Raw genomic sequence first — 52,595 nt, forward strand, 5'->3', positions numbered from 1 at the left:
CACCGGGCAATCCGCCTTACCGCGAGTTCATCCGGCCGCCACAATCCCGACTTTATCCGCTACAAATGTAGCGCTACGCATGTAGCGCCACTCTTTGCCGGAGCCCGGAATGATCGAGTCCCTGCCGCGTCGCGAGAGAGAGGTCTTCGAAACCCTCTGTCGCCTGGAGAAGGGCACGACCAGCGCCGTTCGCGTGGCCATGACCGGCGATCTGAGCGACTCGGCCGTCCGGACCCTGCTGGCCCGGCTTGAGGCCAAGGGCCTGGTCGGACGGACCGCCGACGAGGATGGCTTCGTCTACCGTCCGCTGCCGCGGCCCGAGACCATCGCGGCGAGCGCCCTGCGCCGGACCGTGGACACCTTCTTCGCCGGTTCGGCCGCCATGGCCGCCACCGCGCTGCTGGGGTTGACCCAACGGCTCAGGCCGGAGGAGCTCGAGGCGCTGGAGCGGGCCATCGACGAGGCCCGGGAGCGCGGTTCATGATCGCCGCACTGCTGCTCGAACTCCTTGGCAAATCCAGCGCAATCGCCGGCGCGGGCCTGCTGTTGTCGGCATTGCTTGGGGCTCGCCTCCCGACGGATCGCGTCGACATCCTGCGCGCCGCAGTCTGCATGCTGCTCGGCCTGCCGCTGGTCATGGCGCTGGCGCCCGGCCTGGAAGTCGCCCTGCTGCCGGCGAACCCTGTCGAGCCGACCGGCCTGCCGCCTGTCGTCTGGGAGGGCTCCGTCACGCCGGTTGAGGGGCTGTCGCTCCATGGGTCGATCCCCTGGCCGTCGCCGATGCAGATCGCGGGCGGCGTCTGGTTTCTCGGCGCGCTGGTCGTGTTCGGACGCTTCGCCGTGGGGATCCTGACCCTGCGGCGCTGGACCCGGTCGGCCGCGCCGGTCACCGATCCGGCCTGGACCGCTCCTCTCGGCCGGTTCGGGGGCGGTCGCCCGCCGCGACTGCTGACGTCTCCAGAGGTCGGGGCGCCGCTCAGCTGGGGCCTGCCGCCGGGGGTCGTGCTCATCGGCGAGTCATGCCTGGCCCGCCCAGAGAACGCCGGCGCCGTCCTCGCGCACGAACTCGCGCACATCTGCCGTCGCGACTGGCTGTTCCTTGCCCTGTCCCGCTTCGCTCTCGCCCTCTTCTGGTTCAATCCGCTGGTCTGGCTGCTGCACGCCACACTGGTGAATCGGACCGAAGACGCCGCCGACGCCGCTGCGCTCACCGCCGTGGATCGCCGGACCTATGCCCGCGCCCTCGTCGGCCTCGCCGCCGATTTCCGACAGCCCGCCGCCACTGGCATGGCGGGAGAGGCCAAATCCCTGACCAGAAGGATCACCCGCATCATGAACAGTTCCCGCACCGCCCGCCCCCGTCCCATGGCCATGGCCCTGGCCATCGGAGCCCTGGTGGCCATCGCCACGCCGATCGCCGCGCTGGAGATCACCCAGCGTCCGCCGGCTCCGCCAGCGCCCCCGCAAGCCCCGGCCGCGGTCCCCGCTCCGCCCGCGCCGCCGGCCCTGCCTTCGCTGCTGGCCATGCCGGCGCCCCCGGCGCCCCCTGCGCCGCCTGCACCGCCTGCACCGCCGCGGCATCAGGACGGATCGCGCATCACCATCACCGATGGAGGCCAGACCCGCGTCTACCGCTCGGTGGAGGAGATGGATCCGGAGACCCGCCGAGCCTATGAGCAGACGATGAGGGAGGCGGCGGATGCGCGCGGTCAGGCAGCCGAGGCGCGGGAACAGGCGCGGGCTGCCCGGGCCGAAGCCGCCCGCGTGCGCGCCGAGGCTCGCGTCCACCACGCAGCGGCCATGGAACAGGCGCGGGCCGCGACCACCGAGGCGCGCGCCGCCGCAGCCGAGGCCCGGGCGCACGCCGGCGCCGCCCGGGAGGAGGCCCGGCACGCCATGGCCCGGGCCCGCGTCGAGATGCGCAATGGCGCAGATGAGATGGATCGGGGGGCCCAGGAGATGCGCGAGGAGGCTGCCCGCCTGCGCGATCCTGTCTACCGGGCCCGGCAGATCGAGGAGAACCGGGCGCGTGGCTCCACCGTCACCGACGCCGAACTGGTCGCCCTGTCCCGCCGCCTGCCGGAGCAGGCGGCCGAGCTGGAGCGGCAGGCGCAGGAACTGCGAGAGCAGGCCGCAGACCGCATCTGAAGCCGATCAGGCCCCGCTTCGGCGGGGCCTTTTCCTATGCCCTGGCCGCGTCCCAGGCCCGGACGGCGTCGGCGTCGCGGGCGCTGAGGTCGGGATAATCCGGGTCCGAGCCAACGTCCGGCACACGTCGCCATGAGCGGGCGCATTTCGGATGTTCCGCGAGCCTGACGTCGACCACCACGGCGTCGCCCCCCGTCACCAGTTCGGCGCCCGAGGTGCGGAACACCTCGGCGGCGTCGAGGCCGTCGAACGGGGCGAAGGCGCCGGCCGGGCCGGTGACCACGGGCCAGGCGTCGAGGGCGCCGCCGATGATCTTGTCGCGGCGGGCGCCTTCGAGGGCTTCGTTGACGATCTCCAGCACGGTCTGGACGCCGGCCCAGCGATCGGCCTCCGCCGGATCGCGCCAGGCGTCCGGCGTCTCCGGGATCACCCGGGCGCAGTTGGAGCCTCCCTCGGGGAACCGCGTCGTCCAGGCCTCTTCCATGGTGAAGGGGGTGAGGGGCGCCAGCCAGGCGGTCAGGCGCATGAAGACCTCATGCATGACCGTGCGAGCGGCGCGGCGGCGAATTGCGTCAGGCCGGTCGCAGTAGAGGCTGTCTTTGCGGATGTCGAAATAGAGGGCCGACAGGTCGTTGGAGCAGAACTCCAGCACCGGGCGGACGACGTCCTGGAAGCGATAGTCGCGGTAGGCGGCGCGAACAGCGCCGTCCAGTTCCCACAGACGGTGCAGGACGAACCGCTCCAGCGGCGGCATCTGGTCCAGCGGCAGGCGCTCGGCCTCGTCGAAGCCGGCCAGGGCGCCGAGCAGGTAGCGGACGGTGTTGCGCAGCTTGCGATAGGCGTCGACCGTCGTCTGCAGGATCTGCTTTCCGATCCGCTGGTCCTCGGCGTAGTCGACCAGGGCCACCCAGAGGCGGAGGATGTCAGCGCCCGATTCCTTGATCACGACGGCGGGGTCGGTCGTGTTGCCCTTCGACTTGGACATCTTTTCCCCGTTCTCGTCCTGGGTGAACCCATGGGTGAGGACGGCGTCGTAGGGGGCGCGGCCGCGGGTGCCGGAGCCTTCGAGCAGGTTTGACTGGAACCAGCCGCGGTGCTGGTCCGAGCCCTCGAGATAGAGGTCGGCGGGCCAGTGCGACGGCCGGTCGCCGGTGTAGCCGTGCGCCGGGTCGCGGGGCTCGAGGGTGAAGGCGTGGGTGCAGCCGGAGTCGAACCAGACATCGAGGATGTCCTGGATCTTCTCGTAGCGCTGCGGGTCGTGGGCGCCGAGGAAGTCGGCGTCGGGCCGGTCGAACCAGGCATCGGCGCCGCCCTCGCGGATGGCGGCGAGGATGCGGGCGTCGACCTCTGGGTCGTGCAGCGGCTGGCCGGTTTCCTTGTCGACGAACATGGCGAGCGGCGTGCCCCAGGCGCGCTGGCGGCTGATCAGCCAGTCGGGCCGGCTCTCGACCATGGTGCGGATGCGGTTCTTGCCGGCGGCCGGGTGGAAGGCGGTGGCGTCGATGGCCTGCAGCGCCCGCTCGCGCAGGGTGCCGTCGTCATCCAGCGGCGCGTCCATCTTGATGAACCACTGCGGCGTGTTGCGGAAGATGACGGGGGCCTTGGAGCGCCAGCTGTGGGGGTAGGAATGTTCCAGCCGGCCGCGGGCCAGCAGATTGCCCGCCTCGATCAGCTTCTCCATCACCGCGCCGTTGGCAGGGCCGAATTTGCCGGTCTTCTTGCCCTCCGTTTCCAGCACCTTGAGGCCGCCGAACAGGGGCACATGCTCGTAGTAAGCGCCATCGGGATCGACGGTGTCGGGCACCTCGTGATGGCCGTGGGCCTTCCAGACCTCGAAGTCGTCGGCGCCGTGGCCGGGGGCGGTGTGGACGAAGCCGGTGCCGGCGTCGTCGGTGACGTGGTCGCCGGCGAGCAGGGGCACGGAGAAGCCGTAGCCGGACGACAGGGCCGCCAGCGGATGGGCGCATTCGAGGCCTGACGGGTTCAGGTCGTCGATGCGGGTCCAGGCTGCGATCTTCGCGGCCTTGAAGACATCTTCGGCCAGCTTGTCGGCGAGGATCAGCCGGTCGCCCGGCCTGGCCCACGGTTCGAACTCCAGCCCGCTCTCCATGGCGGTGACCTCGTAGAGGCCGTAGGCGATCTCGGGGCCATAGCTGATGGCGCGGTTGGCCGGGATCGTCCAGGGCGTGGTGGTCCAGATCACCACGGACGGGTTGGCGTGGCGGAAGGCCAGCAGGTCGTCGGGATGGTCGTCGGTCGCGGCGACGACGGGGAATTTGACCCAGACGGTCGGGCTGACGTGGTCGTGGTATTCGATCTCGGCGTCGGCGAGGGCGGTGCGTTCGACCGGCGACCACATGACCGGCTTGGAGCCGCGGTAGAGCTGGCCCGAGTTCTTGAACCTGTGGAACTCGGCGACGATGGCGGCCTCAGTGGAGAAGTCCATTGTAGCGTAGCGATTGTCCCAGTCGCCGAGGATGCCGAGGCGTTTGAACTGGTCGCGCTGCACGTCGATCCAGCCGGCGGCGTATTCGCGGCAGGCCTGGCGGAACTCGGCCTTGGAGACCTCGTCCTTGCGCTTGCCCTGGCTGCGGTAGCGCTCCTCGATCTTCCACTCGATCGGCAGGCCGTGGCAGTCCCAGCCGGGGACGTAGTCGACGTCGTGGCCGAGCAGGAAGCGGCTGCGGACGACGAAATCCTTCAGCGTCTTGTTCAGGGCGTGGCCGATGTGGATGTCGCCGTTGGCGTAGGGCGGGCCGTCGTGGAGGACGTAGAGAGGCGCGCCCTCGGCCTGACGCTGTTTGCGCAGGGCGGCGTAGAGGTCGCCCCACTGTTCGAGGATGGCCGGCTCTTTCTGGGGCAGGCCGCCGCGCATGGGGAAGGGCGTCTCCGGCAGGAAGACGGTCTCGCGATAGTCGCGTCCGGAAGGCGTGTCGCTGGCGTCAGCCATGAAGTCTGTCTCGTCGTGTGTGATCGTTCGCGTGAAGGTCGAGAAGAACCCGGCGAGCGCGGGGAGAGCCCCTGCGGCGCTACGCCGGGCGGCTAATCGAAATCGGGCGAAACACGCGGACGGTCATGGTGGATGCGGTCTAGCAGGCGGTTCAGCCCGGCGCCAGCGCGGCGCGGGCGGCCGCGGCGTCGGCGTCGATCTGGCGCTTGAGGGCGTCGAGGTCGGCGAAGGTCTCCTCACCGCGCAGGAAGGCGATCAGGTCGGTCTCGACGGTCTGGCCGTAGAGGTCGCCGTCGAAATCGAACAGCCAGACCTCAAGCAGCGGCTCGTCGAGGGCGTACATCGGGCGGACGCCGAGGCTGGCGACGCCGTCGAGGACGCGGCCGTCGGGCAGGCGGGTGCGCGTCGCATAGATGCCGAAGGCGGGGCGCATGTAGTCGCCGAGGCGGACATTGGCGGTGGGCACGCCGATGGTGCGGCCGCGCTTGTCGCCGTGGACGACCTCGCCCTCGATGGCGAAGGGGCGGCCGAGGATGGCGGCGGCGCGCGTCATGTCTCCCGCCTTGAGCGCCTCGCGGACGGCGGAGGAGGACAGTTTCAGCCCGTCTGGGTCGTCGACGCGGTCGCAGACGGCGACGCCGAAGCCGAGCGTCTCGCCCTGGCGGCGCAGGCCTTCGGGGGAACCGGTGCGGCCCTTGCCGTAGGTGAAGTCGAAACCGACGGCGGCGTGGCGGATCCGCAGGCCCCGGGCCAGAACCTCGCGGGCGAAATCCTCGTCGGACATCGCCGCCATGTCGGCATCGAAGGGCAGGAGGTAGAGGCGGTCGACGCCAAGGGGGCCCAGCGCCCGGACCATCTGGGCCGGGCTCATCAGGCGGAAGGGGGCGGCGTCGGGCTGGAACCAGCGGCGGGGGTGAGGGTCGAAGCTGACGACGCCCAGCGGCGCGCCCAGCGAGCGGGCGGCCTCGCGCGCCGTGGCGATGACCGCCTGGTGCCCGCGGTGGACGCCATCGAACGCGCCGATGGCGACGGCGGCGCCGGTGAGCCGGTCGGGCAGGCCGCGCCAGTCGGTGACGACCTCGACCAAGTCAGTCCTTCGCGGGGCGCCGGCGGCGGGGCACCCGGACCACGGCGACGCCGTCCATGATCAGCTTGCCGTCGACGAAGCCCTCGCAGTTCAGCTCGACCCGGGCGCTCTCCTGGTCGACGGAGATGACGCTGATGCGGACGACCACGTCGTCGCCCGGGCGCACCGGCAGGTGGAAGCCGAGGGTCTGGGAAATGTAGATGGCCCCGGCGCCAGGCAGGATGGTGCCGACCACGGCCGAACCGAAGGAGGCCGAAAGCAGGCCGTGGGCGATACGGCCGCGATAGGCGGTCTTCGAGGCGAAGGCGTCGTCGAGGTGGACCGGGTTGAAGTCGTCCGAGGCCTCGGCGAACAGGCGGATGCGCTCGTCAGAGACCTGGATGACCTTCTCGGCGGCCATGCCGGGGTGGAGCTCCTCGAGGATGTAGCCGCCCGAGGGATGTGTCGTGACCAGTTCCATGCCCGGGGCCTTAGCCTGATTTGCCTCCGGGTGGGCCATTTTTTGGATTCAGGTCGGAGCGATCTGAAGCAAAAATGGCGGTGGTCACCACGCCAGATCGAGCATGGCGTAGCGGGCCCAGGTGGTTTCCGCCTGCAGCAGGGCGCCCGCGCGGGCCGGATCGAGGCGGCCGTCGGCGCCACGGGCGGCGTCGCCGTGGATGCCCTGGGCGATGAACAGGCAGTCCAGCGCCTGGCGGTTGGCCCCGAGCACGTCGGTGACCACGCCGTCGCCGATGCACAGGACGCGGGCGCGGTTGACGGGGCCGCCGAGCAGTTTTTCGCCCTCGTCGATCGCCAGTTCGTAGATCGGGCCCCAGGGCTTGCCGGCCATGACGACCCGGCCGCCGAGGCTTTCGTAGAGGTCGGCGAGCGAGCCGCCGCAATAGATCAGCCGGTCGCCGCGCTGCACCACCCGGTCGGGGTTGGCGCAGATCAGTTCGAGATCGCGGGCGACGCCGGCGGCGAGGCGGTCGCGGTAGTCCTCGGGCGTCTCGGTCTCGTCGTCGACCGGGCCGGTGACCGAAATGAAGGCGGCGTCGGCGGCGCCCCGGGCGGTCGCGAGGCCGAGGCCCTCATACAGCGGCCAGTCGCGGTCGGGGCCGATGATCCAGGCGGGACCGGGCGCGCGCCGGGCCAGTTCGGCGCGGGTGGCGTCGCCGGAGGTGACGAAGGCCTTCCAGCTGTCGCGCGGCACGCCCAGACGGTCGAGCTGGGCCACGACGTCGGACGAGGGCCGCGGCGAGTTGGAGATCAGGACGACATGGCCGCCCTGCCGGTTGAAGCGCGTCAGGGCGGCGCAGGCTTCCGGCCAGCTCTCGCGGCCGTTGTGAATCACGCCCCAGACGTCGCAAAGCAGGATGTCGTAGTCGCCGGCGATATCGCCGAGGCCTGAGAGGGCGTGGGGGAGGGTCATCCAGGGCTGATAGCCGGTTCGGGGTTGGGGGTGAAGGGTGGCGGCCGCCCCTGGATTTTACCCGGATGAAAATCAAAAATGCGCGGTGGCGGAGTCGGCAGAGTCGGCAGCGTCTGACGGGCATGCCCCGGCCCGGGTCTTACCCGGACGAAAACTGGAACAACGGGGGGGCGGAGTCGGCAGAGTCGCCATCTGAAGGGACACGCCTGCAACGGCGGTCGGGGGGATTGAATTGTCAAAGACCGGCGGACGCAAAGGAGCAGTATGGGCCCGTTCACTCCTCAGGCGGGTTCGTGACGCTGGCGGGGAAGCGATGTGTAGGGGAAACAGCGGGTTGGCTGTCAGGATTGTGGAGACAGAGGCGGGATTTGCAGCGCAGCAATCGGCCGCCGCGCCCCCTTTCCCGTCGAAAGGAAAGGGGACCTGCGCCGCCCCCTGCTGATCGCTTCGCGCTCTGTCCTCCCCATCCGCGACGCCGATGGGGAGGTGATGCGAGCCCGGCTGGTCCGACCGGCGGAACGCCGCCGCCTCGCCGGGTGTTCTCTCCGGGTCGGGGTCAGAGGGAGAGACGCGATGCGAAGCCTGTTGACCATGTCGGCGCTCGGCGCCTGCGGCCTTGTGATGGCCGGTTGCGCCACCACCGACAACTACGCCTCGGCCTGCGAGCGGGACTATGCCGAGAACCGGAACCGGGCCATGGCGGCCGGCGCGGTGCTGGGCGGCGCCATAGGCGCGGCCGTGGCCGGGAGCGAGGACCGCGAGACCGGCGCGGCCATCGGCGCCGCGGCCGGCTATCTGATCGGGCGCGAACTGACCGAGGAGGACGACCCCTGCGGCTACGGCTTCGGCGGCTACAACCGCGACTATCGCTATGGCCGCGAGCGCATCTACTGGCGCGACGGCGACCGGCGCTGGTGAGGGAACGGACCGGGCGCCCGGCGGTTGGTCGGGCCGGACCGGAGGAAACCATGAGACGATCGACAACCCTGCTCGCCGCCGCCGCCGTGGCGGCCGGCCTCGCCGCCTGCGGCAATCCCCAGTCGGCGCCCGAGCCGGAGAATGAGGCCACGGCCGAGGCCATGCCGGCGACGCCGGACCTCAGCGAAACCGCCGCCGACGAGGCGGCCGCGGGAGCCACGGCCGCGGCCCCCGGCGAGGCGCCCGCCGCGGCCGACGCCGCCGCCGGCCAGCAGCCCGAGCCCCGGGCCGAGCAATCGGGCGGCTATTCGGGGTAGCGACTCGTTTACCCGGCCGTGGCAGTCAGGGCCTTCCGGCCGACAGACCGCCGGAGGGGGGGACGCGAGTTGCGCTGGATCCGGAAGCTCGTCAAACGGCTGAGATGCAAACGCCACCGCTGGCGGCCCGACCGTCGCCGCGAGGGCGCCGAGTTCTGCGACCTGTGCGGGGCGCACCGGCTGGCCTCGCCGCAGTGAGGGCTCCCCGGCACGGCCGGGGAAGAGGTCAGGGCCCGCCGGCCACGGCGCCGACGGCGGCCATCGCCAGGGCCTCGAGGTCGACGATGCCATTGACGGTCAGGCGATCCCCGGTCGGGGTGACGATCAGGGTCTTCGTGGCCTCGGCCTGACGCTCCAGTTCGGTGCGCAGCGCCTCCGCGACCTGGGCTTCCATGTCGGCCATCGGTTCTCCTCCGGCGCCCGACGGCGGAGCGGCCGGGCGGTTGCGGATGAGTCAACGTATCGGGAGCCAATGGGGTCCGGGCGCAGGTTCAGGCAGGTCGAGATTCAGCCCCGCATCCGGCGTAACCGGCGGACGAGTCGGGAGCCGATCCCTAGCCGAACCGGCGGCGGTGGTCGGCGCTGCGCAGGGTGGAGCGGATGAAGTCGGCCGGGGGGTCAGTCTCGGCGAGGACGGCTTCCTTGATGGCGCGGGGCTCGCCGAACAGGTGGCCCTGGCCGACGGAGATGTCGAGCTCGAGGATGTCGACGATCTGGCGCTCGGTCTCGCATTTCTCGGCGATCAGCTCGATGCCGTAGCGGCGGGTCAGGCCGGCGAAGTCGGCGGCCGAGATGTCGCGCAGGCTGGGCAGGGCGGAAGCCGCGTCGGTGTCGAGCAGGGTCTCGATCAGCAGGTCGGCGGCGACCTTCATGAACTTGACGTCGGAACGCTGGAGGTCGGCGAAGTCGAGGTCGAGGGTCTGGACCTTGTCGATCGAGAAGCGGAAGCCGAGGTCGGCCAGCTTGGCCATGTTGCGGGCCTCGACGGCGCCGCGGGCGTCGAAGACCGCCTGGCCGAGTTCGAAGATCAGGGCCTGGTTGAGGTCGCGGTTCTCGCTGAGGAAGTCGAGGAACTGCGGGAAGAAGGTCTCGTCGCCGAGCGAGGACAGGGCGACGTTGCAGAAGACGCCGACCTTGCGGTCCTGACGGGCGAGGCGGCGGACGATCTGGGCGCAGCGGAACAGCAGCAGGTTGTCGATGGCCGGGACCAGGCCCTCGCCCTCGGCGACCGAAAGGTATTCGGCCGGCATCATCACCCGGTCGTCGGCGGCGCGCAGGCGGGTGAAGCTCTCGTAGAAGATGGTCCGGCGCTGGGGCAGGGAGACGATCGGCTGGAGATAGAGGTCGACGCGGTTCTCGGCGAGGGCCTCGTGGATGGTCTGGAGCAGGGCGTTGGACTGCTGCTGGTGGCGGGCCTCGAAGGGGTTGGCCGCGGCCGGCTGGGAGATGCGCTGGTCGATCGACTCGCTCATCTGCTGGATCAGGGATTCCAGCATGCGGACCTCGCCGGACAGCTGTTCGGTCGAGGACAGTGCGCCGCTCTCGATGGCCTGGGCCAGCTCGGTCAGGGCCCCCTGGGTCGACTCCATGGCGTCGGCGAGCAGGCGGTGGGCGTCGCGGACCTGGTCGATCTCCTTTTTCAGCGAGGCGCGCTCGGCCTTGCCGGAGATCAGGGTGTGGATGGCGGCGAGCAGGCCCAGACTGGCGATGCCGGCGGCCGCGCCCGCGCCGGCCCCGAGACCCGCGCGCCACACGAAGGCGCCCACCGTCAGCGACAGGAACAGGTAGCCGAAGAAGAGGAAGCCTTGAGTCAGGGCGCGCATGGAAACGGTTGTTCCGCCTTCCCGGATGGAATCGCCCGAGTATCGGGGTATCACGGCAGTTCGCCTAGGGTTGGTGCACGGATTCTCCCCAAGCTTCGAGGTTAACGATGGAATTGTTCGATCTGACCGGCCAGGTCGCGGTCGTCACAGGCTCTTCGCGCGGAATCGGCAAGGCCATCGCCGAACGGCTGGCCGAGCACGGGGCCAGGGTGGTGATCTCGTCGCGCAAGCCCGGCCCGTGCGACGAGGTGGCCAGCGCCATCAATGCAAGGCACGGGGAGGGCCGCGCCATCGCGGTCCCGGCCAACATCGCCTCGAAGGAGGAGCTGCAGCGGCTGGTCGACGAGACCAACGGCGCCTTCGGGCGGATCGACATCCTGGTCTGCAATGCGGCGACCAATCCCTATGCGGGGCCGATGGCCGGGATTTCGGACGATCAGTTCGGCAAGATCCTGCAGAACAACGTGGTCTCGAACCACTGGCTGATCCAGATGGTCGCGCCGCAGATGCTGGAGCGGAAGGCGGGATCGGTGATCATCGTCTCGTCGATCGGGGGCCTGAGGGGCAACGCCCTGATCGGGGCCTACAACATCTCCAAGGCGGCGGACATGCAGCTGGCGCGCAACCTGGCGGTGGAGTGGGGGCCGTCGAACGTGCGGGTCAACACCATAGCGCCGGGCCTGGTGCAGACCGACTTCGCCAAATACCTGTGGGAGAACCCGGATCTGCTGAAGCAGGTGACGGACCCCGCGCCGCTGAAGCGCATCGGCCAGCCGGACGAGATCGCCGGGGCGGCGGTCTATCTCGCCTCGAAGGCGTCCAGCTACATGACCGGCCAGACGCTGGTGGTGGACGGCGGGATCACCATTGCCTGGTGAGACCCATACCGACCCGCGCTCAAGTAGCCCGAAGGGCGGTAGCGGGCCGAGCGTCAGACAGGATCTGATCTGGCGGCTGGAGGGCGTGGGCTTCGCCGCCTTCGTCGGCTTCATGCGGCTGCTGGGCGTGGAGCGGGCGTCGGGGCTGGGCGGCTGGCTGCTGCGCACCCTGGGGCCGAGGACGGGGACGCAGAGGACGGTTATGCGCAATCTGCGCATCGCCTTTCCGGAGATGACGGAGGCGGAGCGCGAGGCGTTGGCGCTGGCGCAGTGGGAGCAGACCGGCCGCGCCTTCGCCGAGACGGCGGTGATGGACCGGCTGGTGGCCGAGAACCGCATCGAGGTGGTCGGGCGCGAGCGGCTGGAGGCGATCCGGGACTCCGGGCGGCCGGTGGTCTTCGTCGGCGGCCATTTCGCCAATATCGAGACTCTGGCGGCGACCATCGTCGGGGCGGGCGTGCCGTGCCAGATCACCTATCGCGCGGCCAACAACCCCTATGTCGACGCCCAGATCATCGCAGCGCGGGCGCGCTACGGCGTCAGGCTGTTCGCGCCGAAGGGCGGCGAGGGCGCGCGCGAACTGCTGGAGGGCATGGCGCGCGGCGAGTCCGTGGCGCTGATGAACGACCAGAAATTCTCGGAGGGGCCGGAGGTCATGTTCTTCGGCCAGCCGGTCAATGCGGCGCCGGGGCCGAGCCGGCTGGCGCTGCGCTTCGGCACGGTGCTGCAGCCGATGTCGGTGGTGCGGCTGCCGGGGGTGCGGTTCCGCGTGACCCTCTACGAGCCGATCACGCTGGAGAAGACCGGCGACCGGCAGGCCGACATCGCGCGCGGGGTGCAGGCCATCACGAGCTTCGTCGAGGCGCGGGTGCGGGAGAACCCGGTCGACTGGTTCTGGGTCCACAAGCGCTGGCCCGACCGGGTCTATGCGGCGCTGAAGGCGGACGAGCCCTAGAGGGCCGCGGCGTCCGGGACGTCCTCGACATTGGCGGCCTGGTCCACGGCGCGGCGGAACGGGCCGCGATAGCCCGGCTGGGCGACGCGGCGGCGGTCGGGACCGAAATAGCCGTCTGTCCTGACGAAGGGCCGGGGCTTCCAGATCACCGACTGGATGCGGTCGAGCACGGCCTTGGCGGTGATCGGCTTGACGAGGAATTCGGTGACGCCGGCGTCGCGGGCGGCGTAGACCCGCTGTTTGCCCGAGTGGCCGGTCATCATGATGATCGGCAGGTAGGGATTGGCGCTGTCGGGACTGTTGCGGACCAGGCGGGTGAATTCGACGCCGTCCAGCGGGAACATGTTGTAATCGACGATGACCAGGTCGACGGCGTGTTCGCGCAGCATCTGCAGTCCGGTCGCCCCGTCCCGCGCCTCCAGCACCTTCTTGATGCCGGCGGACTTCAGCACCGCCGACGCGATGGTCAGCATGTGCGGATTGTCGTCGATGAGCAGGACCTGGATCGCGGCGAGGGAAGTCATGACGGTCGGCCAACAAGCGCCGGGCGGCGCGCGGATGCGGAACCTAGGACCCGATTGCTTGCCCGTCCATGACTGACCGCTGATCAGGAAAGAGGGTAACCGCTTACTCTTCGTCAGGTTGTGACCAGGAGGGAGGGGTCCATGTTCCGGTTGCGCCATTTCATGCGCCAGCACAGGTGCGGACCGGTGGCGCGGCCGGTCATGCCGACCCGCCCGACCGAATCGCCCCGCCGCACGTCCTGCCCCGCCCGGACGTCGAGACGCGACTGGTGCAGATAGGCGGTGATCAGACCCTGGCCATGATCGATCAGCACCAGGCCGCCCTCGAAATGCAGGTCGGGCTCGGCGAGGGTGACCCGGCCGGCGGCGGGGGCGCGGATCACGGTTCCCGCCGGCGCGGCGAGGTCTATGCCGTAGTGCGGCCGGGCGGGCGTGCCGTTCAGGATCCGCTGGGCGCCCCAGCGGCTGGTGACGCGAAAGGCCTCCAGCGGCCAGACGAAGCCGTCGCGGAAATGATCGGCGTCGAGGCGGCTGGCGAAGCCCTCGGTCTTGATCTCGACCTCGCGGGCGATGCGGGCCAGCAGGGCGGGGTCGGAGGGCTCGACCGTGGCGGGGGGCAGGCCGTCGATGCGGGTGCTCGGGAAGTCGCCCGCGGCGATCTGGAGCATGCGGCGGGCCGAGCGGCCGTCGGCGCGGACCTCGATCTCGACGCTGGCGGGGGCGTCGCGGTCGAAGCCGATGAAGAAGGCGCCGCCGGCGGAGGCCGCCGTCAGGGCCTCGCCGTCGACGAAGACCAGGGCCCGGGGCCAGGTGCGGCCGAGGGCGTGGCCGCCCTGGACGAAGCGGCCGGTCAGGGCGAGGCCCTCGGTCTGCAGAGCCAGGGCGGGGCCGGCCGCCAGCGCCGCGGCTCCGGCGAGGAGGGTGCGGCGGTCGGGGGTCATCGGGCGGTGGTCATCCGCTGCAGCGCCTCCTGGGGGCCGGCGTAGGCTTCCTGACGCCCGGCCGACCAGTAGCGGAGGATTTCCAGCGGGATCGGCTTGCCGCTGACGGCGCAGGTCACGAAACGGCCGCGCTTGAGCACGGCGAACTCGCCATCGGCGAAGTGGACGGTGGCGGGTTCGGCGTCAGGCTCGGTCATGGGGCGAGGCTAGCCCGGCGGCGGCGGCGGCGCCAAGGCTTTCGCCTGTCAGAACAGGTCGCCCTGGCCGGGAGGCGGCGCCTTGGGACGGGGCGGCGCGGCGGGCCTGGAACGCGGCGGCGGAGCGGCCTCGCCGTCGACGACCGCGCCCCGCGCCCCGTCGGGGAAGACGAGGCGAACGAAGGCCCCGGACTGCAGGGCCGCCGCGGAGGTGAGCCAGTTGCGGTCCGCGTCCTCGACCCTGGCGAAGCCCGGCTTGGGCCGGCCCGGATCGAGCGAGTTGAGTGCGCGGGACAGGGCGGACAGCGCCGCCGTCGCTGCTTCCAGCCGCCGGGGCAGGACGGGGGCGAGGCGATCGCCGAGCGCGCCCAGGCGGGCGGCGCGCTGATCGAGCCGGCGGTGCAGCGGCGCCGGCGTCAGCCGCCCCCCGACGCGGAGGAGCATGGCGCGGTGTTCGGCGATGTTCTGGTTCAGCGCCGACGGCAGGCGCCCGCCCAGGGCTGCGAGGCGGTCGCGGCGGCGCTCCAGCGCCCGGTCGAGCACGGCGGGCGACAGGCGGCCGGCGACGGTGATCAGCTGGCGCTCATGCACCGCGACATTGCGGTGCAGGGCCGAGCCGAGCCGGCTGCCGGCGTGGTCGAGACGCTGGCGGGGCAGGGCCAGCAGGTCCTCGGGGCGGACGGGCAGGCCGCGCTCGACGGCGCGCAGCCGGGTGCGGCGCTCCTCGATCAAGCGGCCGCCGGCGCGCACAAGGCGGCGATCGAGGTCGAGCACGGCGGCGCGCAGATCGGACAGCACGGGGGTGGCGATCTCGGCCGCGCCGGTGGGGGTGGGGGCGCGGCGGTCGGAGACGAAGTCGATCAGGGTGGTGTCGGTCTCGTGCCCGACGGCCGAGATGATCGGGATGCGGGCGGCGGCGACGGTGCGGGCCAGCCCCTCGTCATTGAAGCACCACAGGTCCTCGACCGAGCCGCCGCCGCGGGCGACGATCAGCAGGTCGGGGCGTGGGACCGGGCCGCCGGGCTGGAGCGCGTCGAAGCCGCGGATGGCGTTCGAAACCTGGCCGCAGGCGGCCTCGCCCTGGACCACGACGGGCCAGACGACAACGCGGCAGGGCCAGCGCTCGGAGATCCGGTGCAGGATGTCGCGGATCACCGCCCCGGTCGGGCTGGTGATGACGCCGATGACGGCGGGGAAGGTCGGGATCGGCTGTTTGCGGACCGGGTCGAACAGGCCCTCGCCCTGCAGTTTGACCTTGAGCCGCTCCAGCTGGGCCAGCAGGGCCCCGGCCCCGGCGGCCTCCATGGTCTCGATGACGATCTGGTAGGACGAGCGGGCCGGATAGGAGGTGATCTTGCCGGTGACGATGACCTCGAGCCCCGTCTCGGGCTGGACGCCGAGACCGCGGGCCTGGCCCTTCCAGACCACGCCGTCGATACAGGCCTTGTCGTCCTTGAGCGTCAGATAGACGTGGCCGGAGGCGTGGCGGTTGACCTTCGAGATCTCGCCGCGCAGCCGGACATGGCCGAAACGGTCCTCGAGCGTGCGCTTGAGCGCGAACGACAGCTCGGAGATCGACAGGGGCGGATTGTTGTCGCGCGGCGCCGCCGGCTCGTCGGCCGGGCCCTCGAAGACATAGGAGTCGTCGCTCATCGGGGGAGATTAGCGGGGGAGGGGAGCGGGGGCGAGGGGGCCGGGGCGCCGGACTGGCAATACTAGCGTCCCGCGCCAGAGGACCCACGCCTCGTCCTTTTTGCAGGCGGGGCTCTTGGTGCAGGAGTTGAGGCAGTCGCAGCCTCGATCGGCCTAGCCGGAGAATCTTCGGCCGGAGGTGCGGCGGCCGGCGCCTTGGCGGCGGCCTGCGCTTCCCGAAGAGCCTTGGTCACCCCGGCCCGCTCGGCCTTGGACATCTGCCGGATATCCGCTTCCGTGAGTGCGGTGGCCGAAGCGGTGTCGAAGTAGATCGACAGTGCGAGGTTCTTCACGTTCTCGGCTTCGAGCACCATGAAGGGAATTGGTTGGGCGCGCGGAACCCGGCGGCGCGAGACCGCGTCCGACTTGAGCTCGATGACGAAGGCCTGCACGTCCCGCAGTGTGGCCGACAACAGCTTGCCGTCCGCGTCCTGCCGCAGGTCGAGCAGCGTCCCTTCGTAGCCCAGTGACAATTCGTCCTTGGTTACGTCTGTCAGGGCGAACGCGTTGATTACGTGGAATCGCGTTGACGCAAGGTCGATCAGCTCGGTTGTCCACCCATAGAACAGGCTTTGGATCCGCGACGACTTCGCCGCCAGCCACATGCCGAGCCGGCCGATAATCAGACCGACCAGTGCGACAAAAAGAAGGTGCGCCAAGGCGATCGTCAGCGATACGCCCGGCATGGTGATCGCTGCGTCGGGGTCGATCAGGGTCACGTAGGGGTTTGGCTGAAACGCAACCGCCCGACAGGGGAGAGCCGTGCACAGAAGTTCCTGCACGGCGTAGGGAGCGGCGGAAATCACGTGAGCGGTGAGGGCGCCGATCGTTACGAGCGCCAGCGCGAGAAACGAACCAGGCGCGGCGGGCGCCGGTCGAAAGGGACGTCTCAACCCGGTGAAATAGACACCCGCGAAAACGCCGAAGCCGGGCGCCAGCAAGAAGAGCGCCGTAAGAAGGTTCAGGCCGGCGTTCAAGCCGCCTTCATCGCCTGAATACGCCTGAGCGCTTCATCGATAGCTTTCGGATCCGTCTTCACGACGAACACGCCATCCTTCGTAACGTGCGACTTCGCCCGTACAGCGGACCAACTGCCGTGCTCCCGAACCAAGCGTTGGCCGGTTTCAAGCGATTCAGGCGAGTTCACTTTCATGCGCAGGAATATGCTCTCGCCAGGACTGTTCGCCAAGTCCTCGCGCCGAAGATCGCAGAGAGTCCTTGGAAGGCGTGACGGTCCGGTACGCCCGAACTCGCCTACAGCCACAGCGCCATGAACACCGTCCCCTCCGGCGTCGGCGCATAGTAGGGCTCGGCCCGCTCGAAGCCCATTTTTCCGTACAGCGCCTGGGCGGCCGTCATGCTGGCCAGGGTGTCGAGGCGGAGCTCGCGATAGCCGGCGCGGCGGGCCTGATCGACGACGGCTTCCGTCAGGGCGCGGCCCAGACCGAGGCCGCGGGCGGCGGGGAGGAGGAACAGGCGCTTCATCTCGCAGCAGCCGTCGTCGGCGAGCGGGCGCAGGCCGACGCAGCCGAGCGGGGCGCCGGCGGCGTCGCGGGCGAGGAACAGCTCGCCGGCGGGCGGGGCGTATTTGCCGGGCAGGGCGGACAGCTCGCCCTCGAAGTCCTGATAGCCGAGGTCGACGGGCAGGGAGGCCGCGTAGCCGGCGAACAGTCCGGCCGCGGCGGCGAGGTCGTCGGGGGTGCGGACAGGCGCGATCCGGAAGGCGGCGGTCATTGCTCCATGGAGCAAGCTTCGCAGGTCTCTGCAACAGGCGTGTGCTTCACCGCCGCCCGGCCCGGCGCAGGGCCTGGGGCGGATGGCCGAAGGCGCGGAGGAAGGCGCGACGCATGCGGCCGGGGTCGCCGAAGCCGGTCGCCTCGGCGATGCGGTCCAGCGGGGCGCGGCCGGCCTCGACCGCGGTGCGGGCGGTCTCGAGGCGCAGGCGCTCGACGGCCTTGGCGGGGGTGATCCCGGTCTCGGCGGTGAAGGCGCGGGCGAAATTGCGCGGACTCATGGCGGCCTCGCCGGCGAGACGCTCGACCGGCAGCGGTTCGGCGAGGTGGGCGCGCATCCAGTCGATCAGGCCGCTGAACCGGCCGGTGCGGCCGCCGAGCTCGACGAAGGCCGAGAACTGCGACTGGCCGCCCGGCCGGCGCTGGTGGACGACGAGCTGCTGGGCCACGCGGCGGGCGAGGTCGGGGCCGTGGTCGTCCTCGATCAGGGCCAGCGCCAGGTCGATGCCGGCGGTGATGCCGGCCGAGGTCCAGACCTCGCCGTCGCGGATGAAGATGCGGTCGGCGTCGAGGGTCACGCGGGGGTAACGGCGGGCGAAATCGTCGCTGGAATCCCAGTGGGTGGTGGCGCGGCGGCCGTCGAGCAGGCCGGCCTCGGCCAGCAGCCAGGCCCCGGAGCAGACGCTGGCGAGGCGGCGGGCGGGGCGCCGCTTCAGCCAGGCGACGATGCGGCGGGCCTGGGGCATCGATCGGCCGATGTCGCCGCCGGAGACCACCACGGTGTCGAAGGCCCGACCCTCAGCGAGCCGTCCGGCCGTGAGGACGAGGCCTGACGAGCTGGGCACCGGGCCGGGCTCGGGGGCCAGGGTGCAGAGGTCGTAGCTGCCGGGGCGGAAGCGCTCGGCCAGTTCAAAGGCCGTGGTGGGGCCGGCGGCGTCGAGCAGCTGGAAACCCGGGAAGATCACGACGGCGACGGCGCGTGCGGGATCGCGGGGGACGGGCGGGGCGGGCATGGCAGAATTTGCGCGATTTATGTCATTCAGGACAGAAGGGGGCGGGCGTATCCTGAAGTCAAGCAGACCAAGGAGCGGCGTGATGAGGCGGCGGATCATCCTGTGGGGCGGACTGGGCGCAGTGGTGCTGGCGGCGGCGATCGGCGCCGGCCTGATCCTGTCCCTGCCTCCGGCCCCGGCGGCCGCCTCCCCGGCCCCTGTGCCGGCCGGGGAGGCGGCGGCCGCCCTGGCGGCCCTGAAGCCGCCGAAGCGCGACCGGCCGGTGATCGCGATCATCGGCATAAACGACGCCACCGAGACCACCGACTATCTGATGCCCTACGGCATACTGAAGCGCGCCGACGTGGCCGAGGTGGTGCTGCTGGCCACGGAGCCGGGGCCGGTGAAGCTGTATCCGGCGTTGACGGTCGAGGCCGATTCGACGACGGCGGCGTTCGATGCGGCCCATCCGCAGGGGGCCGACTATGTCATCGTGCCGGCGATGAGCCGCGACGACGACCCGGCGGCGCTGGCGTGGATCCGCAAGCAGGCGGCCGGCGGGGCGACCATCATCGGCGTCTGCGCCGGGGCGGTGGTGGTCGGCGAGACCGGGCTGCTGGACGGCCGGCGGGCGACGACGCACTGGTATTTCCTCAAGCGGCTGCGCAAGGGCCGCCCGGAGGTGCGCTACGCGCCGGACCGGCGGCTGGTGGTCGACGGACGTGTGGCCACGACGACCGGGATCAGCGCCTCGATGCCGATGGCCCTGACCCTGATCGAGGCGATCGCCGGGCGCGGCAAGGCGGAGGCCGTGGCCCGGGAGCTGGGGCTGGCGAGCTGGGACGCCCGGCACGACAGCGGCGCCTTCCGCCTCAACCGCCCGTTCGCCCTGACCGTGATGGGCAACAAGCTGGCCTTCTGGAACCGGGAGACGCTCGGTCTCGCGCTGACGCCGGGCATGGACGAGGTGTCGCTGGCGCTGGTGGCGGACGCCTGGTCGCGGACCTACCGGTCGCGGGCGGCGACCTTCGCGGAGGGTCCGGTGACGACGCGGTCGGGCGTCCGCATCCTGCCGGACGAGGCGACCACGGACTGGCCCGAGGCCCGGCGGCTCGAGGATGTCGGAGCGCGGCGGCCGGCCGGGGCGCTGGACACGACGCTGGCGGAGATCGAGAGCCGCTACGGGCGACGCACCGCCGATGTGGTGGCGATGCAGCTGGAGTATTCGCGGCGGGCCGGGCCGGCGGAACCCGCCGCCGCCGCCGGAGTTGGCGAGGCATGGCCGTCGATCCGCCCGACACCGACCCCGCAGACCAGCATCCCCGCGAACAGGGGCTGAGACGGCGAAGCGGAGGCCCGGCGGTCAGTCCCTGGGTGGTGATCGGCCTGATCCTGATCCTGGGTGCGCTGGCCTATGCGATTTCGGCCGTTACAGCCGGTTGATGGCGTCCGGCGCTTGACCGTCCTCGCGGGGGCGGTCATTGCGCGGGGATGAACATCCTGCTGGTGGGATCGGGCGGACGCGAGCACGCCCTGGCGTGGAAGATCGCCCAGTCGCCCCTCGTGCGGCGGCTGGTCATCGCGCCCGGCAATCCGGGCATGGACAGGCTGGGCGAACGGGTCGCGCTGAAGGTCACCGACGCCGACGGCCTGTGCGCCCTCGCGCGGGAGATAAAGGCCGATCTGGTGGTGGTCGGGCCCGAGACGGCGCTGGAGGCGGGGCTGGCCGACCGGCTGGCCACGGCGGGCATCCCCTGTTTCGGGCCGACGAAGAAGGCGGCCCAGCTGGAGACGTCCAAGGCCTTCTCCAAGGCGTTCATGGAGCGGCATGAGATCCCGACGGCGGGCTACGGCGTCTATGAGCGGCTGCACGAGGCGCGGCAGGCGCTGTCGGTGTTCAAGCCGCCCTATGTGATCAAGGCCGACGGGCTGGCGGCGGGCAAGGGCGTGGCCATCTGCCCGAGCAAGCGCGAGGCCGAGGCCGAGATAGAGCGGATGCTGGGCGGGCGCTTCGGCACGGCCGGGGCGCGGGTGGTGATCGAGGAGTTCATGGACGGCGAGGAGGGCTCGCTGTTCGCGGTCTGCGACGGGCAGCGGGCGCTGCTGCTGGGCGGCGCCCAGGACCACAAGCGGGCCTATGACGGCGACCTGGGGCCGAACACCGGCGGCATGGGCAGCTATTCGCCGGCCCCGGTGTTCACGCCGGAGCTGGTCGAGGCGGCGGAACGCGAGATCGTGGCGCCGGTGATCGCCGGCATGGCGCGCGAGGGCATGCCCTACCGCGGCGTGCTTTACGCCGGGCTGATGGCGACCGAGGCCGGTCCGAAGGTGGTCGAGTTCAACGCCCGGTTCGGCGATCCGGAATGCCAGGTGCTGATGATGCGGCTGGACGGGGACATCGTGCCCCTGCTGCTGGCCTGCGCGCGGGGCGACCTGACCCGGGTGGCGCCGCCGGAGTTCAGGCCGGAGACGGTGATCTGCGTGGTGCTGGCGGCCAGCGGCTATCCGGACAGTCCGCTGGAGGGGTCGATCATCCGCGGGGCCGAGCAGAATTTCGGCCCGCATGTGCAGGTGTTCCACGCCGGCACGCGGCGGCGCGACGACGGCCAACTGGTCGCGGCGGGCGGGCGGGTGCTGAACGTCTGCGCCCGCGGCAAGGACATCGCCGAGGCTCGCCAGCGGGCCTATGCGGCGGTGAAGAAGATCGACTGGCCGGGGGGATTCCACCGCACGGACATCGGCTGGCGGGCGATGGAGCGGGAAGCGAACGGCGCTCAGTAGTGGCCCGCGGCCTGTTTCGCACGATGCAGCCGTTCCAACTCCACGCTGCGGGCGATGGCGGCGGCAAGATCGGGCTCGTGCGGGTGGCGGGACATCCCGTCGGGGTAGCAGAGCTCGAAGATGGTTTGTGAGCCCGGAACGAAGTCGGGCAGGGTCTGCCATTCGCCCGCCGCGCCATTTTCCACCGGGCGTTCACGACGATTGAGGCAGTCGACGTCGCGGTAGTCTTCGAAAATCTCCGACGGCTGGGCCGCGGCATTGTACGCGCGGGGCTGGATGACGCGGACGCGGACGACGCCGTTCGCATCCGGCCCGGAGCCGTAATCCCGGGCCGAAATCCAGTAGTCGACGCCTCGTCCGAGCGTCGGACCCGGATAGAAATACTGGAGCAGCATCCATTCGCCCGGCTCGGCCGCCGGTATGGGCGCGGCGGGCCGCTCGCGGTGATCGGGCTCTCCCGTCTGGGCCGCGACAGGGGCGGCGGCGAGGACCAGGGCGGTGACGAGGGGAAGGGCGCGCACGATGGCTCCATGGCTGTCTGTGCGCATTGGGGGCCGACAGGCGGGCGCTGTCAAAGGGGCCGGCCTGACGAAACCCTTCCGGGCGAGGCGGAATTCAGGCCCAGGCGAACAGCAGGCGGCCCTCGCCCATGCGCTCGCGGAGCGTCGGCAGGTCGTGGTGGGCGACCGAGAAGCAGCCGTAGCTGCGGCCCAGCTTGCCCTCGCGGGCGAGGAAGTCCGGATCGGCGTAGTCGGCGCCGTGGACGATGATGGCGCGCTCGCGGGCCAGGTTGTTGGTGTACTCCAGCCCGTCGAGCAGGACGTTGGGGCCCTGCTGCGCACCGTGGCTGGCGCCGGCGGTGGCGTAGGCGCCGACCGACGACATGTAGCTGTCAGGGGTGTTGGAGAACTGCCGCGCGAAGCCGGTGTGGGACGGATCGGAACCGCGGCCGTGGCTGGTGCGCATCAGGGTCACGGCGCCGCCGTGCAGGTCGACCTCGTAGAGGCGCTCGTCGCCGGAGAATTTCGTGAAGTCGACCAGGTACATGCGGTCGCGGTTGGTGATCTTGCCCGCGTGGATGTCGAGGGCCGCCGTCGCCCGCTCCAGCAGCTCCTTGCGCACCGAGCCGCGCGGATCGAGCGGACGGGTGGAGTTCAGCTGGGAGGTGATGGCTTCCGGCGCCCGCGCGACCTGGATCGTCGGCGTCGGCGGGACCTGGACCTGCGCCAGGGGGGCGACCGGCCGGGTCGCCGCGGTGGCGCAGCCCGACATCAGAGCCGCGCCGCCCAAGATGAATCCACGTCTCGCCAACTGCATGCGACGCCCCTCGCACGTTCAAGAAGTCACGGGTTGTTTCAAATGATGACGCGCGGGGCAACCTGAGCCTTGGCGCGGAGCACGGTCAGGCTAAGGTGAAGCGGCTGTCTCGGGAGGGTTTCGTGAAGTCGATCACATTGCTGTTGGCGGCCGCCGCCGCCTTGCTGGGCGCCGGCGCCGCGGCGCAAACGCCCGCAGCCGCGCCGGTTTCTCCCGCTGAGGGAACCACGTTCGTGCAGGTGGGGCGGCTTTTGGCCGATCCGGCGAGCGGCATTGTGCAGCGCGATAAAACTCTCGTGATCAGAGGGAACCAGGTCGTCGAAATGCGCGACGGCTTTGTCGGCGAGGGCCGGATTGTCGATCTGCGCGACTCGTTCGTGCTGCCGGGCCTGATCGACAGCCATGTGCACCTGACCCACCAGCAGAACCCGAACGCGCGGCTCGAGACGGTGACGCTGTCGAGCGCGGACGAGGCCATGGTCGGCGCCCGCCATGCCCGGCGCACCCTCCTGGCCGGCTTCACGACCGTCGCCGATCTGGGTGCGGACAATGAGGCGATCTTCGCCCTGCGCGAGGCAGTCCGGCGTGGCGACGTGCCGGGTCCGCGGATCATCGCCGCGGGCGGCGCGGTGTCGATCCACGGCGGCCACGGCGACATCAACGGCTATCGCGACGACGTCATGCACCTGTTCACGACCGAGAGCATCTGCTCGGGGGCCGAGGACTGCATGCGGGCGGTGCGGCTGCAGGTGCGGTCGGGCGCGGACATCATCAAGATCACCGCCACGGGCGGGGTGCTGTCGAACACGGCGGCGGGGCTGGGGCAGCAGTTCTCGGATGAGGAGCTGGCGGCCATCGTCGCGGCGGCGCACCGGATGGGGCGACAGGTGACGGCGCACGCGCATGGGGCGGACGGGATCAACAGCTTCCTGCGCGCGGGCGGCGACTCGATCGAGCACGGAACCTATCTCGACGCCGAGTCGATCCGGCTGATGCGGCGCGAGGGGGTGTATCTGGTGCCGACGCTGATGGCGGGAGACTTTGTCATGCGCATCGCCTCCGGCCCCGATAATTTCTTCACCCCGGCGCAGACGGCCAAGGCGATGCAGGCCGGGCCGTTGATGCTGGAAATGGCCCGGCGAGCCCATGAGGGCGGGGTGCGGATCGCGTTTGGAACGGACAGCGGGGTCTCGGCGCATGGCGACAACGCCGGCGAGTTCGCCCTGCTGGTGCGGGCCGGGCTGACGCCGCTGGAAGCGATCCAGGCCGCGACGGTCGGTGCGGCGGCGCATCTGAAGATCGACGGCGAGGCCGGCCGGATCGCACCGGGGCTGCCGGCCGACCTGATCGCGGTGTCGGGCGATCCGCTGACGGACGTCACAGAGCTGGAGCGGGTCCGGTTCGTGATGAAGGGCGGGGTGGTCTACCGGGCGGAGTGAACGGCGCGCAGCAGCAGGGCCTGGAAGCCGCCCTCGTCGTCGAACGTCGCCTTGACCGGCCACGAGACGACCCGCGCCCGCCACTCGGGCGGCAGGCGGAACCAGTCCTTTTCGGTGGTGATCAGGCGGGCGTGGGCGCCCGCCGCGCGGTCGGCGAGAAACCGCAGGTCGGCGTCGCGGAAGGCGGCGTGATCGGGGAAGGGTGCGAAGTCGACCAGCTCGGCCCCGGCCGCGTCGAGGGCGCGCTCCACCTTCCATGGCTTGGCGATGCCGGCAAAGCCGACCAGCGGCCCGACAGGCGGCGGCATGGCGGGCATCAGCCGGGCGACGAAGACCGGGAGGGCGCCGAAGGCGGCGAGGAGTTCCGCAGCGACCCCGGGCGCGTCGGCCGGCATCAGCAGGACCACGGCGTCGGCGCGGGCGAGGCCGGCCCTGAGCGGCTCGCGCATCGGGCCCGAGGGGAAGACTCCGCCGTCGCCGAAGGGCCATTCGCCGTCGCGGGTCTCGCCGTCGACCACCACGAGGCTGAGCGCCTTCTTCAGCGCCGGGTTCTGGTGGGCGTCGTCCAGGACCACGGCCCGGGCGCCGGATTCGGCGGCCGCGCGGGCGCCGGCGACGCGATCGCGGGCGATCCAGGCGGGGCCGCCGAGCGCCAGCATCAGGGGCTCGTCGCCGACGTCGGCCGCGGCGTGAACGGCGGGGTCGACCCGGACCGGCCCCTTCAGACGGCCGCCGTAGCCGCGTGACAGGGAGTGGGCCTCGACCCCCGCCTCGTGCAGCAGGCGCAGGGCCTCGCGCGCCACGGGCGTCTTGCCCGAGCCCCCGACAGTCAGGTTGCCGACCGAGATCACCGGTACGCCCGGGTCGACGGGCGTGGCGCGGGCGATGCGGCGCGCGGTGGCGGCGGCCCAGATCCACGACAGGGGCTTGAGCAGCATTCGCGTCATCGGCGCATGGCGGCGCTCGCGGTCGTACCACCAGCGGGGTGTGTTGAGCTTCATCGGCCGCCTCGCGCGGGCCGCGGCGGGAGCAGCGGAGTCAGGCTGTCCCACAGCCGGTCGAGGCCGGAGCCGGCCTCGGCGGCGGCGCGCCGGCCGCGCTCGCCCATGGCCTTGGCCGCCTTGTCGTCGGCGAGCAGGGGGGCGAGGACCGCCGGAAGATCCCACGGGGCCTCGACAACCGCCAGGCCGCCGGCCTGCACCAGCGCCTCGGTGACCGCGGCCCAGTTGGTCATGTCGGGACCGGTGACGGCGGGCTTGCCCAGCCGCGCGGGCTCCAGCGGATTGTGGCCGCCGACCGGGGGCTTCTCCAGCGCGGCCGAGAAGCTGCCGCCCATCACCACGACGTCGGCGAGGCGAAGGAACAGCCCCATCTCGCCGAGGGTGTCGGCGACATAGAGGTCGGTGTCGCGGTCGGGCTCGCGGCCATCGGAGCGCAGGGCGAAACGGTAGCCGTCGCGGGTCAGGGCCGCGGCGATGGCGGCGCTGCGTTCCGGATGGCGGGGCACGAGGATCAGGCACAGGCGGTCGGCCAGCTTGTCGAGGGCGCGGACCAGGGCGATCTCCTCGCCGTCGTGGGTGCTGGCGGCGACGACGACGGGGCGGTCGCCGATGGCGGCGCTGAGGCGGGTGAAGGCGGCCGGATCATGCGGCGGGGCGGCCCCGGCCAGCTTCAGGTTCACATGGCCGTCGATGTGGGCGCCGAGGCCCTGCAGCCGGGCGGCGGAGGTCTCGTCCTGCGGCAGGACGCGGTCGAAGGCGGACAGGACCCGCCGCGCAGCGCCCGGGAAGCGGCGCCAGCCGTCGGCGGTCCTTTCGGTGATGCGCGCGCTGGCGAGGACCAGTTTCACGCCGCGGCGACGGGCCTCGAGGATCAGGTTGGGCCACAGTTCGCTCTCGACGAAGACGGCGGCGCGGGGGCGCCAGTGGTCGAGGAAGGCCGCGACCGCGCCGGGCGTGTCCACGGGCGCGAACTGGTGGAGGACGCCCCCGGGCAGCCGTCTCGCCAGCAGGGTGGCGGAGGTCAGGGTGCCCGAGGTGACCAGCACCGCGAGGTCGGGGCGGCGTTCGCGCAGACGCTCGACCACCGGCAGCAGGGACAGGGTCTCGCCGACGCTGACGCCGTGCAGCCAGACGAGCTCGCCGGCGGGTCGGGGGGCGGAGGCGAGGCCGAGGCGCTCGTCGACCCGGGCCGGATCCTCCTTGCCCTGTTTGGCGCGGGCGTCGAGCAGGCGCGGGACGAGGGGTTCGAGCAAGCGGGTGAGGAGCCGGTAAGCGGTGAGGGCGGGGCTCACGTCAGACGCGCTCCAGACCGGTGATGGCGTCGGCCCGCGCCTCCACGGCGGTGCAGCGCGCCGTCCAGTCGGCGATAATGTCGGGGATCCCGGCATTGTCGGGGAAGTCGGCGCGGTCCCAGACGATGGCGCCCCTGCCGAAGGGCAGGGGGATCAGGGACCGGTCCCAGCTGTTCAGGCGGATGGCCGGGTTGCACGAAAGGCCGATGAAGAGGACCGGAGCCTTCGACAGCCGGGCGAGCAGGGGCAGGCCCTCGGCCATGGAGCGCACCGGCCCGCGGGGACCGTCCGGCGTGATGGCGAGGCCGCCGACCTTGAGCTGGCGCAGGCCGTCGCGCAGGGCCTGGGAGCCGCCCTTGGCGCTTTCGATCTTGTCCTTGTTGGACGAGGAGCCGCGTACGGCCGGGATGCCGAGCCGGGCGACGGCCTTGGCGATGAACTCCCCGTCGGCGCTGCGCGAGATCACCGCCTTGACCGGCTGGCCGCGGTCGAACCGCCAGCTGTAGGGCGCAAGGGCCGTGCGGGAGTGCCAGAAGACGCACAGGACGCCGCCGCCCTGGTCCCAGACCGCTTCGGCGAGCTCCTCGTTGTGGCGCGTCCAGCGGATCGTCGCGTAGCAGAAGCGCAGCCACTGGGCGAGAATCCAGGCGAGGACGCTCTGGACCGCCGGATTGCGGAGCGGCCTCATGAGACAGCCGTGACCGTCGCCGCCTCGCCGTCGAGGGACTGCTGGCGGGCCAGGCGGGCGTAGAGGCCGCCCTTCCTGACCAGGGCGGCGTGGGAGCCGGTCTCGACGATGCGGCCGGCCTCGACGACATAGATGCGGTCGGCGTTGCGAACGGTCGACAGGCGGTGGGCGATCATCAGTGTGGCGCGACCCTTCATCAGTCGTTCGAGGGCCCCCTGGACCAGGGCCTCGCTCTCGGTGTCGAGGGCCGAGGTGGCCTCGTCGAGCAGCAGGATGGGGGCGTCCTTCAGGAAGGCGCGGGCGATGGCGACACGCTGGCGCTGGCCGCCTGACAGACGCAGGCCGGCCTCGCCGGCGCGGGTTTGATAGCCCTCGGGCAGGGCGGCGATGAAGTCGTGGGCGGCGGCGGCGGCGGCGGCGGCCTCGATCTCGGCCTGGGTTGCGCCGGGGCGGCCATAGGCGATGTTGGCGGCGAGGGTGTCGTCGAACAGGAAGGGTTCCTGGGTGACGAGGGCGATCTTCGAGCGCAGGTCGTGCAGCCTGAGTTCGCGGATGTCACGGCCATTGAGGGTCACGGCGCCGGCGGTGACGTCGTAGAAGCGCGGCAGCAGGCTGAGGATGGTCGACTTGCCGCCGCCCGACGGGCCGACGAGGGCGACGGTCTCGCCCGGCGCCACGGTCAGGGAGACATCGGACAGGGTGGGGGCGCCGCCATCGGCCGCCGGGGCGTAGGCGAAGCTGACGTGGTCGAGCGCGACGGTGACCGGGCCGTCGGGCACGGGCGCGGCGTCGGGGGCCTCGCGGATCTCGGGCTGGATGTCGAGGGCGCCGAACAGGCGGCGGGCGGCGGTCAGGCCCTCGGACATCACGGTCTGCAGGTTGGTCACCTGGCGCAGCGACTGGCCGGCGGCCATCAGCAGGCCGATATAGGCGGCGAAGGCCCCGACGGTCATGCCGCCCTCGCGCGCGCGCCAGCCGGCGTAGGCCATGACGGCGGCGACGATGATCATGGCCACCAGGTTGGAGAAGGGGCCGGCGAAGGCGCGGCTGTCGGCGGACTTGATGACGTGGCGCTGGCGGCGGGCGACGACCTCGCCGACGCGGGCCTCTTCCGCGGCCTCGCGGTTCTCGATCTTGATCAGGCGGACGCCGTCGAGGTTCTCCATCAGGGCGGTGGAGAGATTGGAGGTCTCGACCATGGCCCCGGTGGTGGCCTTGCGCATCCGCTTGCCGAAGCGGCGGATGACGAGGGCGATCAGGGGCGCGCCCAGCAGGACGATGGCGGTCAGCCGCCAGTCGGTCCAGGCCATGTAGGCCAGAACGGCGATCAGGGTCAGGGCGTGCTGGGTGTAGTTGACGACGCCGTTGGTGAAGGCCTCGCGCACGAGGTTGGCGTCGAACAGGACCGAAGAGACGAAGCCGCCGGAGTGCTGGCTGCGCAGCCGGGCCAGGTCGGCGCGGATCATCGAACCGAACAGCCGCACCTGGATGTCGCCGACGATGCCGTGGCCCAGCCGGTTGACGAGGGCCGCCTGGCCGAGGGCGGCGGCGGTCCAGATCACCCCGGCGCCGACGATGATCAGGGGGATGCCGGTCAGGGCCTGGCCGGGGGGCACGGTGAAGATGTTCCAGATGGTCACCGGCTTGCCGAGGAACAGGCCGTCAATGGCCGGCTCGAGCAGCTGCAGCACGGTGGCGGCCATGACGCCGACCACGGCGGCGCAGGCGATCGACAGGAAGAGCGGAGTCCGGTGGTGCGAGAGGTAGTCGCGCCAGACGCGGGCCAGCAGCGGGCGCAGAGCTTCCTTCTCGTCGGCGGCGGGCGCGGGCGTCGTCATCGGTCCGAGGTCGGACGGCTGGCGCGGCAAGTCAAGCGGGCGGATGGTGCGAGGCGCATTCAGCCGCTATCTCCCTCCCATGTCCCGCTACGACCTCACCACCCGCGCCGGCCGGTTCAGGGCCCGGTGGGACTATGTCTGGAAGGACCACGCCTTCCTCAGGCGGTGGTTCATGAACGCACACTGGCTGGGGCCGGACCTGGTGCGGACCAATCAGCCGTCGCCACGTCAGCTGGCGTACTGGAAGTCGCAGGGAATCAGGACGGTCATCAACCTGCGCGGGGCGCGGGACGAGGCCTATTATGCGCTGGAAAGGGCGGCCTGCGAGCGGCTGGGGCTGACACTGATCGACGCGCCGCTGGACAGCCGCGATCCGCCCCAGCGTGACCGCATCCACCGGGCGCGGGAGCTGTTCCGGACCATCGAATATCCGGTGCTGATCCACTGCAAGTCGGGGGCGGACCGGGCCGGGATGATGGCGGTGCTGTACCGGCATTTCCATCTGGGCGAGCCGATCTCGGAGGCCATCCGCCAGCTGGACAAGAAATTCCTGCACCACCGTGAAGGGCTGACCGGGGTGCTGGACTACACGCTGGAGAAATACCTGAAGGAGGTGGAGCCGACCGGCGTCAGTTTCATCGACTGGATCGACAGCGACGCCTACGACCCGAAGGCGATCAGGGCCGAGTTCAAGGCGCAGTGGTGGGGAACCCTGGTCACCGAGAAGCTGCTGCGGCGCGAATAGGGACCGGTCCTTCGCTCAGCCCCACGGCCCGCGCGGGCCATCGGACGAGGGCGGCGGCCGATCGCCCGTGCGCTCGACCGACAACTCGGCCTCGCGCCGCGTCTTGCGATCCGATTCCCAGCGCCGGAACCAGCGCGCCCAGTCGCGCTCGCCCCGCCAGGCCCCGATCCAGATGACCAGGGCCATGAGCATGAAGACGAGGCTGGCGATCTCCTCGCCGCCGAGCGTGCGGCCGAACAGGGTCAAGGGCGGGGTTCCTGCGACGACGCCGAAGGGGCGTCCTCGTGGGTGAAGGTTTCGCGCGGGGTCGGGCGTTCAGCCGGGGTGACCGGATCGTTCCACGCGGTGTCGGTCTCGCGGGGGCCCGTGGGCGGCGCGGCCGGCTTGCGGCGCGTGGCCCAGACGACGATGCCGACGCCCAGCACGATCAGGGCCAGGACGATGAGGGCGGGGGTCAGCATGGGTCTCTCCCGGTCAGGCGTGACAGTCTAGCTGAAAAGCGCGCCAGTCGGGGGGCGAGTTCCCGTCAGTGTTCGTGCGCGTCCCCACGCGGATCGATCAGCCGGTGGGCGTGCAGGATGAAGTAGCGCATGTGGGCGTTGTCGACGGTGGCCTGAGCGCGGGCTTTCCACGCCTTGCGCGCTTCCTCGTAGTTCGGATAGGCGCCGACGAACTCGACCTTGGACAGGTCGCGGAACACCGGGGCGTCGAGGTGGCGCAGCTCGCCGCCGATGACGAGGTGCAGCAACTGGGGGGCTTCGGCGTCGGCGGGCTTGGTCATGGGGCGTCCGTTCGGGGAGAGCTAGCGCGGCGCGAGCGGAATAGGCGCTGTGCGCCGAACGATCAACGGGTGAAGGGCCGGGGCGCTGCACACGAGGCTGCCCTGGCGCGGGTCGGGCTGGTTGAAGCGCCAGGCGCCGCCGTGGTGATCGCTGACCTTGCCGCCGGCTTCCTCGACGATCAGGGCGCCGGCGCAGACGTCCCAGTCCCATTTTGGCGTCAGGGCGATGGCGGCGTCGAAGGCGCCGGCGGCGACCAGGGCCATGCGGTAGGCGATGGCGTTGCGCTTCTCGTAGCGCATGGCCGGCCACGGCTCGGGCCAGTGCGGCCCCTCCATCAGGCGGGCGTCGGCGAGCACCGAGGCGTCGTCGAGGTCGGCGGTGTCGGAGGCGGCGACCGGGCGGCCGTTCAGAAGGGCACCGCCGCCGAGGGTGGCGGTGAAGGTCTCGCCCAGGGCCGGGGCGTGGATGACGGCGGCGACCGGGCGGCCGTCCTCGACGACCGCGATCGGGATGCACCACCACGGCTTGCCCTTCATATAGGCGACCGTGCCGTCGATGGGGTCGACCACGAAGATGCGGCGGGCCGACAGGCGGTCCGGGGTGTCGGCGGTCTCTTCCGACAGCCAGCCATGGTCGGGGCGGGCAGTGAGCAGGGCGTCGCGGAGCAGGGCGTCGACAGCCATGTCGGCGGAGGTGACCGGGGAACCGCCAGACTTGGACCAGATCTTCAGCCCGGCCTCGCGCTCGGCAAGCGCCAGCTCGCCGGCGGCCAGGGCGGCGGCGCGGATCAGGTCGAGGTCGGCGGAGAGATCGTGGACGGGGGCGCTCATTTGCCGGCGATGGCGACCGCGTCGAACATCAGGGACGGGCTGTTGTTGGCGCCGCGGAATTCCAGATCAGAGCCGCGCTGCAGGCGGGCGTAGAGATCGGTCAGCTTGCCTGCGACGGTGATTTCGCTGACCGGGTAGGCGACGGCGCCGTTCTCGAACCAGAAGCCGGACACCCCGGCCGACCAGTCGCCGGTGTTGGCGTTCAGCGAGGGCCCGAACATCGAGGTGACCAGCAGGCCCTTGCCGGCGTCCGCCATGAGGCCGTCGAGGTCGCGGTCGCCGGGTTCCAGATGCAGGCTGTGGGTCGAAACCCCGGGCGGGCCCGCGAGGCCGCGCGAGGCGTGGCCGGTCGAGGCGAGGCCCAGTTGGGCGGCGGCGGCGCTGTTGAGCAGCCAGGTGGTCAGGACGCCGTCGTCAATGATTGATTGGCGGCTCACCGCGACACCTTCGTCGTCGAACGGTGTCGAGCCCATGCCGCGGGGCCGGAAGGGATCGTCGATCAGACTGGCGCCCTTGGGCAGCACGGCCTGGCCGAGCCGGTCCTTGAGGAAGGAGGCGCCGCGAGCGACGGAGGGACCGGAGATCGCCCCCAGCAGCGGCGACAGAATCTGCATGGCGAGCCGGTTTTCGAAGATCACCGGCGCGGTGGTCGAGGCGATCTTGCGGGGGCCAGTGCGGGCGACGGCGCGGCGGCCGGCCTCGGCGCCGATGCTGACGGCGGAGGGCAGGTCGGACAGGTGGCGGGTCGCACGATGCTCGCCGCCGCGCTCCATGGCTCCGTCCTTTTCGGCGATGACGCCGACGCCGAGCGAGAAGGCAGAGCCGTGATAGGCGCCGTCGAAGCCGTGCGAGGTGACCAGCCGCCAGCGGCTGGACGAGGCCGAGGCGTGGCCGCCTTCGGAGCGCGCAACGCCGGGCACGGCGAGGGCCGCCGACTCGGCCTCGGCGGCGACCGCCTCCAGCTGGGCCGCGCTGCGTTGGGACGGATCGAACAGGTCGAGATCGCGGAAGGGGCCGCGGGCGAGCCGGTCCTGGGGCGCGAGGCCGGCCCAGGGGTCTTCGGGGGCCAGTTTCGCCATGGCGACGGCGCGCTCGACCAGGCGGGCGCGGGTGGCGTCTGAAAGGTCGGAGGCGGAGACGGTGGCCTGGCGCCGGCCGATGAAGACCCGCAGGCCGAGGTCGCGGCTCTCTTCCCGCTCAACGTCCTCCAACGCGCCGTTGCGGACCCCGACGGACAGGGCGGCGCGCTCGGCGGAGACGGCCTCGGCGGCGTCGGCGCCGGCCTTCAGCGCGGCGGCGACCAGATCGTTGAGAATGTCGGGAGAGGCGGAGGACGGCAGGCTGTCGGACATGCCCCGATATGGCGGGACGGCCGATGGGACGCAACCGGGCTCAGGCGAGGAAGGGCCCGATGACCAGCAGCACCGCGGCCGCAAGCAGGGGCAGCCAGGTCAGGGTCATGCCGATGACGCGGGCGGGCGGCGGACCCTTTCCGAACGCCAGGCCCAGCGGATGAACCACCCGGCCGACGAAGAAGGCGGCTCCGATCAGGTGGATGATCCACGCCTGCCAGCCGATGAGCGCCAGCAGGATGAGGGCGGCGATGGCGACAGGCGTGTACTCGGCGGCGTTGCCGAAGCGTCGCGCGGCGACGATCATCACCTCGTCGCCGCCGTCGCCGAGGATGACCCGCTGGCGCCGCCGCGTCATGACCACGCGGACCGACAGCACGATCAGAACGAGAATGAGAAGACCGCTCCAGAAGCCGGCGGCGTGCAGGGCGGTCATCCCGGGCATGGTCAGTTCTCGCGCGCCACCGGATAGAGGCGGTAGCGGTCATCATAGAACGGGGTTCGCTCGTAGAACCACTGCAAACGCGCGTCGCCGTCGGCGGCGAAGGCCGGGTCGGCGGCGAGCTTCGCCTCAAATTCAGCCTTGAGGGCGGGATCGGCGGCCAGCATGCGCTCGGCCAGGGGGGCTATGGCGTAGCCCTCGATGTATTCGACGCGGCTGAGCACCTCGGGGAACAGGCCCCAGGCGAAGAAGCTCTCGGACGATTGCGGCTCGAGCAGCAGGACCACGATGTCGCCGAGCGGCTGGTCCGCAGGCACACGGACCGAGCCCGTGGGGAAGGTCCAGTCCCGGCGCTCGGGCGTGACCGAGGTGACGGTGACGGGGACGTGACCCTCGTTGGCGCGCGTGGCCAGCTTCGGGTCGTCGAGACGCAGCATCTCGACCGCGACCGTGCGCGGAGCGTCCAGCGTCTCCATGGCGACGCCGTGGATGCGCAGCCGCTCGATGATGTCCGACCGGTAGGACGGCACCCAATAGGCGGCGGGGCGGCGCAGGGTCAGGCTCGGGTGGGACGAGTAGAACGGCAACTGCCACAGCGTCGGGTCCGGCTCTCCCAGCCAGCGGATCTCCCGGCGGCCGGAAGCCGGGCTGTCATACATCTCGTAGCGGATGCCCTTGAAGGCTCGGATGGCGGACGGCTGGTCGTCCTGGACGAAGTTGGCCGGGATTTCGGCGGGGCGCAGTGCGCTGTCGGCGGCGATGGCGGCGCGGAGGTCGCGGCCGTCGGCGGCCAGGGTTCGCAACGCCTGTTCCAGGAAGACATAGGTTCCGAGCACGCGCTGTTCGTGCGGCTTCAGGCTATGGTTCTCGATCAGGATGGTCGGCACGTGGGCGGCCGAGCCCCAGCCGTTGGAGAAGCGTTCGCCGAGGCCGCCGTCGGACAGACCGGCCTTCGGATCATCGCCCATGCCGAAGACGAGTTCGCCGGGGATGTGGCCCTGGGCTTCGAGCGCCGCGTTCACCGCCGGCTTGAAGGCGGCGTCCAGCCAGGCGGCCGTCGCGGGCGAGCGGGAATAGATGCCGTTTTCGCCGTTGTATCCGTAGGTTACATCGTACTGATAATCCATGCCGTCGGTGACGTGGATGTCGACGTAGAGGTCCGGGCGGTACTTCAGGATCAGGCCCCGCACGGCCCGCATCTCGGGCTGGTCCAGTTTCAGATAGTCGCGGTTGAGGTTCTGGTTGGTCGCCGTGTTGCGCCATCCCTGGATGCGGGGGCCGCGCTGGTTGGGGCGGCTCCAGGCCGAGGCCCGCTCGTGGCCGTCGACCGAGAGGATGGGGATGAGGATCAGGTTCACCCGGTCCAGCAGCCCGTCCTTGCCGTTGAAGGCGATGTCGCGGAGCAGCATCATGCCCGCGTCCTTGCCGTCGATCTCGCCCGGGTGGATGCCGGCCTGGGCCAGCAGCACGGGCTTGGCCGGATCGAAGGCGGCGCCGTCCTTCGAGGCGATGACGGCGTAGATCGGGCGGCCCTCGGGCGAGACGCCGAACTGCTCGATGCGGATCAGATCGGAGGCGGCGTCGAGCCGGTCGAACCAGGCGCGCGTGTCGGCGTAGGTCGGGCTGAAGTCATGGGCCGGATCGGCCTCGAACGGGGTCACCCACGGGTCGGAGGCGTCGCGCAGGAGGGCGCGGCTGGCGCCGTTCCATTCCGGCGCGGGCGGGAGGAAGGCCTGATCCCACGGCGCGGCGTTGGGAAGGGACGGGGACGCGGACTGGGACATGACGGGACTCGACACGAGGGCCGCGAGGGCGGCGAGGATCAGGGCGGAGCGCATGGCTCCCCTCATCCGCCGTCCGTCCATTTGAGGCAACCCCGTAAGGCGAGGCTTATCCATAGGCGGGTCTTATCCATGCAGGCGCGAGCGGGCGGTCGGTTCGAGGCGCAGGCGCTGCAGCGCCGGCTCCGGGACAAGCGCGTGGACCGCGTCGGCTGCCGCCGGATCGGCGAAGACGGCGAACCAGACCAGCACCTGCTCGCCCTCGCGCACCGGAAGGCGCGGAAAGCTGTTCGGAACCGGCGCCGTGACCAGGGCGCTGACCGAGACGGCTCCGGCGGCCCGCAAGGCCGCAGCCTCCTCATGGATGAACCTCTCCGGCAGGGGATCGTCCGCCCCGGTCAGGTCCTGGACGCCGCCAATGACCCGCCCCGGACCCGGACCGGCGGACCCGCGCGGCCCCCGCTCGCCCAGGATGAGGCCGGGGTCCCCGCCCAGCGGCCTGAGCAGCAGGACGTCGTCGGAATCGATCATGGTGGCGTTGGCCGCGCCGCGATGCGCCTGCCAGACCGGGCCGCCGTAGAAGGCCTCCAGCGAGCGGCGGCGGGCCTCCATGTCCGGGAAGCTCCGCAGCCAGGCGAAGCGGTCGGGATCGTCGAGGTCGCGGAACTGGCCGATCAGCGTCATGCCCACCGCTTCCTGGCTCTCGACGAACTCGCGCTCGAAGAGGTCGATCAGGACATCCCGCTTGCCGGGATGCAGGGCGTACTGGCGCAGCTCGACGATCACGACGCGGTCCGCGTGAAATCCATGACCCAGTTGGTCTCCCAGGTGACGCCCCCGTCGTAAGAGAAGGCCTGCACCCAGCGCGGCGATCCCGAATGGACGCGCGACCACTCGTAACGGGCGATGATGGGCCGGCCACCGTCGGCGTCAGGCCCCTCGAGCCGGCAGCCGTCCTCGTGGAAGCGGCCGACGACGGCGGGCTGCAACTGGCCGTCGCGGTCGCCGATCCACCAGATCGACCAAGCGCCGGTCACGAGGTCGAAGGCGCGCAGGGCCACGCCCATCCAGCCCCGTTCGGGGCAGTCGTGTTCCTCGATGTTGACCAGCCCGCCCATGCGCGGCTCGGTGAAGGCCGTACCGGCGAAGACGTCCCAGTCGTCGGCGCCGACGCCCCGGGTCTTCAGGCGCTGGTGCCGGACCGCCCAGTGGCCAAACAGGAAGTCGAAGTCGTGAAGCTGCGGGGGCGGGGTGCCGATGGGCTGGGCGGACATGGCGGTTCCTCTCGTCAGGGCGGTGCAAGAGGGATACGCCCGATAAACTGACACCTACCGTCAGGATTTCTCGGCTATCATCAAAAAATGCGCGCCAGCCGACTGCTCTCGATCCTGCTGCTGCTCCAGACCCGGGGGCGGATGACGGCCGAGGCCCTCGCAGCCGAGTTCGAGGTGTCGGTGCGGACCATCTACCGCGACATCGACCAACTGAGCGCGGCGGGGGCGCCGGTCTACGCCGACCGGGGCCGGGCAGGCGGGTTCCAGCTGCTGGATGGCTACCGCACCCGGCTGACGGGGCTGACCGACGCCGAGGCCGAGACGCTGTTTCTCGGCGGCCTGTCGGGCCCGGCGGCGCAAATGGGCTTCTCAGGCGCGGTCACGACCATGCAGCTGAAGCTGCTGGCGGCGCTGCCGCCTGAGCGGCAGGCGGCGGCGGAACGGCTGGCGGGACGCTTCCATCTCGATCCTGTCGGCTGGCACCAGGGCCAGGACGCGGCCGAACGCCTGCCCGCCCTGGCCCAGGCGGTGTGGAACAGCCGCCGCGTCTCGGTGCGGTATGAGAGCTGGAAAGGCGAGGTCCGGCGCGAGCTTGAGCCGCTGGGCCTGATTCTCAAGGCGGGGCTGTGGTACCTGGCCGCCCGACCGGCCGAGGGAAGGACGCGCGAGCCGCGCACCTACCGCGTCGCCAACATTCTGGACCTGACCGTGGGCGAGGACGGGTTCGAGCGGCCGACCGGCTTCGATCTGGCGGTCTGGTGGGCGGAGGCGTCGCGAAGGTTCGAGACCGAGATCTTCACTGGCCGGGCCACCCTGCGGCTATCGCGGGAGGGGCGGAAGCGGCTGGCGCGGCTGGGGGCCGAGCAGGCCCGCATCGCGGCGGCGCTTGAAGTCGCGGCGGGCGAGGGCTGGGCCGAGGCCGTGGTCCCGATCGAATCCGTCGAGCACGCCGCCGTGGACTTCCTGCGCCTCGGCGCCGAGGCCGAGGTGCTGGCGCCGGCGGCGCTTCGAACCGAGATGCGCCGCACAGCCGAGCGGCTGGCGGCGCTCTATTCGGAATAGGGGATCAGCGGTTCCGCTTGGCTTCGAGCCGCTCGACCGTCCGCTGGGCCTGTTCGCGGCGACGTGTCAGGGCGGTGATCTCGGCCTGCTGGGCCTCGGTCAGCCCGCCGTTCGCCTCGGCCGCCGCCTGAATGTCGGCGATCTGGCCATCGATCTCGATAATCTGATCCTCGGCTTCGAACAGCCGGTTCTCGTCGGCTTCGCTGAAACGGGGACGCTGCGGCGCGGGCCTGCGGGCCGCGTTGCGGCCGGCCAGGACCTGGGCGTCGGACGCCACGGGGATGCTGATGACCGGCATGGCGGTGGCCAGGGCCAAGGCGACGACGAGGCTGCGTTTCATTGAGCGGGCTCCGGGAGGGACGAACCCCAATCTGTATTACAGTTTCGTCATCTGAAAAGCACTTTTTGGACACATTGGAGCGAACTTCGCGTGATGTGCGCAGATCACAGGGGCCGCTTCCAGATCGGCGTCCCGTCGCCGGGCAGGCCCAGCCGCTCCCACATGTCCGACACGCGCTCGACCACGGCCGCGTCCATGCGGATTTCCTCGCCCCATTCGCGCTTCGTCTCGGGCGGCCATTTGTCGGTGGCGTCGAGGCCGATCTTGGAGCCGAGACCGCTCTCCGGACTGGCGAAGTCGAGGTAGTCGATCGGGGTGTTCTCGATCAGGGTGATGTCGCGCGCCGGGTCCATCTTGGTGGAGATGGCCCACATCACCTGCTTCCAGTCGCGGGCGTCGATGTCGTCGTCCACCACGATGACCCATTTGGTGTACATGAACTGGCGCAGATAGCTCCAGACGCCGAGCATCACCCGCTTGGCGTGGCCGGGGTAGGCCTTCTTCATCGACACGACGGCGATGCGGTAGCTGCAGCCCTCGGGCGGCAACCAGAAGTCGGCGATCTCTGGAAACTGGGCGCGCAGCAGGGGGATGAAGACCTCGTTCAGCGCCTCGCCCAGCACCGAGGGCTCGTCCGGCGGGCGGCCGGTGAAGGTGGTCAGATAGATCGGGTCGCGGCGCATGGTGACGGCGCTGACCTGAAAGACGGGGAAGGTCTCGACGGAGTTGTAGTAGCCGGTGTGGTCGCCGTAGGGGCCCTCGGGCGCGTGTTCGTCGAGCAGGACGTGGCCCTCCAGCACGATCTCGGCCTGGGCCGGGACCATCAGCGGCACGGTCTTGCAGGGGACGAGCTCGGCCTTGGCGCCACGCAGCAGGCCGGCGAACTGATATTCCGACAGGGTGTCCGGCACCGGGGTGACGGCGGCGAGGATCGTCCCGGGGTCGGCGCCGAGCACGACGGCGCAGGGCAGGGGCTCCTTCCGGCCGGCCTTCTTGTGCCTGGCGTAATGCTGGGCCCCGCCGCGATGGGCCAGCCAGCGCATGATGGCGCGGTCCTTGCCAAGCACCTGCATGCGGTAGATGCCGAGGTTGAAGTCGTCCTCGCGGTCGTCGGACGGCCCCCTGGTGACCACCAGGCCCCAGGTGATCAGCGGGGCGGGCTCGCCTGGCCAGCAGCCCTGGACAGGCAGTGAGGTCAGGTCGATCCGGTCGCCGGTCAGCACCACGTCCTGGACAGGGGCCTTCTTCACCACCCTGGGCCGCATCGACATGACGGTCTGCGCCAGCGGCAGCATCTCCATGGCGTCCGACAGCCCCCGCGGAGGCGTCGGATTGCGCAGGAAGGCCAGCAGCTCGCCGACCTCGCGCAGTTCGGCGGCGGTGGTGCGGGCCTTCTTGTCCAGCGTCACGCCCATGGCGACGCGTTTGACCGTGCCGAACAGGTTGGCGAGGCAGGGGATGGGGCTGATCGAGCCGTCGGGCATGACCGGCCTTTCGAACAGCACCGCCGGGCCGCCGTTGCGCAGCAGCCGGGTCTGGATCTCGGTCATCTCGAGATGGGTCGAGACGGGTTCGGAGACGCGGACCAGCTCGCCTTCGGTTTCGAGCAGGGCGATGAAATCGCGCAGGGATTTGTAGGCCATGCGGCGAGGCTTAGGCGGAGCCGCGGCGGCTGTCACCTGCGCTCAGTAGGCGCGGGTGTCGGACACCAGGGCCCAGAGCGGGAGGTGGAGGACGCTGGTGGCGGCGCCGAGCTGGGCGGTGCTGAGGTGGCCCCGGCCGCTCTCGGCACGGCGGGCTTCTTCCGGCGTCATGTGCAGCAGGGCCGCGAGGTCGTCGACGCTCAGGCCGCGCTGTTCGCGCCATCGCTTCAGTCTTGCGCCGACCGCCGCATCCGACGGATCGACGCCGGGAAATCCCAGCACGGAACCCATGGGCGTCCTCCGTGACCTCCGGTCATCGCCGGAGCGTCAGGCCCATTCTTCATCCCATTTGAAGGCCGGATCAATCCAGTCGCCAAGACGGCCGTCGGGACGGGCGAGGGCGTGGATGCGGTCCATCTGCTCCGCGGTCAGCTCGAAATCGAAGATGTCGAAATTCTCGGCGGCGCGGCTTTCCTTCGCCGTGCGCGGGATGGCGATGACGTTCTGCTGGATCAGCCAGCGCAGGGTGACCTGGCCGGGAGTCTTGCCGTGGGCGCGGCCGATCTCGTTCAGGGTCGCGTCGCCGGCGATCTTGCCCTGGGCCAACGGCGACCAGGCGGTGATCGAGGAACCGAGGTCGCGGGCCGTCGCCAGCAGCTTCGCAAGCTTCAGATAGGGATGGTATTCGACCTGGTTGGTGACCAGCCGCGCCCGCGACAGCGCCTGGGCCTTGCGGAACTCGGCCGAGGGGAAGTTGGACAGGCCGATGGTCCGGGTCAGCCCCTGCTCCTTCGCCTCGTTCAGAGCGCCGAGGGTTTCCTCGAACGTCGGGGTAGGCTTCGGCCAGTGCAGCAGCAGCAGGTCGGGGGTGAAGCCCAGGCTGGCCCGGGATTCCTCCGCCTGCTTCAGCAGGGCGTCGCGGTGGAAGTGATCGACCCAGATCTTGGTGGTCAGCCAGATGTCCTCGCGGGCCACGTGGCCCGCCTCGACGGCGTCGCGGATGCCGTCGCCGACGGCCGCCTCGTTGTGGTAGATCCACGCCGTGTCGATGTGGCGGTAGCCGATGCGCAGGGCCTCGGCGACCATGCGCCGGGCGTCGTCGGGCTCGAGCATCCAGGTGCCGAAGCCGAGCAGGGGAATGGCGTGGCCGTCGACGGTGATGGCGGGCTGGTCGGTCATGGCGGGCTCCGGGAGGGGAGTGCTTAACTAGGCGGCGCGCCCTCCGGTTCAACCAGCCAGTCGAACATCTCGTCCCAGAGCGGCTCCATGCCCCGCCGAAACGCGCCCTCGTGGCCAATGCGGGTGGCGCCGTAGTCCGCGGGCGCACGCACGACCACCTCGCGCGGGGCGTTCGGATAGACCTGCAGCAGGATCGGGGAGGTGACCGGCGTGGCGATCGGATCGTCGGTGAAGACCCACGAGCGGATCGGGGTGGTCACGGCCTCGAAATGGTGCGGCCGCAGCCGGTCGTTCAGCTCGTCCCGGAAATAGTCCGCCTTCAGGCACCAGCGCCGCCATGTCTCCCAGACGCCCCGCGGCAGGTCCGTTCCCGCCCACAGCCCGCCGCCCTTGATGTAGCCGTGGCGCATCAGGCTCCATGGGCCGTAGCCGAGCCAGAAGAACAGTTCGAGCGGATTGTAGGATCGGTGGTGGCCGCCCCAGTAACCGCTGCCGACCGAAACGAAGGCGTGGCGGGCGATGCGGTGCTGGTTGGGCATGAAGCCGAGGAAATGGCCGCCGACGCTGTGGCCGACGTGAACGACCGGCAGGTCCGGCGCGGCCGCGATCAGGGCGTCGAGCGCGGCGGGCATGTCGAGCCGGCCCCAGTCGGGATAGTCCATCGCCATCGCGGCGAGGTCTTCGGGGCGAGATCCGGCGATGCCGCGGAAATCGTAGGTCAGCACCGTCGCGCCCCGGCCGGCGAGATGGCGGGCGAACCGGTCATAGAATCCCTTCGGAAAGCCGGTGCCGGAACTGACAAGCACGGCGACTTCAGCCTGCGCGGCCGAGACCAGGCGCATCGACAGCGGGTAGCCGTCGGCGGCAGGGACGGTGAAGTCGCGGATGACGAGGTCGCTCATCGCAGGTCCGTAGCTATTCGCAACGAACCTAGCCGATTGACGCCGCGTCAGGTCAAGCTCTCTTGGAGCGACGCCCGTCCTCGGCTAAAGCCCGCGGCCTGTCCCTTGCCGAGCGCGTGACCATGACCGACCTTCCCGACCGCCTGTCCGTCGATCCCGACAGCCCCTTCCATGACGCCGACCTGCTGGCGAAGGGAATCGGCGTCCGCTTCAAGGGCGAGGACAAGACCAATGTCGAGGAATACTGCGTCTCCGAGGGCTGGGTGCGCCTGGCCGTCGGCAACCGCGTCGACCGCCGCGGCAAGGCCCTGACGGTCAAGCTGCAGGGGCCGGTCGAGCCCTACGTCAAGGGCGAATAGCCCTGCTTATGCGGCCGGGTGGAAAACTCCGGCCGGGAGCGCTTCTTTCCACGGCACGCGCGGTCTAGGTTCGGGCTCCTTCTGAGTCCCGGAGCCGCCGATGTCCCTGTCCGCCCGCCTTCTGGCCGCCAGCGCGATCGCGCTGACCCTCGCCGCCGCGCCTGCAATGGCGCAGGACGCGGCCACCATCCAGCGCGCCGAGGCGATCCGCGACGCGGCGCTGGAGCGGAATATCGCCCTGGACTATGTCACCCAGCTGACCACCCGCTTCGGCGCCCGGCCCGCCGGGTCGAAGGCCGAGCAGGACGCGGCCGCCTGGGCCGCCGACTATATGCGCGCGCAGGGATTCCAGAACGTGCGGATCGAGGAATTCCCGCTGGTGGGCTGGGAGCGCGGCGAGGAGAGCGCCTCGATCGTCGGCGGTCATCCCCAGCGGCTGGCCGTGGCGGCGCTGGGCCATTCGCCCGGGACGAACGGCGTGATCGAGGCCGAGGTGGTGCGCTTCGACAGCCTGGAGGCCCTGAACGCCGCGCCCGCCGGGTCGCTGGCGGGCAAGATCGCCTATGTCGACGCGGGCCAGATGGTGCGGATGCAGGACGGCTCGGGTTACGGGCCGCTGACCCGCATCCGGGGCGCGGGACCGGGCGCGGCGGCGGCGAAGGGGGCCGTGGCCTTCATCATGCGCTCGGTCGGTTCGGACGAGCATCGCATGCCGCACACCGGCACCACGCGCTACGTCGACGGCCGCGTACCGCTGCCGGGCTTCGCGCTCAGCGCGCCGGACGCCGACCAGGTCTCGCGCCTGATCGGGATGGGCGAGACGGTGCGGCTGCGCCTGTCCTCGACCGCCCACACCTATGAGACGGTCAGCCAGAACGTCATCGGCGACATCGTCGGGCGGTCGCGGCCGGACGAGATCATCGTCCTCGGTTCTCACATGGACAGCTGGGATCTGGGCACCGGGGCCATCGACGACGGCGCCGGCGGGGCCATCACCCTGGCGGCGGCCAGGGCCATCGCCGAAAGCGGCCGCCGTCCGGCCCGAACCGTCCGTGTCGTGCTGTACGGCTCGGAGGAGGTGGCCCAGCCGACCGACACCGGCAACGGCGGCGGCGCCTATCTGCGGGGCATCGGGGCAGGAGTGGAGAAGCATGTGATCGCCGGCGAGAGCGATTTCGGCGCCGACCGGGTCTACGCCCTGGGACTTCCGCCGGGCGCGCAGAACTCTGACTTCGCCCGGGCCGCGATGCGGGTCCTGTACCCGATCGGCGTGCTGCCCTCGCCCGACCCCGAATTGCATGGCGGGGCCGATGTCGGGCCGCTGGCCGGCGCCGGCGTGCCGATGTTCGGCCTGAACCAGGACGGCAGCCGCTATTTCGACCTGCACCACACGGCGGACGACACCCTCGACAAGATCGACCCGGAGCAGCTGGACCAGAACGTCGCCGCCTGGGCCGGGCTGGTCTGGCTGATCGCGGATTCGGACGTCGACTTCCGGGCCATGCGGCCAGCGGAGGCGGCGGCCCACTGAGCGTCGGCTGCATGGCCGTGAGGATCGGCCCCTGCTAGACAGCCAAGGCCGCGAGCGTGGCGAAACTGGTAGACGCAAGGGACTTAAAATCCCTCGACCTCGGTCATGCGGGTTCGACCCCCGCCGCTCGCACCAGGCCGAACCGGGACGGCGCTGCGGCGTTGGCGTGAGATGCCGCAGACTCTCTTCCAGCAACCCGCCGAGGTGGTGGCCCGGACCCTGATCGGGGCCGAGCTGGAGGTCGACGGCGTCGGCGGGGTGATCGTCGAGACCGAGGCCTATGACGTCTTCGACCCGGCCTCCCACAGCTTCGTCGGGCCGACGGCGCGCAACGCGCCGATGTTCGGTCCGCCGGGACGAGCCTATGTCTATCGCATCTACGGCATGCACTGGTGCTTCAACGTGGTCTGCGACGCGGGGCAGGCGGGCAGCGCCGTGCTGGTGCGGGCCCTCGAGCCGCGCACGGGGATGGAGCGGATGCGCGAGCGACGCGGGCCGCTGGCGCCCGAGGCGCTGTGCTCCGGACCGGGCAAGCTGTGCCAGGCGCTGGGCATCGACGGGAGTCTGAACGGACTGCCGCTGGACGCGGAGCCCTTCGCCCTGAGGCTGCACGTCCAGCCTCCGGCGCTGGTGCAGGGCGTGCGGATCGGCATCACCAAGGGGGTGGAGACGCCCTGGCGGTTCGGCCTGGCGGGCTCGCGCTTCCTCAGCCGGCCCTTTTCGGCCCGGACGGCGACGGCATGACGCGGATGACGGCGACGCCGATGGAGGCTCGAAGCGAGCGTGAACTGCCGGGCGGCGAGGGCTGGTGGTTCGAACCCAAATGGGACGGCTTCCGCTGCCTCGCCTTCAAGGGGGCGGGGCGGGTCGAGCTTCTGGCCAAGTCGGGCAAGTCGCTGGGGCGGTTCTTCCCGGAGGTGGTCAAGCGGCTGGAGCGGATCGAGGCGGAGACGTTCGGGCTGGACGGCGAACTGCTGGCCCAGGACGGGGACCGTTTCGCCTTCGAAGTGCTGCAGCAGCGTCTGCATCCGGCGGAGTCCCGGATCCGCAAGCTGTCGCTGGAGACGCCGGCCACCTTCGCCCTGTTCGACATGCTGGTCGACGCGGGCGGAGCGGATCTGAGGGAGCAGCCGCATCGAGAGCGGCATCGCCGGCTGGAGGCCTTCGTGGAGCGGTTCGGGGGGCCGCGGCTGACGCTGTCGCCGGGGACGGACGACCCCGGACTGGCGCAATCCTGGCTGGACGACGGCAAGCTGGAGGGCGTCGTCGCCAAACGCCGCGACGGGCCCTATCTCGAGGGCGAGCGGGCGATGGTGAAGGTGAAGCGGCTTCGCTCGGCCGGCTGCGTCGTGGGAGGGTTTCGCTATGCGAGCGAGGGCGGCCGGGTCGGGTCGCTGCTGCTGGGCCTCTACGACGATGACGGCCGTCTGAATCACGTCGGCTTCACCTCGGGCTTCGCCGGTGTCGACAAGGACGGGCTGACGCGGCGGCTGGAGGCGTTGCGCGGCGGGTCGGGGTTCACCGGCCGGGCGCCGGGCGGGCCGAGCCGGTGGGCGACCGAGCGGTCGGGCGAATGGGAGCCGCTGCGGCACGAGCTGGTGGTGGAGGTCGCCTTCGACCATGTCTCGGACCAACGCTTCCGGCATGGAACCCGGCTGATCCGCTTCCGGCCGGACAAGGCGCCGGAGCAGTGCCGGATGGAGCAACTGGAGGCGTGATGCCGGCCGCGGATCAGTTCGACCTGTTCGGCAAGCCGCAGTCGCCGCTGCCGGAGGGGCTGCGGTACGCGGAGGACGTGATCGCCGCGGATGAGGCCGACCGGCTGGCTGCGGACTTTGCGGGCCTCCCCTTCCAGGCGTTCGATTTCCACGGTTTCAAGGGCCACCGCCGGATCGTGTCCTACGGCGGCCGCTATGACTTTTCGGCCAGCCGACTGGAAGCCGCGGAGCCGATCCCCGACTTCCTCCTGCCGGCCCGTGCGGCCGCCGCCGCATTCGCCGGGCTGGAGCCGGACACGATCCACCACGCCATGGTCACCGAATATGCGCCGGGGGCGGGCATCGGCTGGCACCGCGACCGCCCCGAGTTCGACCGGGTGATCGGTCTGTCGTTCGCGTCGGAGGCGACGATGCGGTTCCGGCGCAGGAGCGGCGCGGGCTGGGAGCGGGCGTCGCTGCCGCTGGCGCCGGGCTCCGCCTATCTGCTGGACGGGGCGGCGCGCCAGGACTGGCAGCACAGCATCGCGCCGGGCGAGCAGCTGCGCTATTCGGTGACCTTCCGCACCATGCGCCGGGGCCAAGGCGCATAACTTCGTGTTTCCGGCGGCGAACCGGTCTTAACCGGGCGCGCTTTCATGGCACAAGGAAGCTCTTCCCCTTTCCGGCCGTATGGATATTCGATGAAAAGAGCCCGGCGCGCCCGCATCGTCGCGACCCTGGGGCCCGCCAGCCGGGCGCCCGGCACGGTCAAGGCCTTGGCCCAGGCCGGGGTCGACGTGTTCCGGCTGAACTTCAGCCACGGCTCGCACGAGGATCACGCCGCCGCCCTGAAAGCCGTGCGTGGCGCGGAACTGGCGCTGAAGCGGCCGCTGGGCGTGCTGGCCGACCTGCAGGGGCCGAAGCTGAGGCTGGGCCGGTTCAAGGACGTCGAGATCGAGGTCGGGCCGGGCCACAAAATGCGCTTCGACCTCGACCCGACGCCGGGCGACGCGACGCGGGTGCAGATGCCGCATCCGGAGATCTTCAAGGCGCTGCGGACGGGCATGCTGCTGCTGCTCGACGACGGGCGGGTGCGGCTGCGCGTCGGAGAGCGGGCCGACGACTGGGCCGATGTCACGGTCGAGAGCGGCTCGAAGCTGTCGGACCGCAAGGGCGTGGCCGTGCCCGAGGCGGTGGTGCCGGTCTCGGCCCTGACGCCCAAGGACCGCGAGGATCTGGCCTTCGCCCTGCGCATCGGCGTCGACTGGGTGGCCCTGAGCTTCGTGCAGAAGCCGGAGGACATGGCCGAACTGAAGCAGATCGTGAAGGGCCGCGCCGCCTGTCTGGCCAAGATCGAGAAGCCGCAGGCGCTGAACGAGCTGGAGGCCATCCTCGACTATTGCGACGGGGTGATGGTGGCGCGCGGCGATCTCGGCGTCGAACTGGATCCGGAAGAGGTGCCGGTGGCGCAGAAGCGGATCATCCGCGCCGCCCGCCAGCGCGGCGTGCCGGTGATCGTGGCCACGCAGATGCTGGAGTCGATGACCAGCGCCCCCGCCCCGACCCGGGCCGAAGCCTCCGATGTGGCGAATGCGGTCTACGAGGGCGCCGACGCCCTGATGCTGTCGGCCGAGACGGCGTCCGGCGACTACCCGCTGGAGTCGGTCGGGATCATGAACCGGATCATCGAGCGGGTGGAACGCGACCCCCTGTGGCCGGGGCTGATGGATGCCGAACACGCCGGCATGGACGAGCACGACGTGGACGCCCTGGTCGCCGCGGCGCGAAAGGCCGGCGAGGCGCAGTCGACGGCCTGCGTGGTGGTGTTCACGACCCTGGGCGGCACGGCGCGCCGGATGTCGCGCGAGCGGCCGCTGCAGACGGTCTTGGCCCTGACGCCGAAGCCGGAGACGGCCCGGCGCCTGGCGCTGGTCTGGGGGCTTGAGCCGCGGCTGAGCCGGGAGCCCGCCTCGCTGGAGGAGGTCACCGACGACGCGGTCGAGAAGGCGGTCGAGTTCGGGCTGGCCGAGCCGGGCCAGCGGCTGCTGATCCTCGCGGGGACGCCGTTCGGCGCCCCGGGGGCTGCGAATCTGCTGCGACTGGCGCATGTTCCGATGAAGGGGCGCGGCCAAAAGGGCTGACTCCGCGAAGGTCGGCATGATCAAATATATCGGCTCGAAGCGCGCGCTGCTGGCGGAGATCGTCCGGGCGATCTCGGGCGTGCTGCCGGACGGCGGGACGGTGTGCGACCTGTTCTCGGGGTCGGCGCGGGTGGGCCACGCGCTGAAGAAGCAGGGCTTCCGGGTCTGGTCGAACGACCACAACGCCTATGCCCATGTGCTGGCCACGGCCTATGTGCAGGCCGACCGGGAGCGCTGGCAGGAGAAGGCGGAGGCCGTGCTGGCGGAGTTGCGGGCGGCAGCGCCCGAGGCCGGCTGGTTCACGAAGACCTTCTGCGAGGACGCCCGCTACTTCACGCCGGAGAACGGGGCGCGGATCGACGCGATGCGCGACCGGATCGCCGCCATGGCTCTGGAGCCGGAGCTGGAGGCCATCGCCCTGGTCAGCCTGATGGAGGCCGCCGACCGGGTCGATTCCACGGCCGGGCTGCAGATGGCCTATATGAAGTCGTGGGCGAGCCGGGCGCTGAAGCCGCTGGAACTGCGGATGCCGGATGTGCTGCCGGGCGTCCCGGCGGGACAGTGCAGGGCCACCCATGCTGACGCCGTGGAATTGGCCCCGACGGTCGAGGCGGACCTCGTCTATCTGGACCCGCCCTACAACCAGCATTCCTACCTCGGCAATTACCACTGCTGGGAGAGCCTGGTGCTGTGGGACAAGCCGGAGACCTATGGGATCGCCAACAAGCGGATCGACGTGCGGACGAGGAAGAGCGCCTTCAACAGCCGGCCCGGCATCGCCCCCGCGCTGCAGGCCGTGATCGAGGGGTTGAAGGCGCCGAACCTGATCGTCTCTTTCAACGACGAGGGCTATCTGTCGCGCGACCAGCTGGTCGGGATGCTGTCGGAACGAGGTGAGGTGCAGGTCATCGAGATCGCCCGTCCCCGCTACGTCGGGGCGCGCATCGGCATCCACAATCCCAAGGGCGAGAAGGTCGGGGCGGTCGGCCGGCTGAGGAACGTCGAATATCTGTTCGTGGTCAGCGACCGGCGCGTGAATCTCGCCGACGCGGCGTGAGCGGGAGCGTACGGAACGTGTCGGACTCCGGGCCGTTGTGTCGGCCATGGAACAGTTGACGATCACCCCCTCGCGCCGCCTCGAGGCCCGCCACGCCTACGGCCGGTCGGTGGACGCCTTCGAACCCGCGGCCTGGCGGCCGCCGTCGCCGATGCGCTTCGACAGCCGCGTCGCCAACGACGCGACGCCTGAGCCGGAGCCAACCCTGTCCCACATGGCGGACGGCGTCCCGGCCTGGCTGACCGTGGTGCTCGGCAGCGTGGTGGCCGCGCTGATGGGCGCCTTCCTGGGCGGCGCCCTGCACATCTAGGCGTCTTTGAGCAAGGCCCGGATCGGGGCCCAGCCGCGGCGGTGGGCGGGGCAGGGGCCGAGGGTCTTGAGGGCTTCCTGATGCACCGGTGCGTTGTAGCCCTTGTGCGAGGCGAAGCCGTAGCCCGGGTATTCCGCGTCCATTTCGATCATCAGCCGGTCGCGCGCCGTCTTGGCGAGGATAGAGGCCGCCGCGATCGACAGCGACAGGCCGTCGCCGCCGACCACCGTCTGCACGTCGCAGGGCAGGTTGAAGCGATAGTTTCCGTCGACGAGGGCCGCCGCGGGTTGGACCGCCATCGCCTCGATCGCCCGGCACATGGCGAGGCCGGTGGCGTGCAGGATATTGAGTTCGGCGATCTCCTCGACCGAGGCGAAGCCGACGCCCCAGGCCACGGCGCGCGCCTTGATCTCGATCTCGAGGATTTCGCGGCGCTCGGCGGTCAGGGCCTTGGAATCGTCGATGCCCTCCGGCAGATCGTCGTGGTTCAGGATCACCGCCCCCGCCGACACCGGCCCGGCCCACGGTCCGCGCCCGGCCTCGTCGACTCCGCAGACGAGGCCGCCGCACGACTGGATCAGCACGGTTTCCAGCGCCAGCGTCGGGAAGGCGCGCGCGACCTTCGGCGGCGCCTTCGCGGCGGGCTTCTTTTTCGCGGAGGCTTTCGCGGGGGTCTTCACCGGGCCGCCATCGCACGAACCTGCCGGTGACGGAAGCACTCGACGCCGTGATCGTTGACCATGCCCACAGCCTGCATGAAGGCATACACAATCACGGGGCCGCAGAAGGTGAAGCCCCGCTTCTTCAGCGCCTTGGCCATGGCTTCGGACTCAGGCGTGGCGACCGGGCGGGCGCCGCTGTCGGGCCAGTGGTTCTGGATCGGCGCGCCGCCGGCGAAGGACCAGAGCCACTCCGAGAAATCCTCGCCGCTGTCGCGCATCTCCAGCCAGATCCGCGCGCCCTTGATCGCCGCGTTGATCTTGGCGCGGGAGCGGATGATGCGGGGGTCGCCCAGCAGCCGTTCGATATCGGTCTCGCCATAGCGGGCGACGATCTCGGGGTCGAAACCGTCGAAGGCGTCGCGCATCCCCTCGCGCTTCCGCAGGATGGTGATCCACGCCAGCCCCGCCTGGAAGCCGTCCAGCACCAGCTTCTCCCACAGGGCGCGAGGGTCGTACTCGGGCACGCCCCATTCCCCGTCGTGATAGGCGACATAGAGGGGATCAGTCCCGCACCAGGCGCAGCGATGGAGTGAGTCGGGCATGGGCTCAGGGTAGCGGATCGGGCGCGAAAAAGGGCCGCGCCCGGAAGGCGCGGCCCCGAGGTTCGGTCCGGCCTGGCCGATCAGCCGGCGGTGTAGCGGTATTCGGTGATCTCGCAGACGTTGATGCGGTTACGCACCAGCTCGTCGCCGTCGGCGAAACGGGCCTTGAAGTCGAACAGGCAGGCGCCTGTGCCGTCGTCGATGTTGATCCGGACCGAGGCGCCGGACCGCAGCACGTCCTGGCCCAGGATGTCTTCTTCCCAATTACTCCGGCCGGAGTTCGAGGCGTAGAAGTGGGTCATGGTCACGCCGGTGGCGTTGATGATCAGGACCCGGCGGTCCTGGCCGTCGTTGGACTGGAAGCCCATCGTGCCGAAGGCGACAGCCGAGATGGCGGCCGCCAGTACGGCGCGGCGTGCGAAATTCTTCAACATTTTACGGATCCTTGAACGGATGCGCCCCCTTGCGCATCGCCCACCTAACACCGATGGGCGAACTGCGTCGAGAAGGTGGCGCGAGATTCTCCGGCACGGAGACTCCCCAGGCCGAAATCACTCCACCTGGGCGAAGGCCCTGACCGGAAACGTCCCGAAGGCCTTCACCTTCGGCGGGGCGGCGGTGAAGCGGAAGCCGGCGTCGGGCAGGAGCTCCAGCCCGCGCATGTGCTCGCAGATGGGGATGCCGGCCCCCAGCAGCAGGGTGTGGGCCGGGCGTGAGCGGGCGCGGGTGTCGTCGATGTTGTGGGAGTCGATGCCGACCAAGGCTGCGCCGGCCTCGACGAGGAAGGCGGCGGCGGCCTCGGTCAGGAAGGGGTGGTCCTCGAAATAGGCGTCGGTTCGCCAGTGGCGGGCCCAGCCGGTGTGGACCAGCACCGCCCTGTCTCGCAGGTCGAGCCCCGCGAACCGGTCGGCGCCGACGGCCTGCACATCGCCGGCCCGCACCACCAGCCCCGGCAGGGCGGCGACGCGGTCGAGGCCGACCTGGCTGAGGTCCTCCCCGTCGGCGTAGCGGTGGAAGGGGCTGTCCAGATAGGTGCCGGTGTTGCCGACCATCTCGATGCGGCCGATCTGGAATTCGGTGCCGGGATCGTAGTTGGCCCGCGAGGCCTCGCGGCTGAGGTGGTCGCAGATCAGCGGCGCCGGCAGGCCCTTATAGGTGACCATGCCGTCTTCGATGGTGTGGCTGAGATCGATCAGCGGCACGGCGGTCTCCACGGCGACGAGAGCTTGAGCCTAGGCCATCGCCAGCCCGGCGTCTTCCCGGAGGGGGCGAGAAGTCGCTGGCCTTTTTCCGCTTTCGGGAGTGTAGTTCGTGTCCGGTCCAACCTTCGGTCGAACCTGGAAATGGAGAATCGCCATGGCCAACACCCTGATCCGCTTCACCCTCGCCGGTTTCGGCTTCGCCGCCGTCGCCGCCAGCGCGCTCTACTCGCCGCCCGGCTCGACCTACTCGGCCGATGTCGGCCGGCCCTGTTTCGCCGCGTCCGAGGTGCATAATTTCCGCGGCGACGACGCCGGCCCCGTCTATGTCCGCGCCCGGGTCTCGGAAGTGTTCGAACTGACCACGGCGGGTTGTCCGGGCATCCACTTCGCCAACGGCCTGAACCTTCGGCCCGATGGCGTGTCGACCCAGCTCTGCGTCGGCGACAGGGGCCGCTTCATGCCGTCCGGGGCGGGGACCACCGGCGTCGTCTGCGCCTTCCAGGTCACCCGCAAGCTGACCCGCGAGCAGGTCGCCGCCCTGCCGGACCGCTGGCAGCCCTGATCAACCTCCGGACAGCCAGTCCGGACGCCGCACGGACACGGCGCGGCCCTCGACGGTGAGCGCGCCCTCCAGTCGGTCCAGCCGCAGCAGGGCCATGGCGGCGCCGTCCATGCCGGTCAGCACCTCGCCGGCGCGCAGGTCGCCGTTCAGCACCTCGGCGCCGTAGGGCGGCGGCGGGCCGTCGAAGGCGATCGGGAGCATGCGGTTCTTGATGCTGCCCCGCCGCTTCATCCGCGACGTGGTCTCCTGGCCGACGAAACAGCCCTTCTGGAAGTCGATGCCGTTCAGCAGGTCGAAATCGGCCTCGATCGGATAGGTCCTGTCGGAGGGCGCGTCGGCGGCCGGGTCGGGGACTCCGACGGCGAGGCGGTGGACCTGGTAGTCGGCTTCGGTGGCGCTCCCGTCGCCGTGGCCGCCGTAGCGCCGACCGCCCAGGCCGGGCGCGCGGGGGTCGACGGTGAAGCCGTCGGCGACCTCCGGCCAGGAGGCGAAGACCGGGCGGTCGTCGGCCTCGACCGCGATCTGGGCCCTGAGCTTGTACATCGACAGCCGCTGCAGCAGCGCCTCGCGGCGGTCGGCGGCGACGTCGAGCAGAACCCCGTCCGTCTCGCCGTGCAGGAACAGGTCGAACAGCAGCCGGCCGGGCGGGGAGAGCAGGGCGCCGAAGCGTAGCTCTCCGTCCGCCAGCGTCTCGACGTCCTGGGTCAGGAGATTGTGCAGGAACGGTTTGGCGTCCGGACCGGAAACCCGGATCAGGGCGCGGCTGTCGAGGCGGGCGATGCGGGTCGTCATACGGTCCAGATAGGGCGTCGCGTGCCTGTGGACCACACCTGTTGGCCCCTGATGAACGGCGAGAATCCGTATACGGTCCAATCATGACGGCCCGGTTCCCCATCCTCTATATCGCCGAGGCGGGCGCGCAGGACGCGGTGCTGTCGTGCGGGGTGCTGGCCTATCTGGTCGGGGCCATGCCGCAGGCGCGGTTCACCGTGGTCGGATCGCCGGCCAGCGCGCCGCTGTTCGCCGACACGCCGCGGCTGGACCGGCTGATCGTGCTGGAGAAGGAGACGCGGCTCGACTGGTTCGGCCTGTGGAACCAGGTGCGGGCGACGAACTGGGGTCTGGTCGTCGACATGCGCGGCTCGGCCCTCTCCGGGAAGCTGAAGCGTCAGAAGCGGGCGGTGCGCGGCGAGCGCGAGCCGGGCGTGCACGCCG

Annotated in this window: 60 protein-coding genes and 1 tRNA gene (1 of these 61 cut by a window edge); 22 read left to right on the forward strand and 39 right to left on the reverse strand. The window is 70.8% G+C overall.

Going from position 1 to position 52,595, the window contains the following annotated elements:
• The first annotated feature begins 109 nt into the window (after positions 1–109).
• On the forward strand, positions 110–484 hold the full coding sequence (locus VEA62_RS00845) for a BlaI/MecI/CopY family transcriptional regulator (RefSeq protein WP_324817157.1): 375 nt from the start codon (positions 110–112) through the stop codon (positions 482–484).
• The gene (locus VEA62_RS00850; protein ID WP_324817160.1) at positions 481–2,148 is read left to right on the forward strand and encodes a M56 family metallopeptidase; all 1,668 of its coding nucleotides are present in this window, start codon (positions 481–483) and stop codon (positions 2,146–2,148) included. Before VEA62_RS00845 ends, VEA62_RS00850 begins: the two co-directional genes overlap by 4 nt.
• 34 nt (positions 2,149–2,182) lie before the next feature.
• Here the strand turns inward: VEA62_RS00850 and ileS are convergent, their stop codons facing one another.
• The 4 genes from ileS to VEA62_RS00870 all read right to left on the reverse strand — a co-directional run bounded on the left by ileS (position 2,183) and on the right by VEA62_RS00870 (position 7,599).
• Positions 2,183–5,098 carry an isoleucine--tRNA ligase gene (gene ileS / locus VEA62_RS00855; protein ID WP_324817163.1) on the reverse strand — a complete coding sequence of 972 codons (2,916 nt, stop codon included), beginning with the start codon at positions 5,096–5,098 and terminating at the stop codon, positions 2,183–2,185.
• A 151-nt stretch (positions 5,099–5,249) separates the two neighbouring features.
• Positions 5,250–6,185, reverse strand: coding sequence for a bifunctional riboflavin kinase/FAD synthetase (locus VEA62_RS00860; RefSeq protein ID WP_324817165.1), 936 nt, complete (start codon positions 6,183–6,185; stop codon positions 5,250–5,252).
• Position 6,186: 1 nt separating this feature from the next.
• Positions 6,187–6,645, reverse strand: coding sequence for a MaoC family dehydratase (locus VEA62_RS00865; RefSeq protein WP_414641768.1), 459 nt, complete (start codon positions 6,643–6,645; stop codon positions 6,187–6,189).
• Between the two features lie 84 nt (positions 6,646–6,729).
• Positions 6,730–7,599, reverse strand: a complete 870-nt coding sequence (locus VEA62_RS00870) for a TIGR01459 family HAD-type hydrolase (protein ID WP_324817168.1) — start codon at positions 7,597–7,599, stop codon at positions 6,730–6,732.
• A 573-nt stretch (positions 7,600–8,172) separates the two neighbouring features.
• Between VEA62_RS00870 and VEA62_RS00875 the strand changes: the two genes are divergently transcribed.
• Positions 8,173–8,517 carry a glycine zipper 2TM domain-containing protein gene (locus tag VEA62_RS00875; protein ID WP_324817170.1) on the forward strand — a complete coding sequence of 115 codons (345 nt, stop codon included), beginning with the start codon at positions 8,173–8,175 and terminating at the stop codon, positions 8,515–8,517.
• 50 nt (positions 8,518–8,567) lie between these two features.
• Entirely contained in the window at positions 8,568–8,834 is a 267-nt protein-coding gene (locus VEA62_RS00880; RefSeq protein ID WP_324817173.1) for a hypothetical protein, read from the forward strand.
• A 226-nt stretch (positions 8,835–9,060) separates the two neighbouring features.
• On the opposite strand, the gene VEA62_RS00885 is transcribed toward VEA62_RS00880, so the two are convergent.
• Together VEA62_RS00885 and VEA62_RS00890 are read right to left on the reverse strand one after the other, a co-directional pair.
• Positions 9,061–9,237: a hypothetical protein gene (locus VEA62_RS00885; RefSeq protein WP_324817177.1), complete on the reverse strand. Its 177-nt coding sequence runs from the start codon at positions 9,235–9,237 to the stop codon at positions 9,061–9,063.
• Positions 9,238–9,388: 151 nt separating this feature from the next.
• Entirely contained in the window at positions 9,389–10,657 is a 1,269-nt protein-coding gene (locus VEA62_RS00890) for an EAL domain-containing protein (protein ID WP_324817179.1), read from the reverse strand.
• Positions 10,658–10,764: 107 nt separating this feature from the next.
• Between VEA62_RS00890 and VEA62_RS00895 the strand changes: the two genes are divergently transcribed.
• Both VEA62_RS00895 and VEA62_RS00900 read left to right on the forward strand, forming a co-directional pair.
• On the forward strand, positions 10,765–11,535 hold the full coding sequence (locus VEA62_RS00895) for an SDR family oxidoreductase (protein WP_324817181.1): 771 nt from the start codon (positions 10,765–10,767) through the stop codon (positions 11,533–11,535).
• A gap of 85 nt (positions 11,536–11,620) precedes the next feature.
• Entirely contained in the window at positions 11,621–12,490 is an 870-nt protein-coding gene (locus tag VEA62_RS00900) for a lipid A biosynthesis acyltransferase (protein WP_324817183.1), read from the forward strand.
• Here the strand turns inward: VEA62_RS00900 and VEA62_RS00905 are convergent.
• From VEA62_RS00905 to VEA62_RS00940, 8 genes are all read right to left on the reverse strand, one after another.
• The gene (locus tag VEA62_RS00905) at positions 12,487–13,014 is read right to left on the reverse strand and encodes a response regulator (RefSeq protein ID WP_324817185.1); all 528 of its coding nucleotides are present in this window, start codon (positions 13,012–13,014) and stop codon (positions 12,487–12,489) included. The genes VEA62_RS00900 and VEA62_RS00905 overlap by 4 nt on opposite strands.
• 113 nt (positions 13,015–13,127) lie before the next feature.
• Positions 13,128–13,955 (reverse strand): M23 family metallopeptidase, encoded by an 828-nt coding sequence (locus VEA62_RS00910; RefSeq protein WP_324817187.1) that lies wholly within the window; start codon positions 13,953–13,955, stop codon positions 13,128–13,130.
• Positions 13,952–14,152 (reverse strand): DUF2093 domain-containing protein, encoded by a 201-nt coding sequence (locus tag VEA62_RS00915; protein WP_324817190.1) that lies wholly within the window; start codon positions 14,150–14,152, stop codon positions 13,952–13,954. Before VEA62_RS00915 ends, VEA62_RS00910 begins: the two co-directional genes overlap by 4 nt.
• Before the next feature lie 48 nt (positions 14,153–14,200).
• On the reverse strand, positions 14,201–15,805 hold the full coding sequence (xseA, locus tag VEA62_RS00920) for an exodeoxyribonuclease VII large subunit (protein WP_324817192.1): 1,605 nt from the start codon (positions 15,803–15,805) through the stop codon (positions 14,201–14,203).
• A 62-nt stretch (positions 15,806–15,867) separates the two neighbouring features.
• On the reverse strand, positions 15,868–16,821 hold the full coding sequence (locus tag VEA62_RS00925) for a hypothetical protein (protein WP_324817193.1): 954 nt from the start codon (positions 16,819–16,821) through the stop codon (positions 15,868–15,870).
• On the reverse strand, positions 16,818–16,997 hold the full coding sequence (locus VEA62_RS00930) for a hypothetical protein (protein ID WP_324817195.1): 180 nt from the start codon (positions 16,995–16,997) through the stop codon (positions 16,818–16,820). Before VEA62_RS00930 ends, VEA62_RS00925 begins: the two co-directional genes overlap by 4 nt.
• 101 nt (positions 16,998–17,098) lie before the next feature.
• Positions 17,099–17,578 carry a GNAT family N-acetyltransferase gene (locus tag VEA62_RS00935; protein ID WP_324817198.1) on the reverse strand — a complete coding sequence of 160 codons (480 nt, stop codon included), beginning with the start codon at positions 17,576–17,578 and terminating at the stop codon, positions 17,099–17,101.
• Between the two features lie 46 nt (positions 17,579–17,624).
• Entirely contained in the window at positions 17,625–18,590 is a 966-nt protein-coding gene (locus VEA62_RS00940; protein ID WP_324817200.1) for a GlxA family transcriptional regulator, read from the reverse strand.
• A gap of 82 nt (positions 18,591–18,672) precedes the next feature.
• Between VEA62_RS00940 and VEA62_RS00945 the strand changes: the two genes are divergently transcribed.
• Positions 18,673–19,908, forward strand: coding sequence for a DJ-1/PfpI family protein (locus tag VEA62_RS00945; protein WP_324817202.1), 1,236 nt, complete (start codon positions 18,673–18,675; stop codon positions 19,906–19,908).
• Between the two features lie 152 nt (positions 19,909–20,060).
• Positions 20,061–21,350 carry a phosphoribosylamine--glycine ligase gene (gene purD / locus VEA62_RS00950; protein WP_324817205.1) on the forward strand — a complete coding sequence of 430 codons (1,290 nt, stop codon included), beginning with the start codon at positions 20,061–20,063 and terminating at the stop codon, positions 21,348–21,350.
• Here the strand turns inward: purD and VEA62_RS00955 are convergent.
• Together VEA62_RS00955 and VEA62_RS00960 are read right to left on the reverse strand one after the other, a co-directional pair.
• Positions 21,344–21,871 carry a hypothetical protein gene (locus VEA62_RS00955; protein ID WP_324817207.1) on the reverse strand — a complete coding sequence of 176 codons (528 nt, stop codon included), beginning with the start codon at positions 21,869–21,871 and terminating at the stop codon, positions 21,344–21,346. The two genes, purD and VEA62_RS00955, sit on opposite strands and share 7 nt — an antisense overlap.
• Before the next feature lie 94 nt (positions 21,872–21,965).
• Positions 21,966–22,667 (reverse strand): murein L,D-transpeptidase catalytic domain-containing protein, encoded by a 702-nt coding sequence (locus VEA62_RS00960; protein ID WP_324817209.1) that lies wholly within the window; start codon positions 22,665–22,667, stop codon positions 21,966–21,968.
• Positions 22,668–22,789: 122 nt separating this feature from the next.
• Here VEA62_RS00960 and VEA62_RS00965 point away from each other — a divergent pair, with 122 nt between their 5' ends.
• The gene (locus VEA62_RS00965; protein WP_414641770.1) at positions 22,790–24,106 is read left to right on the forward strand and encodes a metal-dependent hydrolase family protein; all 1,317 of its coding nucleotides are present in this window, start codon (positions 22,790–22,792) and stop codon (positions 24,104–24,106) included.
• Here VEA62_RS00965 and lpxK read toward each other — a convergent pair.
• Genes lpxK through VEA62_RS00985 form a run of 4 tightly spaced genes read right to left on the reverse strand, consistent with a single transcriptional unit; the run spans position 24,091 to position 28,925 of the window.
• Positions 24,091–25,107, reverse strand: coding sequence for a tetraacyldisaccharide 4'-kinase (lpxK, locus tag VEA62_RS00970; protein ID WP_324817211.1), 1,017 nt, complete (start codon positions 25,105–25,107; stop codon positions 24,091–24,093). The genes VEA62_RS00965 and lpxK overlap by 16 nt on opposite strands.
• Positions 25,104–26,399: a 3-deoxy-D-manno-octulosonic acid transferase gene (locus tag VEA62_RS00975; RefSeq protein ID WP_324817214.1), complete on the reverse strand. Its 1,296-nt coding sequence runs from the start codon at positions 26,397–26,399 to the stop codon at positions 25,104–25,106. The genes lpxK and VEA62_RS00975 overlap by 4 nt, the downstream gene beginning before the upstream one ends.
• Position 26,400: 1 nt before the next feature.
• Complete coding sequence (locus tag VEA62_RS00980) at positions 26,401–27,087, reverse strand: lysophospholipid acyltransferase family protein (RefSeq protein WP_324817217.1); 687 nt, start codon at positions 27,085–27,087, stop codon at positions 26,401–26,403.
• Positions 27,084–28,925 carry an ABC transporter ATP-binding protein gene (locus VEA62_RS00985; protein ID WP_324817219.1) on the reverse strand — a complete coding sequence of 614 codons (1,842 nt, stop codon included), beginning with the start codon at positions 28,923–28,925 and terminating at the stop codon, positions 27,084–27,086. The genes VEA62_RS00980 and VEA62_RS00985 overlap by 4 nt, the downstream gene beginning before the upstream one ends.
• 79 nt (positions 28,926–29,004) lie before the next feature.
• Between VEA62_RS00985 and VEA62_RS00990 the strand changes: the two genes are divergently transcribed.
• Entirely contained in the window at positions 29,005–29,670 is a 666-nt protein-coding gene (locus VEA62_RS00990; protein WP_324817221.1) for a fused DSP-PTPase phosphatase/NAD kinase-like protein, read from the forward strand.
• Between the two features lie 15 nt (positions 29,671–29,685).
• On the opposite strand, the gene VEA62_RS00995 is transcribed toward VEA62_RS00990, so the two are convergent.
• The 9 genes from VEA62_RS00995 to VEA62_RS01035 all read right to left on the reverse strand — a co-directional run bounded on the left by VEA62_RS00995 (position 29,686) and on the right by VEA62_RS01035 (position 36,131).
• Positions 29,686–29,916 carry a hypothetical protein gene (locus VEA62_RS00995; RefSeq protein ID WP_324817223.1) on the reverse strand — a complete coding sequence of 77 codons (231 nt, stop codon included), beginning with the start codon at positions 29,914–29,916 and terminating at the stop codon, positions 29,686–29,688.
• Complete coding sequence (locus VEA62_RS01000; RefSeq protein ID WP_324817225.1) at positions 29,913–30,131, reverse strand: hypothetical protein; 219 nt, start codon at positions 30,129–30,131, stop codon at positions 29,913–29,915. The genes VEA62_RS00995 and VEA62_RS01000 overlap by 4 nt, the downstream gene beginning before the upstream one ends.
• A 65-nt stretch (positions 30,132–30,196) precedes the next feature.
• Positions 30,197–30,451: a DUF4170 domain-containing protein gene (locus tag VEA62_RS01005; RefSeq protein ID WP_324817228.1), complete on the reverse strand. Its 255-nt coding sequence runs from the start codon at positions 30,449–30,451 to the stop codon at positions 30,197–30,199.
• A gap of 21 nt (positions 30,452–30,472) precedes the next feature.
• Positions 30,473–31,282, reverse strand: coding sequence for a 3'(2'),5'-bisphosphate nucleotidase CysQ (locus VEA62_RS01010; protein ID WP_324817231.1), 810 nt, complete (start codon positions 31,280–31,282; stop codon positions 30,473–30,475).
• Positions 31,279–32,634: a TldD/PmbA family protein gene (locus VEA62_RS01015; protein ID WP_324817233.1), complete on the reverse strand. Its 1,356-nt coding sequence runs from the start codon at positions 32,632–32,634 to the stop codon at positions 31,279–31,281. Before VEA62_RS01015 ends, VEA62_RS01010 begins: the two co-directional genes overlap by 4 nt.
• 40 nt (positions 32,635–32,674) lie before the next feature.
• The gene (locus VEA62_RS01020) at positions 32,675–33,079 is read right to left on the reverse strand and encodes an MAPEG family protein (protein WP_324817236.1); all 405 of its coding nucleotides are present in this window, start codon (positions 33,077–33,079) and stop codon (positions 32,675–32,677) included.
• Between the two features lie 2 nt (positions 33,080–33,081).
• Positions 33,082–34,914 carry a M14 family metallopeptidase gene (locus VEA62_RS01025; protein WP_324817238.1) on the reverse strand — a complete coding sequence of 611 codons (1,833 nt, stop codon included), beginning with the start codon at positions 34,912–34,914 and terminating at the stop codon, positions 33,082–33,084.
• A gap of 69 nt (positions 34,915–34,983) precedes the next feature.
• Positions 34,984–35,643: an NIPSNAP family protein gene (locus VEA62_RS01030; RefSeq protein ID WP_324817240.1), complete on the reverse strand. Its 660-nt coding sequence runs from the start codon at positions 35,641–35,643 to the stop codon at positions 34,984–34,986.
• Positions 35,640–36,131, reverse strand: coding sequence for a DUF1579 domain-containing protein (locus tag VEA62_RS01035; RefSeq protein WP_324817242.1), 492 nt, complete (start codon positions 36,129–36,131; stop codon positions 35,640–35,642). Before VEA62_RS01035 ends, VEA62_RS01030 begins: the two co-directional genes overlap by 4 nt.
• Positions 36,132–36,218: 87 nt before the next feature.
• On the opposite strand from VEA62_RS01035, the gene VEA62_RS01040 reads away from it, so the two are divergent.
• Positions 36,219–37,193, forward strand: coding sequence for a helix-turn-helix transcriptional regulator (locus tag VEA62_RS01040; RefSeq protein ID WP_324817245.1), 975 nt, complete (start codon positions 36,219–36,221; stop codon positions 37,191–37,193).
• 4 nt (positions 37,194–37,197) lie between these two features.
• On the opposite strand, the gene VEA62_RS01045 is transcribed toward VEA62_RS01040, so the two are convergent.
• The 5 genes from VEA62_RS01045 to VEA62_RS01065 all read right to left on the reverse strand — a co-directional run bounded on the left by VEA62_RS01045 (position 37,198) and on the right by VEA62_RS01065 (position 41,257).
• A complete protein-coding gene (locus VEA62_RS01045) occupies positions 37,198–37,533 on the reverse strand; it encodes a hypothetical protein (RefSeq protein WP_324817248.1) in 336 nt (111 codons plus the stop codon).
• A gap of 104 nt (positions 37,534–37,637) precedes the next feature.
• On the reverse strand, positions 37,638–39,176 hold the full coding sequence (locus tag VEA62_RS01050) for a UbiD family decarboxylase (protein ID WP_324817251.1): 1,539 nt from the start codon (positions 39,174–39,176) through the stop codon (positions 37,638–37,640).
• 42 nt (positions 39,177–39,218) lie between these two features.
• Complete coding sequence (locus tag VEA62_RS01055; protein ID WP_324817254.1) at positions 39,219–39,467, reverse strand: helix-turn-helix transcriptional regulator; 249 nt, start codon at positions 39,465–39,467, stop codon at positions 39,219–39,221.
• Between the two features lie 36 nt (positions 39,468–39,503).
• Positions 39,504–40,355 carry an aldo/keto reductase gene (locus VEA62_RS01060; protein ID WP_324817256.1) on the reverse strand — a complete coding sequence of 284 codons (852 nt, stop codon included), beginning with the start codon at positions 40,353–40,355 and terminating at the stop codon, positions 39,504–39,506.
• Between the two features lie 23 nt (positions 40,356–40,378).
• Positions 40,379–41,257, reverse strand: a complete 879-nt coding sequence (locus VEA62_RS01065; RefSeq protein WP_324817259.1) for an alpha/beta fold hydrolase — start codon at positions 41,255–41,257, stop codon at positions 40,379–40,381.
• A 122-nt stretch (positions 41,258–41,379) separates the two neighbouring features.
• On the opposite strand from VEA62_RS01065, the gene VEA62_RS01070 reads away from it, so the two are divergent.
• The 9 genes from VEA62_RS01070 to VEA62_RS01110 all read left to right on the forward strand — a co-directional run bounded on the left by VEA62_RS01070 (position 41,380) and on the right by VEA62_RS01110 (position 48,352).
• Entirely contained in the window at positions 41,380–41,616 is a 237-nt protein-coding gene (locus VEA62_RS01070) for a DUF3297 family protein (RefSeq protein WP_324817262.1), read from the forward strand.
• Between the two features lie 100 nt (positions 41,617–41,716).
• The gene (locus VEA62_RS01075) at positions 41,717–43,147 is read left to right on the forward strand and encodes a M20/M25/M40 family metallo-hydrolase (protein WP_324817266.1); all 1,431 of its coding nucleotides are present in this window, start codon (positions 41,717–41,719) and stop codon (positions 43,145–43,147) included.
• A gap of 50 nt (positions 43,148–43,197) precedes the next feature.
• Positions 43,198–43,282: transfer RNA gene (locus VEA62_RS01080), tRNA-Leu, on the forward strand.
• 36 nt (positions 43,283–43,318) lie between these two features.
• Complete coding sequence (locus VEA62_RS01085; protein ID WP_324817269.1) at positions 43,319–43,891, forward strand: DNA-3-methyladenine glycosylase; 573 nt, start codon at positions 43,319–43,321, stop codon at positions 43,889–43,891.
• On the forward strand, positions 43,888–44,865 hold the full coding sequence (locus VEA62_RS01090) for an ATP-dependent DNA ligase (RefSeq protein WP_324817272.1): 978 nt from the start codon (positions 43,888–43,890) through the stop codon (positions 44,863–44,865). The genes VEA62_RS01085 and VEA62_RS01090 overlap by 4 nt, the downstream gene beginning before the upstream one ends.
• Positions 44,865–45,455 carry an alpha-ketoglutarate-dependent dioxygenase AlkB gene (locus VEA62_RS01095; RefSeq protein WP_324817274.1) on the forward strand — a complete coding sequence of 197 codons (591 nt, stop codon included), beginning with the start codon at positions 44,865–44,867 and terminating at the stop codon, positions 45,453–45,455. The genes VEA62_RS01090 and VEA62_RS01095 overlap by 1 nt, the downstream gene beginning before the upstream one ends.
• 90 nt (positions 45,456–45,545) lie before the next feature.
• Positions 45,546–46,985: a pyruvate kinase gene (gene pyk, locus VEA62_RS01100; protein WP_324817276.1), complete on the forward strand. Its 1,440-nt coding sequence runs from the start codon at positions 45,546–45,548 to the stop codon at positions 46,983–46,985.
• 16 nt (positions 46,986–47,001) lie between these two features.
• Complete coding sequence (locus VEA62_RS01105; protein ID WP_324817279.1) at positions 47,002–48,042, forward strand: DNA adenine methylase; 1,041 nt, start codon at positions 47,002–47,004, stop codon at positions 48,040–48,042.
• Positions 48,043–48,088: 46 nt separating this feature from the next.
• Positions 48,089–48,352: a hypothetical protein gene (locus VEA62_RS01110; protein ID WP_324817281.1), complete on the forward strand. Its 264-nt coding sequence runs from the start codon at positions 48,089–48,091 to the stop codon at positions 48,350–48,352.
• On the opposite strand, the gene VEA62_RS01115 is transcribed toward VEA62_RS01110, so the two are convergent.
• The 4 genes from VEA62_RS01115 to VEA62_RS01130 all read right to left on the reverse strand — a co-directional run bounded on the left by VEA62_RS01115 (position 48,349) and on the right by VEA62_RS01130 (position 50,818).
• Entirely contained in the window at positions 48,349–48,951 is a 603-nt protein-coding gene (locus VEA62_RS01115; protein WP_324817485.1) for a ribonuclease HII, read from the reverse strand. The two genes, VEA62_RS01110 and VEA62_RS01115, sit on opposite strands and share 4 nt — an antisense overlap.
• Before the next feature lie 77 nt (positions 48,952–49,028).
• Entirely contained in the window at positions 49,029–49,616 is a 588-nt protein-coding gene (locus VEA62_RS01120; protein ID WP_324817284.1) for a DNA-3-methyladenine glycosylase I, read from the reverse strand.
• Positions 49,617–49,696: 80 nt separating this feature from the next.
• Positions 49,697–50,050, reverse strand: a complete 354-nt coding sequence (locus VEA62_RS01125; RefSeq protein ID WP_324817287.1) for a hypothetical protein — start codon at positions 50,048–50,050, stop codon at positions 49,697–49,699.
• 117 nt (positions 50,051–50,167) lie between these two features.
• Positions 50,168–50,818: a cyclase family protein gene (locus VEA62_RS01130; protein ID WP_324817290.1), complete on the reverse strand. Its 651-nt coding sequence runs from the start codon at positions 50,816–50,818 to the stop codon at positions 50,168–50,170.
• A 154-nt stretch (positions 50,819–50,972) separates the two neighbouring features.
• On the opposite strand from VEA62_RS01130, the gene VEA62_RS01135 reads away from it, so the two are divergent.
• Complete coding sequence (locus VEA62_RS01135) at positions 50,973–51,380, forward strand: hypothetical protein (RefSeq protein WP_324817292.1); 408 nt, start codon at positions 50,973–50,975, stop codon at positions 51,378–51,380.
• On the opposite strand, the gene VEA62_RS01140 is transcribed toward VEA62_RS01135, so the two are convergent.
• Complete coding sequence (locus VEA62_RS01140; protein ID WP_324817295.1) at positions 51,381–52,172, reverse strand: folate-binding protein; 792 nt, start codon at positions 52,170–52,172, stop codon at positions 51,381–51,383.
• Positions 52,173–52,255: 83 nt separating this feature from the next.
• Between VEA62_RS01140 and VEA62_RS01145 the strand changes: the two genes are divergently transcribed.
• Positions 52,256–52,595 carry the start of a glycosyltransferase family 9 protein gene (locus VEA62_RS01145; RefSeq protein WP_324817297.1) on the forward strand. It continues 614 nt past the right edge of the window, so the window shows 340 of its 954 coding nt (coding positions 1–340); its start codon is at positions 52,256–52,258; the stop codon falls past the right edge of the window.

Origin of the sequence: Brevundimonas sp. (assembly GCF_035627475.1) — a bacterium.
GTDB lineage: Bacteria > Pseudomonadota > Alphaproteobacteria > Caulobacterales > Caulobacteraceae > Brevundimonas.

What these genes read in the sequence shown, in the direction of transcription:
- VEA62_RS00845 (WP_324817157.1), top strand. Translation starts at nt 110, where the DNA reads ATGATCGAGTCCCTGCCGCGTCGCGAGAGAGAGGTCTTCGAAACCCTC.
- VEA62_RS00850 (WP_324817160.1), top strand. Translation starts at nt 481, where the DNA reads ATGATCGCCGCACTGCTGCTCGAACTCCTTGGCAAATCCAGCGCAATC.
- ileS (WP_324817163.1), bottom strand. Translation starts at nt 5,098, where the DNA reads ATGGCTGACGCCAGCGACACGCCTTCCGGACGCGACTATCGCGAGACC.
- VEA62_RS00865 (WP_414641768.1), bottom strand. Translation starts at nt 6,645, where the DNA reads ATGGAACTGGTCACGACACATCCCTCGGGCGGCTACATCCTCGAGGAG.
- VEA62_RS00870 (WP_324817168.1), bottom strand. Translation starts at nt 7,599, where the DNA reads ATGACCCTCCCCCACGCCCTCTCAGGCCTCGGCGATATCGCCGGCGAC.
- VEA62_RS00875 (WP_324817170.1), top strand. Translation starts at nt 8,173, where the DNA reads ATGCGAAGCCTGTTGACCATGTCGGCGCTCGGCGCCTGCGGCCTTGTG.
- VEA62_RS00880 (WP_324817173.1), top strand. Translation starts at nt 8,568, where the DNA reads ATGAGACGATCGACAACCCTGCTCGCCGCCGCCGCCGTGGCGGCCGGC.
- VEA62_RS00885 (WP_324817177.1), bottom strand. Translation starts at nt 9,237, where the DNA reads ATGGCCGACATGGAAGCCCAGGTCGCGGAGGCGCTGCGCACCGAACTG.
- VEA62_RS00890 (WP_324817179.1), bottom strand. Translation starts at nt 10,657, where the DNA reads ATGCGCGCCCTGACTCAAGGCTTCCTCTTCTTCGGCTACCTGTTCCTG.
- VEA62_RS00895 (WP_324817181.1), top strand. Translation starts at nt 10,765, where the DNA reads ATGGAATTGTTCGATCTGACCGGCCAGGTCGCGGTCGTCACAGGCTCT.
- VEA62_RS00905 (WP_324817185.1), bottom strand. Translation starts at nt 13,014, where the DNA reads ATGACTTCCCTCGCCGCGATCCAGGTCCTGCTCATCGACGACAATCCG.
- VEA62_RS00910 (WP_324817187.1), bottom strand. Translation starts at nt 13,955, where the DNA reads ATGACCCCCGACCGCCGCACCCTCCTCGCCGGAGCCGCGGCGCTGGCG.
- VEA62_RS00915 (WP_324817190.1), bottom strand. Translation starts at nt 14,152, where the DNA reads ATGACCGAGCCTGACGCCGAACCCGCCACCGTCCACTTCGCCGATGGC.
- xseA (WP_324817192.1), bottom strand. Translation starts at nt 15,805, where the DNA reads ATGAGCGACGACTCCTATGTCTTCGAGGGCCCGGCCGACGAGCCGGCG.
- VEA62_RS00930 (WP_324817195.1), bottom strand. Translation starts at nt 16,997, where the DNA reads ATGAAAGTGAACTCGCCTGAATCGCTTGAAACCGGCCAACGCTTGGTT.
- VEA62_RS00935 (WP_324817198.1), bottom strand. Translation starts at nt 17,578, where the DNA reads ATGACCGCCGCCTTCCGGATCGCGCCTGTCCGCACCCCCGACGACCTC.
- VEA62_RS00940 (WP_324817200.1), bottom strand. Translation starts at nt 18,590, where the DNA reads ATGCCCGCCCCGCCCGTCCCCCGCGATCCCGCACGCGCCGTCGCCGTC.
- VEA62_RS00945 (WP_324817202.1), top strand. Translation starts at nt 18,673, where the DNA reads ATGAGGCGGCGGATCATCCTGTGGGGCGGACTGGGCGCAGTGGTGCTG.
- purD (WP_324817205.1), top strand. Translation starts at nt 20,061, where the DNA reads ATGAACATCCTGCTGGTGGGATCGGGCGGACGCGAGCACGCCCTGGCG.
- VEA62_RS00960 (WP_324817209.1), bottom strand. Translation starts at nt 22,667, where the DNA reads ATGCAGTTGGCGAGACGTGGATTCATCTTGGGCGGCGCGGCTCTGATG.
- lpxK (WP_324817211.1), bottom strand. Translation starts at nt 25,107, where the DNA reads ATGAAGCTCAACACACCCCGCTGGTGGTACGACCGCGAGCGCCGCCAT.
- VEA62_RS00980 (WP_324817217.1), bottom strand. Translation starts at nt 27,087, where the DNA reads ATGAGGCCGCTCCGCAATCCGGCGGTCCAGAGCGTCCTCGCCTGGATT.
- VEA62_RS00985 (WP_324817219.1), bottom strand. Translation starts at nt 28,925, where the DNA reads ATGACGACGCCCGCGCCCGCCGCCGACGAGAAGGAAGCTCTGCGCCCG.
- VEA62_RS00990 (WP_324817221.1), top strand. Translation starts at nt 29,005, where the DNA reads ATGTCCCGCTACGACCTCACCACCCGCGCCGGCCGGTTCAGGGCCCGG.
- VEA62_RS01000 (WP_324817225.1), bottom strand. Translation starts at nt 30,131, where the DNA reads ATGCTGACCCCCGCCCTCATCGTCCTGGCCCTGATCGTGCTGGGCGTC.
- VEA62_RS01005 (WP_324817228.1), bottom strand. Translation starts at nt 30,451, where the DNA reads ATGACCAAGCCCGCCGACGCCGAAGCCCCCCAGTTGCTGCACCTCGTC.
- VEA62_RS01010 (WP_324817231.1), bottom strand. Translation starts at nt 31,282, where the DNA reads ATGAGCGCCCCCGTCCACGATCTCTCCGCCGACCTCGACCTGATCCGC.
- VEA62_RS01015 (WP_324817233.1), bottom strand. Translation starts at nt 32,634, where the DNA reads ATGTCCGACAGCCTGCCGTCCTCCGCCTCTCCCGACATTCTCAACGAT.
- VEA62_RS01020 (WP_324817236.1), bottom strand. Translation starts at nt 33,079, where the DNA reads ATGCCCGGGATGACCGCCCTGCACGCCGCCGGCTTCTGGAGCGGTCTT.
- VEA62_RS01025 (WP_324817238.1), bottom strand. Translation starts at nt 34,914, where the DNA reads ATGCGCTCCGCCCTGATCCTCGCCGCCCTCGCGGCCCTCGTGTCGAGT.
- VEA62_RS01035 (WP_324817242.1), bottom strand. Translation starts at nt 36,131, where the DNA reads ATGTCCGCCCAGCCCATCGGCACCCCGCCCCCGCAGCTTCACGACTTC.
- VEA62_RS01040 (WP_324817245.1), top strand. Translation starts at nt 36,219, where the DNA reads ATGCGCGCCAGCCGACTGCTCTCGATCCTGCTGCTGCTCCAGACCCGG.
- VEA62_RS01045 (WP_324817248.1), bottom strand. Translation starts at nt 37,533, where the DNA reads ATGAAACGCAGCCTCGTCGTCGCCTTGGCCCTGGCCACCGCCATGCCG.
- VEA62_RS01050 (WP_324817251.1), bottom strand. Translation starts at nt 39,176, where the DNA reads ATGGCCTACAAATCCCTGCGCGATTTCATCGCCCTGCTCGAAACCGAA.
- VEA62_RS01055 (WP_324817254.1), bottom strand. Translation starts at nt 39,467, where the DNA reads ATGGGTTCCGTGCTGGGATTTCCCGGCGTCGATCCGTCGGATGCGGCG.
- VEA62_RS01060 (WP_324817256.1), bottom strand. Translation starts at nt 40,355, where the DNA reads ATGACCGACCAGCCCGCCATCACCGTCGACGGCCACGCCATTCCCCTG.
- VEA62_RS01065 (WP_324817259.1), bottom strand. Translation starts at nt 41,257, where the DNA reads ATGAGCGACCTCGTCATCCGCGACTTCACCGTCCCTGCCGCCGACGGC.
- VEA62_RS01070 (WP_324817262.1), top strand. Translation starts at nt 41,380, where the DNA reads ATGACCGACCTTCCCGACCGCCTGTCCGTCGATCCCGACAGCCCCTTC.
- VEA62_RS01075 (WP_324817266.1), top strand. Translation starts at nt 41,717, where the DNA reads ATGTCCCTGTCCGCCCGCCTTCTGGCCGCCAGCGCGATCGCGCTGACC.
- VEA62_RS01085 (WP_324817269.1), top strand. Translation starts at nt 43,319, where the DNA reads ATGCCGCAGACTCTCTTCCAGCAACCCGCCGAGGTGGTGGCCCGGACC.
- VEA62_RS01090 (WP_324817272.1), top strand. Translation starts at nt 43,888, where the DNA reads ATGACGCGGATGACGGCGACGCCGATGGAGGCTCGAAGCGAGCGTGAA.
- VEA62_RS01095 (WP_324817274.1), top strand. Translation starts at nt 44,865, where the DNA reads ATGCCGGCCGCGGATCAGTTCGACCTGTTCGGCAAGCCGCAGTCGCCG.
- pyk (WP_324817276.1), top strand. Translation starts at nt 45,546, where the DNA reads ATGAAAAGAGCCCGGCGCGCCCGCATCGTCGCGACCCTGGGGCCCGCC.
- VEA62_RS01105 (WP_324817279.1), top strand. Translation starts at nt 47,002, where the DNA reads ATGATCAAATATATCGGCTCGAAGCGCGCGCTGCTGGCGGAGATCGTC.
- VEA62_RS01110 (WP_324817281.1), top strand. Translation starts at nt 48,089, where the DNA reads ATGGAACAGTTGACGATCACCCCCTCGCGCCGCCTCGAGGCCCGCCAC.
- VEA62_RS01120 (WP_324817284.1), bottom strand. Translation starts at nt 49,616, where the DNA reads ATGCCCGACTCACTCCATCGCTGCGCCTGGTGCGGGACTGATCCCCTC.
- VEA62_RS01125 (WP_324817287.1), bottom strand. Translation starts at nt 50,050, where the DNA reads ATGTTGAAGAATTTCGCACGCCGCGCCGTACTGGCGGCCGCCATCTCG.
- VEA62_RS01135 (WP_324817292.1), top strand. Translation starts at nt 50,973, where the DNA reads ATGGCCAACACCCTGATCCGCTTCACCCTCGCCGGTTTCGGCTTCGCC.
- VEA62_RS01140 (WP_324817295.1), bottom strand. Translation starts at nt 52,172, where the DNA reads ATGACGACCCGCATCGCCCGCCTCGACAGCCGCGCCCTGATCCGGGTT.